General features: G+C 66.3%; 54 protein-coding genes and 2 pseudogenes (2 of these 56 cut by a window edge). 34 read left to right on the top strand and 22 right to left on the bottom strand.

From position 1 onward, the window contains the following. A protein-coding gene (locus G6N13_RS07025; RefSeq protein ID WP_163695663.1) for a glutamate synthase subunit beta crosses the window boundary here: on the top strand, positions 1 to 1451 show its 3' portion. Its footprint begins 19 nt before the window's first position; the window shows 1451 of its 1470 coding nt (coding positions 20–1470); the start codon falls outside the window, past its left edge; its stop codon occupies positions 1449 to 1451. 412 nt (positions 1452 to 1863) lie between these two features. On the opposite strand, the gene G6N13_RS07020 is transcribed toward G6N13_RS07025, so the two are convergent. After that, the gene (locus G6N13_RS07020; protein WP_163695660.1) at positions 1864 to 2706 is read right to left on the bottom strand and encodes an LLM class F420-dependent oxidoreductase; all 843 of its coding nucleotides are present in this window, start codon (positions 2704 to 2706) and stop codon (positions 1864 to 1866) included. Positions 2707 to 2728: 22 nt separating this feature from the next. Continuing rightward, positions 2729 to 2848: pseudogene (locus G6N13_RS24940) on the bottom strand (transcriptional regulator); the annotation flags it as partial. Between the two features lie 16 nt (positions 2849 to 2864). Between G6N13_RS24940 and G6N13_RS07010 the strand changes: the two are divergent. Both G6N13_RS07010 and G6N13_RS07005 read left to right on the top strand, forming a co-directional pair. Beyond that, positions 2865 to 3869 carry a PHP domain-containing protein gene (locus tag G6N13_RS07010; RefSeq protein WP_163695657.1) on the top strand — a complete coding sequence of 335 codons (1005 nt, stop codon included), beginning with the start codon at positions 2865 to 2867 and terminating at the stop codon, positions 3867 to 3869. A gap of 420 nt (positions 3870 to 4289) precedes the next feature. Continuing rightward, positions 4290 to 4715 carry a hypothetical protein gene (locus G6N13_RS07005; RefSeq protein ID WP_163695654.1) on the top strand — a complete coding sequence of 142 codons (426 nt, stop codon included), beginning with the start codon at positions 4290 to 4292 and terminating at the stop codon, positions 4713 to 4715. A gap of 125 nt (positions 4716 to 4840) precedes the next feature. Here G6N13_RS07005 and ponA2 read toward each other — a convergent pair whose 3' ends face one another. Both ponA2 and G6N13_RS06995 read right to left on the bottom strand, forming a co-directional pair. Continuing rightward, positions 4841 to 7309: a transglycosylase/D,D-transpeptidase PonA2 gene (gene ponA2 / locus G6N13_RS07000; RefSeq protein ID WP_163695650.1), complete on the bottom strand. Its 2469-nt coding sequence runs from the start codon at positions 7307 to 7309 to the stop codon at positions 4841 to 4843. Positions 7310 to 7364: 55 nt separating this feature from the next. After that, positions 7365 to 8030 carry a TetR/AcrR family transcriptional regulator gene (locus G6N13_RS06995; RefSeq protein WP_170310477.1) on the bottom strand — a complete coding sequence of 222 codons (666 nt, stop codon included), beginning with the start codon at positions 8028 to 8030 and terminating at the stop codon, positions 7365 to 7367. Positions 8031 to 8098: 68 nt separating this feature from the next. On the opposite strand from G6N13_RS06995, the gene G6N13_RS06990 reads away from it, so the two are divergent. Beyond that, positions 8099 to 9568 (top strand): flavin-containing monooxygenase, encoded by a 1470-nt coding sequence (locus tag G6N13_RS06990; protein ID WP_163695647.1) that lies wholly within the window; start codon positions 8099 to 8101, stop codon positions 9566 to 9568. Here G6N13_RS06990 and rraA read toward each other — a convergent pair. The 5 genes from rraA to G6N13_RS06965 all read right to left on the bottom strand — a co-directional run bounded on the left by rraA (position 9565) and on the right by G6N13_RS06965 (position 12495). Next, a complete protein-coding gene (gene rraA, locus G6N13_RS06985) occupies positions 9565 to 10047 on the bottom strand; it encodes a ribonuclease E activity regulator RraA (RefSeq protein WP_163695644.1) in 483 nt (160 codons plus the stop codon). The genes G6N13_RS06990 and rraA overlap by 4 nt on opposite strands. A 2-nt stretch (positions 10048 to 10049) precedes the next feature. After that, entirely contained in the window at positions 10050 to 10499 is a 450-nt protein-coding gene (locus G6N13_RS06980; protein ID WP_163695642.1) for a nucleoid-structuring protein H-NS, read from the bottom strand. A 105-nt stretch (positions 10500 to 10604) separates the two neighbouring features. Next, a complete protein-coding gene (locus G6N13_RS06975) occupies positions 10605 to 11111 on the bottom strand; it encodes a copper resistance CopC family protein (RefSeq protein WP_163695639.1) in 507 nt (168 codons plus the stop codon). After that, complete coding sequence (locus G6N13_RS06970; protein ID WP_235677953.1) at positions 11111 to 11842, bottom strand: YcnI family copper-binding membrane protein; 732 nt, start codon at positions 11840 to 11842, stop codon at positions 11111 to 11113. The genes G6N13_RS06975 and G6N13_RS06970 overlap by 1 nt, the downstream gene beginning before the upstream one ends. Continuing rightward, the gene (locus tag G6N13_RS06965; protein WP_163695637.1) at positions 11842 to 12495 is read right to left on the bottom strand and encodes a DUF6474 family protein; all 654 of its coding nucleotides are present in this window, start codon (positions 12493 to 12495) and stop codon (positions 11842 to 11844) included. Before G6N13_RS06965 ends, G6N13_RS06970 begins: the two co-directional genes overlap by 1 nt. A 389-nt stretch (positions 12496 to 12884) precedes the next feature. On the opposite strand from G6N13_RS06965, the gene G6N13_RS06960 reads away from it, so the two are divergent. From G6N13_RS06960 to G6N13_RS06950, 3 genes are read left to right on the top strand one after another with little or no spacing between them, the layout of a single operon-like run. Further along, positions 12885 to 13613 (top strand): hypothetical protein, encoded by a 729-nt coding sequence (locus G6N13_RS06960; RefSeq protein WP_163695635.1) that lies wholly within the window; start codon positions 12885 to 12887, stop codon positions 13611 to 13613. A gap of 48 nt (positions 13614 to 13661) precedes the next feature. Then, a complete protein-coding gene (locus G6N13_RS06955; RefSeq protein WP_163695631.1) occupies positions 13662 to 14153 on the top strand; it encodes an ImmA/IrrE family metallo-endopeptidase in 492 nt (163 codons plus the stop codon). After that, the gene (locus G6N13_RS06950) at positions 14150 to 15289 is read left to right on the top strand and encodes a hypothetical protein (RefSeq protein ID WP_163695628.1); all 1140 of its coding nucleotides are present in this window, start codon (positions 14150 to 14152) and stop codon (positions 15287 to 15289) included. The genes G6N13_RS06955 and G6N13_RS06950 overlap by 4 nt, the downstream gene beginning before the upstream one ends. A gap of 44 nt (positions 15290 to 15333) precedes the next feature. On the opposite strand, the gene G6N13_RS06945 is transcribed toward G6N13_RS06950, so the two are convergent. From G6N13_RS06945 to G6N13_RS24090, 4 genes are all read right to left on the bottom strand, one after another. Beyond that, entirely contained in the window at positions 15334 to 15732 is a 399-nt protein-coding gene (locus tag G6N13_RS06945; RefSeq protein WP_163701815.1) for a transcriptional regulator, read from the bottom strand. Positions 15733 to 16056: 324 nt separating this feature from the next. Continuing rightward, a complete protein-coding gene (locus tag G6N13_RS06940) occupies positions 16057 to 16788 on the bottom strand; it encodes a TMEM165/GDT1 family protein (protein ID WP_163695625.1) in 732 nt (243 codons plus the stop codon). Between the two features lie 299 nt (positions 16789 to 17087). Continuing rightward, positions 17088 to 17621 carry a peptidase gene (locus G6N13_RS06935; RefSeq protein WP_163695622.1) on the bottom strand — a complete coding sequence of 178 codons (534 nt, stop codon included), beginning with the start codon at positions 17619 to 17621 and terminating at the stop codon, positions 17088 to 17090. Positions 17622 to 17768: 147 nt separating this feature from the next. Next, positions 17769 to 17927, bottom strand: coding sequence for a hypothetical protein (locus G6N13_RS24090; protein ID WP_170310442.1), 159 nt, complete (start codon positions 17925 to 17927; stop codon positions 17769 to 17771). A 526-nt stretch (positions 17928 to 18453) separates the two neighbouring features. On the opposite strand from G6N13_RS24090, the gene G6N13_RS06930 reads away from it, so the two are divergent. Beyond that, on the top strand, positions 18454 to 19509 hold the full coding sequence (locus G6N13_RS06930) for a DUF4328 domain-containing protein (protein WP_170310441.1): 1056 nt from the start codon (positions 18454 to 18456) through the stop codon (positions 19507 to 19509). 4 nt (positions 19510 to 19513) lie between these two features. Next, complete coding sequence (locus G6N13_RS06925; RefSeq protein WP_163695619.1) at positions 19514 to 20335, top strand: glycerophosphodiester phosphodiesterase; 822 nt, start codon at positions 19514 to 19516, stop codon at positions 20333 to 20335. Here the strand turns inward: G6N13_RS06925 and G6N13_RS06920 are convergent. Genes G6N13_RS06920 through G6N13_RS06910 form a run of 3 tightly spaced genes read right to left on the bottom strand, consistent with a single transcriptional unit; the run spans position 20332 to position 23137 of the window. After that, complete coding sequence (locus G6N13_RS06920) at positions 20332 to 21525, bottom strand: LCP family protein (protein ID WP_235678046.1); 1194 nt, start codon at positions 21523 to 21525, stop codon at positions 20332 to 20334. The two genes, G6N13_RS06925 and G6N13_RS06920, sit on opposite strands and share 4 nt — an antisense overlap. 58 nt (positions 21526 to 21583) lie before the next feature. Then, positions 21584 to 22348: a CPBP family intramembrane glutamic endopeptidase gene (locus G6N13_RS06915; RefSeq protein ID WP_163695616.1), complete on the bottom strand. Its 765-nt coding sequence runs from the start codon at positions 22346 to 22348 to the stop codon at positions 21584 to 21586. Positions 22349 to 22366: 18 nt separating this feature from the next. Continuing rightward, a complete protein-coding gene (locus tag G6N13_RS06910) occupies positions 22367 to 23137 on the bottom strand; it encodes a DUF2470 domain-containing protein (protein ID WP_163695613.1) in 771 nt (256 codons plus the stop codon). Positions 23138 to 23232: 95 nt separating this feature from the next. Between G6N13_RS06910 and pheA the strand changes: the two genes are divergently transcribed. The 6 genes from pheA (at position 23233) to G6N13_RS06880 (ending at position 29109) form a co-directional block, all read left to right on the top strand. Beyond that, positions 23233 to 24156 (top strand): prephenate dehydratase, encoded by a 924-nt coding sequence (gene pheA, locus G6N13_RS06905; protein ID WP_163695609.1) that lies wholly within the window; start codon positions 23233 to 23235, stop codon positions 24154 to 24156. Further along, positions 24153 to 24839 (top strand): histidine phosphatase family protein, encoded by a 687-nt coding sequence (locus G6N13_RS06900; RefSeq protein ID WP_163695606.1) that lies wholly within the window; start codon positions 24153 to 24155, stop codon positions 24837 to 24839. Before pheA ends, G6N13_RS06900 begins: the two co-directional genes overlap by 4 nt. 414 nt (positions 24840 to 25253) lie before the next feature. After that, complete coding sequence (locus G6N13_RS06895; protein WP_163695604.1) at positions 25254 to 25517, top strand: hypothetical protein; 264 nt, start codon at positions 25254 to 25256, stop codon at positions 25515 to 25517. A 78-nt stretch (positions 25518 to 25595) separates the two neighbouring features. Further along, the gene (locus tag G6N13_RS06890; protein ID WP_235677952.1) at positions 25596 to 27170 is read left to right on the top strand and encodes a S53 family peptidase; all 1575 of its coding nucleotides are present in this window, start codon (positions 25596 to 25598) and stop codon (positions 27168 to 27170) included. Continuing rightward, a complete protein-coding gene (locus G6N13_RS06885; protein WP_163695602.1) occupies positions 27167 to 28369 on the top strand; it encodes a zinc ribbon domain-containing protein in 1203 nt (400 codons plus the stop codon). Before G6N13_RS06890 ends, G6N13_RS06885 begins: the two co-directional genes overlap by 4 nt. After that, a complete protein-coding gene (locus G6N13_RS06880; RefSeq protein ID WP_163695599.1) occupies positions 28366 to 29109 on the top strand; it encodes a hypothetical protein in 744 nt (247 codons plus the stop codon). The genes G6N13_RS06885 and G6N13_RS06880 overlap by 4 nt, the downstream gene beginning before the upstream one ends. A gap of 7 nt (positions 29110 to 29116) precedes the next feature. Here the strand turns inward: G6N13_RS06880 and G6N13_RS06875 are convergent, their stop codons facing one another. Then, positions 29117 to 29467: a metallopeptidase family protein gene (locus G6N13_RS06875; RefSeq protein WP_163695596.1), complete on the bottom strand. Its 351-nt coding sequence runs from the start codon at positions 29465 to 29467 to the stop codon at positions 29117 to 29119. A 3-nt stretch (positions 29468 to 29470) separates the two neighbouring features. After that, positions 29471 to 30889, bottom strand: a complete 1419-nt coding sequence (locus tag G6N13_RS06870) for a septum formation family protein (RefSeq protein WP_163695593.1) — start codon at positions 30887 to 30889, stop codon at positions 29471 to 29473. Between the two features lie 120 nt (positions 30890 to 31009). Here G6N13_RS06870 and serS point away from each other — a divergent pair, with 120 nt between their 5' ends. From serS to G6N13_RS06850, 4 genes are all read left to right on the top strand, one after another. Beyond that, the gene (gene serS, locus G6N13_RS06865) at positions 31010 to 32263 is read left to right on the top strand and encodes a serine--tRNA ligase (protein WP_163695590.1); all 1254 of its coding nucleotides are present in this window, start codon (positions 31010 to 31012) and stop codon (positions 32261 to 32263) included. Continuing rightward, positions 32260 to 33075 carry a DUF5718 family protein gene (locus tag G6N13_RS06860; RefSeq protein WP_163695587.1) on the top strand — a complete coding sequence of 272 codons (816 nt, stop codon included), beginning with the start codon at positions 32260 to 32262 and terminating at the stop codon, positions 33073 to 33075. Before serS ends, G6N13_RS06860 begins: the two co-directional genes overlap by 4 nt. Positions 33076 to 33207: 132 nt before the next feature. Continuing rightward, positions 33208 to 33648 (top strand): hemagglutinin, encoded by a 441-nt coding sequence (locus tag G6N13_RS06855; protein ID WP_163695584.1) that lies wholly within the window; start codon positions 33208 to 33210, stop codon positions 33646 to 33648. Positions 33649 to 33777: 129 nt separating this feature from the next. Further along, positions 33778 to 34968, top strand: a complete 1191-nt coding sequence (locus tag G6N13_RS06850) for a hypothetical protein (protein WP_163695581.1) — start codon at positions 33778 to 33780, stop codon at positions 34966 to 34968. An 88-nt stretch (positions 34969 to 35056) separates the two neighbouring features. On the opposite strand, the gene G6N13_RS06845 is transcribed toward G6N13_RS06850, so the two are convergent. Both G6N13_RS06845 and G6N13_RS06840 read right to left on the bottom strand, forming a co-directional pair. Next, on the bottom strand, positions 35057 to 35395 hold the full coding sequence (locus tag G6N13_RS06845) for a hypothetical protein (protein WP_163695577.1): 339 nt from the start codon (positions 35393 to 35395) through the stop codon (positions 35057 to 35059). Next, a complete protein-coding gene (locus tag G6N13_RS06840) occupies positions 35392 to 36942 on the bottom strand; it encodes an MBL fold metallo-hydrolase (protein WP_163695574.1) in 1551 nt (516 codons plus the stop codon). Before G6N13_RS06840 ends, G6N13_RS06845 begins: the two co-directional genes overlap by 4 nt. Before the next feature lie 86 nt (positions 36943 to 37028). On the opposite strand from G6N13_RS06840, the gene G6N13_RS06835 reads away from it, so the two are divergent. The 3 genes and pseudogenes from G6N13_RS06835 (at position 37029) to G6N13_RS06825 (ending at position 38952) form a co-directional block, all read left to right on the top strand. Continuing rightward, positions 37029 to 37802, top strand: coding sequence for a lysophospholipid acyltransferase family protein (locus G6N13_RS06835; protein WP_163695571.1), 774 nt, complete (start codon positions 37029 to 37031; stop codon positions 37800 to 37802). Between the two features lie 5 nt (positions 37803 to 37807). After that, a pseudogene (locus G6N13_RS26095) lies at positions 37808 to 37992 on the top strand (1-acyl-sn-glycerol-3-phosphate acyltransferase); the annotation flags it as partial. Positions 37993 to 38139: 147 nt separating this feature from the next. Then, positions 38140 to 38952: an HAD family hydrolase gene (locus G6N13_RS06825; RefSeq protein ID WP_163695563.1), complete on the top strand. Its 813-nt coding sequence runs from the start codon at positions 38140 to 38142 to the stop codon at positions 38950 to 38952. 2 nt (positions 38953 to 38954) lie between these two features. Here the strand turns inward: G6N13_RS06825 and G6N13_RS06820 are convergent, their stop codons facing one another. Together G6N13_RS06820 and G6N13_RS06815 are read right to left on the bottom strand one after the other, a co-directional pair. Further along, complete coding sequence (locus tag G6N13_RS06820) at positions 38955 to 40598, bottom strand: N-acetylmuramoyl-L-alanine amidase (protein WP_163695560.1); 1644 nt, start codon at positions 40596 to 40598, stop codon at positions 38955 to 38957. 164 nt (positions 40599 to 40762) lie between these two features. Next, positions 40763 to 41758: a hypothetical protein gene (locus G6N13_RS06815; protein ID WP_163695557.1), complete on the bottom strand. Its 996-nt coding sequence runs from the start codon at positions 41756 to 41758 to the stop codon at positions 40763 to 40765. Between the two features lie 267 nt (positions 41759 to 42025). Between G6N13_RS06815 and glf the strand changes: the two genes are divergently transcribed. The 12 genes from glf to pks13 all read left to right on the top strand — a co-directional run. Then, positions 42026 to 43243 carry a UDP-galactopyranose mutase gene (gene glf, locus G6N13_RS06810; RefSeq protein WP_163695554.1) on the top strand — a complete coding sequence of 406 codons (1218 nt, stop codon included), beginning with the start codon at positions 42026 to 42028 and terminating at the stop codon, positions 43241 to 43243. Beyond that, positions 43240 to 45180, top strand: a complete 1941-nt coding sequence (locus G6N13_RS06805; protein WP_163695553.1) for a glycosyltransferase — start codon at positions 43240 to 43242, stop codon at positions 45178 to 45180. The genes glf and G6N13_RS06805 overlap by 4 nt, the downstream gene beginning before the upstream one ends. Next, positions 45173 to 45715 carry a phosphatase PAP2 family protein gene (locus G6N13_RS06800; protein WP_163695550.1) on the top strand — a complete coding sequence of 181 codons (543 nt, stop codon included), beginning with the start codon at positions 45173 to 45175 and terminating at the stop codon, positions 45713 to 45715. Before G6N13_RS06805 ends, G6N13_RS06800 begins: the two co-directional genes overlap by 8 nt. 6 nt (positions 45716 to 45721) lie before the next feature. Further along, entirely contained in the window at positions 45722 to 46636 is a 915-nt protein-coding gene (locus G6N13_RS06795) for a decaprenyl-phosphate phosphoribosyltransferase (RefSeq protein ID WP_163695547.1), read from the top strand. Positions 46637 to 46697: 61 nt separating this feature from the next. Next, on the top strand, positions 46698 to 48614 hold the full coding sequence (gene zomB / locus G6N13_RS06790) for a terminal beta-(1->2)-arabinofuranosyltransferase (protein ID WP_322789307.1): 1917 nt from the start codon (positions 46698 to 46700) through the stop codon (positions 48612 to 48614). Between the two features lie 287 nt (positions 48615 to 48901). Further along, positions 48902 to 49813, top strand: a complete 912-nt coding sequence (locus G6N13_RS06785; RefSeq protein WP_163695543.1) for an esterase family protein — start codon at positions 48902 to 48904, stop codon at positions 49811 to 49813. A gap of 117 nt (positions 49814 to 49930) precedes the next feature. Then, on the top strand, positions 49931 to 50938 hold the full coding sequence (locus G6N13_RS06780; RefSeq protein ID WP_163695541.1) for an esterase family protein: 1008 nt from the start codon (positions 49931 to 49933) through the stop codon (positions 50936 to 50938). A 156-nt stretch (positions 50939 to 51094) separates the two neighbouring features. Further along, positions 51095 to 51982, top strand: a complete 888-nt coding sequence (locus tag G6N13_RS06775) for an alpha/beta hydrolase-fold protein (RefSeq protein ID WP_407663879.1) — start codon at positions 51095 to 51097, stop codon at positions 51980 to 51982. An 81-nt stretch (positions 51983 to 52063) separates the two neighbouring features. Further along, positions 52064 to 52510 (top strand): DUF732 domain-containing protein, encoded by a 447-nt coding sequence (locus G6N13_RS06770; protein WP_235677951.1) that lies wholly within the window; start codon positions 52064 to 52066, stop codon positions 52508 to 52510. Positions 52511 to 52531: 21 nt separating this feature from the next. Continuing rightward, a complete protein-coding gene (gene culp6, locus G6N13_RS06765; protein ID WP_163695538.1) occupies positions 52532 to 53551 on the top strand; it encodes a carboxylesterase Culp6 in 1020 nt (339 codons plus the stop codon). A 249-nt stretch (positions 53552 to 53800) separates the two neighbouring features. Then, positions 53801 to 55696 carry a long-chain-fatty-acid--AMP ligase FadD32 gene (fadD32, locus tag G6N13_RS06760; protein WP_163695536.1) on the top strand — a complete coding sequence of 632 codons (1896 nt, stop codon included), beginning with the start codon at positions 53801 to 53803 and terminating at the stop codon, positions 55694 to 55696. 161 nt (positions 55697 to 55857) lie between these two features. Next, positions 55858 to 57377, top strand: partial view of a polyketide synthase Pks13 gene (pks13, locus tag G6N13_RS06755; RefSeq protein ID WP_322789306.1) — the 5' portion only. Its footprint extends 3673 nt past the window's final position; only the first 1520 of its 5193 coding nucleotides appear in the window; the start codon lies at positions 55858 to 55860; its stop codon lies beyond the right edge, outside the window.

The following is a 57377-nucleotide window of genomic DNA, read 5'->3' as shown; positions in this document are numbered from 1 at the left end:
TCCTCAAGTACACCAAGCGTGAGACGCCGGCACGCCGGCCGGTCGATCTGCGGCTGAAGGACTGGAAAGAGGTCTACGAAGAGGGCTTCTCCCACGAGACCCTTCAGGCCCAGGCTTCCCGGTGCATGGACTGCGGTATCCCGTTCTGCCACAACGGTTGCCCATTGGGGAATCTCATTCCCGAGTGGAACGACCTGGTCTTCCGGGACCGCTGGCGCGACGCGATCGAGCGGTTGCACGCGACCAACAACTTCCCGGAGTTCACCGGGCGGCTGTGCCCCGCGCCGTGCGAGGCGTCCTGCGTGCTGGGTATCAACCAGGATCCGGTGACCATCAAGCAGGTCGAGGTCGAGATCATCGACAATGCCTTCGCCGAGGGCTGGGTCGTGCCGATGATGCCGGACAAGATGACCGGCAAGAAGGTCGCGGTCGTCGGATCGGGTCCCGCGGGCCTGGCCGCCGCGCAACAGCTGACCAGGGCGGGGCACCAGGTGACGGTGTTCGAGCGCGCCGACCGCATCGGCGGCCTACTGCGTTACGGCATCCCCGAGTTCAAGATGGAGAAGCGCCACATCGACCGGCGCCTCGAGCAGATGGAGGCCGAGGGCACCCAGTTCCGCACCGGGGTCAACGTCGGCGTCGACCTCACGGTCGCACAGCTGCGGCTGAACTACGACGCCGTGGTGCTCAGCGGTGGCGCGACCGATTGGCGCGACCTACCCGTCCCCGGCCGCGAACTCGACGGTATCCACCAGGCCATGGAGTACCTGCCGTGGGCCAACAAGGTGACCCACGGTGACCCGGTGGTCGACGAGGACGGTCAGCCGCCGATCACCGCCAAGGGCAAGAAGGTCGTCATCATCGGTGGCGGCGACACCGGCGCGGACTGCCTGGGTACCGCCCACCGGCAGGGTGCGACGAGCATTCATCAGTTCGAGATCATGCCGCGGCCGCCGGAGACCCGTGCGGACTCGACGCCATGGCCGACATACCCGCTGATGTTCCGGGTGGCCTCGGCTCACGAAGAGGGTGGCGAGCGGGTCTTTGCGGTGAACACCGAGAGGTTCGTCGGCGACGAGGGCAAGGTTACCGGGTTGCGTGCGCACGAAGTGGCGATGAAGGGCGGCAGGTTCGAGAAGGTGGAGGGCAGCGACTTCGATCTCGAAGCCGACTTGGTGCTGCTTGCCATGGGCTTTGTCGGGCCGGAAAAGCCGGGGCTGCTGACCGACCTGGGTGTGGAACTCAACGAGCGCGGCAACGTCAGCCGCGACAAGGACTTCGCCACCTCGGTGAAGGGTGTTTTCGTCGCCGGTGACATGGGTCGCGGCCAGTCGCTGATCGTGTGGGCGATCGCCGAGGGCCGCGCTGCGGCCGCCGGCGTCGACCGCTACCTGATGGGGCAGTCCGCTTTGCCGGCGCCGATCAAGCCGACGGCCGCCCCGCAGCGCTGAGCTGGGCCGGGCGCGATTTCGTTCCGTAAGCGGAGTTTGCGCGCCCAAATCTTAGTCCCAATAGCCACTGCCGCCCCACCCGAATCATCGGGTTGTTTATCGGCGCGCCTATTGCTGTTTGCGGTGTGATCTGTGTCTAATTGCTGGAGTGGATGCTGCGGTAAAGTGGCGACCTGATAAGACCGAGAATTGACCACAGGAGTGATCCTTGTGTACCTCAACCCGATATCTCGTACGCGGGTCCGGCGTATGGCCTGGTCCTTCTTCCGTCACCCCATGAAGAGCCGCGAGTTCCCAGCCAAGCACGAACGTCTGGTCACCCCCGCTGATCTCCTGCACTACGGGTTTTAGCAACGGATTCCGCCGGCTGCGGACGCTGCTTGAACTTTGCCCGTCGTTATCAAGACGTTATCTAGAGCCCAGAATCGCGAATCGCTTCAGCGAGCGGCTCCAGCACCGCCGGAGTGTGTGGCGGGGGCAGATAGATGATCGCCAGATCCAGTCCTGCGGCGGCCAGCGCGGCAGCCTCGTCGATCGCCTTTGCGTAGTCGTGGTCCTCGCTCAGCCGGACATGTGCCGACGTCATGATCTCTGCCGGGTTACGCCCGATATCGGCGCAATGGGACGCCAGGACGTCCCGCTTGTGTGCGAACTCTTCCGGAGTCCCGCCGACGAAGTTCCAGTGCTGCGCGTATGTGGCGACGATGCGTAGGGTGCGCTTTTCGCCGCTGCCACCGATGCAGATCGGCGGGTGCGGACGCTGCGGCCCTTTGGGTTCGTTGCGTGCGGCGTTGAGCTGGTAGTAGGCGCCGTGGAAATCGAAGGAGTCCGTGGCCAGCAGTCCGATGAGAACCTGGCAGCCCTCTTCGAAGCGGTCGAGGCGCTCTTTGACGCTGCCCAGTTCGATGCCGTAGGCGCCGGATTCCTCTTCGTTCCACCCTGCGCCGATGCCCAGCTCCAGGCGGCCGCCCGAGATGATGTCGACCGCGGCCGCCATGTTCGCCAACACCGCGGGATGCCGGTAGTGGATCCCGGTGACCAGATTGCCGAGTCGCAGCCGGGTGGTGGCCTGCGCCAATGCGGTCAGCGTGGTCCAGCCCTCTAGGCAGGGCCCGGTCGAGTCGGAGAAGATCGGATAGAAGTGGTCGAACGTCCAACCAGAGTGGTACACGTCGATCTCGTCGGCGGCCTGCCAGACCGCCAGCATGTCAGCCCAGGTGGTGTTCTGCGGCGAGGTTTTGAAAGCGAATTGCACTAGACCGAGCGTAGTCCGATCACCTGGGAGCGCTCGCCGGCGTGTCCAGGCGGAGTACCGCCAGGTGCTGGGAGAGGAGAGTGGGTTCGATATCGGTGGCGGCGAGCATTTGGCTGACCGCGGTCGGCTCTGGACTGGCCGCCGGGCACACTGGAGCCATGGACCCGGTGGCCGCGCTGCGCGAGATTGCGTATTACAAGGACCGGGCGCGCGAGGACACCCGGCGGGTGATGGCGTACCGAACGGCCGCCGACATCATCGAGGCGCTGGACGAACCGACTCGCGAGCGGCACGGCGGCGCCAACAGCTGGCAGTCGCTGCCCGGTATCGGACCCAAGACCGCCACGGTCATCTCACAAGCCTGGGCCGGCCAGGAGCCCGACGCGCTCGTCGAATTACGAAGCACCGCAGCCGATCTTGGCGGCGGTGAAATCCGGGCCGCGTTGCGCGGCGACCTGCACCTGCATTCGAACTGGTCTGATGGATCCGCCCCCATCCACGAGATGCTGTCGACCGCGGCCGCATTGGGCCACGAATACTGCGCGCTCACCGACCACTCGCCGCGGCTGACGATCGCCAACGGCCTGTCCGCCGACCGGCTGCGCTTGCAGCTCGATGTCATCGCCGAGCTACGCGAGGAGCTGGCGCCGTTCCGGATCCTCACCGGCATCGAGGTCGACATCCTCGATGACGGCAGGCTCGACCAGGAGCCAGAACTGCTCGAACGGCTCGATATCGTCGTCGCCAGCGTGCATTCCAAACTGGCCATGGACGAACCGGCGATGACCCGGCGGATGGTGCGTGCGGTGTCCGACGCGCGAGTCAATGTCCTGGGCCACTGCACCGGGCGCCTGGTGACCGGCAACCGCGGAATCCGGGCCGAGTCAACGTTCGACGCCGAGAAGGTGTTCACCGCGTGCCGCGACAACAACACCGCCGTCGAGATCAACTCACGCCCCGAGCGCCGAGACCCGCCAACCCGGCTGCTCAAACTGGCGCTGGAGATCGGCTGCGACTTCTCGATCGACACCGATGCGCACGCGCCGGGCCAGCTGGACTTCCTCGGCTATGGCGCACAGCGCGCGCTCGACAACGGCGTTCCAGTCGAGCGGATCGTCACCACCTGGCCCGTCGACACCCTGCTGAGCTGGGCGGCCCGCTAGTAGGACTTTGTTAGATCAGCGTGCCGCTGAGGTGTTCTCGTCTTTGGCGCGGCGTGATCAGCGGGCCAAGGCGGGGCCGGTTGCCCCGGCGGGGGTAGCCGGGACCCCGTTGGGCGCCCTGACACGCATCCGGATGGTCGGACAACTTGTCAACCAGTTGCGCCACACCTTCACGGGACCTGGAGTCATCGCGTGGTTCTATCGGTGCCACCCGACTCTGGGCGAGCGTCCGGTCGACCTGCTGGATGACCCGCTTCGCTACCCGGAGGTTTTGAGCGCCGCGACTGTATCTCGCGCCATGACGGCATGAGGTTAGTTGTCTTCCGTCACGCTGCCTACGACACGCCGTGGCGGGCGTTCCCCAGCGTGCGCGGAGGACGCTTCCATCGAGCTGGAGAAGAGACGGTTCAATATCTCTGGATGGCCACGGTCGACGTCGAGGACGTGGTAGGTGTTGATTTAGATGACTGCGAAACATACGGGCGCACAGTCGACGAATTGGTCGGCGACGACTACTCGGCCACTCACGCTCTTGCCGACACTGTTCAGGCAACGGGCACGCACAACCTGATCGTGTTTGGTGTTCGACTTCTGCATCCCCACCTCATGGAACCGCAAGGGGTAGAAGACGTTCCGGCGGGGCGCCTCACTGATGGCGCACGGCCGGCAGCCGAGGTGGCAGCGCCTGTCAGGTGGTTCGGCAACCCGCATGCGTCGGCCGAGCAGTGGAAGGCCACCGGCAGAGTTGTAGCCGCCAATCTCCGGTGGAGGGTCGTGGCCCACGGATTGGGCCGGGTTGACGACCGTGTGGACACTGCGTTGGCCCACCCGGCCTTGGCCGCATAGCTTGCGGCCACACCACACCGCCGCCGACGATTACCGGGCGAGCGCCCAGCGTGGGGTCATCGCGCGTGCAGGATGCTCGCCGCTCCGTCGGACACGCACACATATGTTCGCATCCCGGTCCAACGTCAGGGCGGCGGTGCCTCGGGTGCCGGCGGGGGAGGCGGCGGTGGTGGCGGTGGCGGCCACATCGGCAGCGTGATCGGCGGCAGGCCGGGAATGTTGATCACGTTGACGTCGGGCGGCGGGGCGTCCGGTGGCGGGGGAGGCGGCGGCGGAACCGCGTCCGGCGGCGGCGCGGGCGGGATCCCGTTGCTGGTGTTGATCGTGATGATCGACCCCGGAATGGTCTTGCCCGTCGGAGTGGTGCCGACCACCGCCCCCCGGGACGAGAAGCTGTTGATCGGTGTCGGCAGGTCGGCGACTTGGAAACCGGCGTCCTTCAAGCGTTTCCGCGCGGCGTCGAAACTCAGACCGGTGATACTCGGCACCGTGCTGCCCGGACCCCCTTCGACATAACGCTTGTCGGTGGGCGGCAGGGCGATTGGGCCGAAGTCGGTCGCGACCGGCTTCATCGCCAGGAACCAGGTGCGGGCCGGCTCGTTGCCGCCGTACAGGTTGCCATATCCACACTTACGCAACGGAAATGAGCACAGCCCGCCGGGGTTGGTCGAGTCGTCGAAAATGTAGTTCGCCGCGGCGTACTGGTTGGTGAAGCCGAGAAACCCTGACGAGCGGTGCGATTCGGTGGTGCCGGTCTTGCCCGACATCGGCAGGCTCCAGCCCGCCGATCCTGCTGAACCCGCCGCGGTGCCTGCGGTCGAGTCCTTGGACAGCGCGTTGGCTAGCGTGTTCGCCAGCCCCTCGGGGACCACCTGTTCGCAGGCCTGTGTCTCGACGGCAACCTCGCGGCCGCTGCGGTCGAAGATCTTGTCCACCGGGCTGGGCGGGCACCACATGCCGCCGGAACCCAATGTGGCTGCGACATTGGATAGTTCGAGTGCGTTCAACTCGAACGGCCCCAGTGTGAACGAGCCGAGGTTCTGTCGTTTGACGAAATCGGCCAGGCTCTCGTTGCTGTCCGGGTCGTAGGCGCGCGCCGTGCCCGGTTCGGCGTAGGAGCGCAATCCCAGCTTGACCGACATGTCCACCACGCGCGGCACGCCGACCTGTCCGATCAGCCGGGCGAATGCGGTGTTGGGCGACTGCGCCAGTGCGTCCGTCACGCTCATCGGGCTGCGGTAGTCACCGGCATTCTTCACACACCAGGTCTGCTGAGGGCAGCCCGGGGCGCTACTGCTGCCCAAGCCCTTGCCGTGGAACTGGGCCGGCACGTCGAGCTGGGCGTTGATTCCCATTCCCATCTCCATTGCGGCCGCGGTGGTGAAGATCTTGAAGATCGAGCCGGCGCCGTCGCCGACCAACGCGAAGGGTTGGGGCTGTACCGTCTGGCCAGCGTCCAGCTGCAGGCCGTAGTCGCGGTTATCGCCCATCGCGAGGACCTTGTGGGTGGTCTTGCCGGGCTGGATGACGCTCATCACGCTGGCGACCCCGTCCAGCGTCGGGCTGGCGACGGTGTCGATCGCCTTCTTCACGCTGTTCTGGACCTTCGGATCGAGGGTGGTCCGGATCAGGTAGCCGTTGCGCGCCACGTCATCCTTGGACAGCCCCGCGCGGGCCAGATACTGCAGCACGTAATCGCAAAAGAAACCGCGGTCGCCGGCCGCGATGCAGCCCTGCGGCAGGCTATTCGGCTGCGGCAGGATGTCCAGCGGTTGCTCGCGGGCAGCGCGCAACTCGTCGGCGAATCTGGGCTCGTTCTCGATCAGCGTGTCGAGCACGAGGTTGCGACGGGCCAGCGCGGCCTCGGGGTTGGTGTACGGGTTCAGCGCGCTGGTCGACTGTACGATCCCGGCCAGCAGTGCGGCCTGCTGCCAGTTGAGGTCGGTGGCATTGATGCCGAAGTAAGTTTTGGCGGCGTCCTGCACGCCGTAGGCGCCGTTGCCGAAGTAGACCAGGTTCAGATAGCGGGTGAGAATCTCGGGTTTGGAGAGTGCTCGGTCCAGGGCCAGCGCCATCCGGATCTCGCGCAGCTTGCGAGCCGGCGTCGTCTCGACCGCCGCCCGTCGTTCGGCATCGGTCTGGGCGTTGACGAGCAGGTTGTAGTTCTTGACGTACTGCTGCTCGATCGTCGACCCGCCGCGGGTGTCGAGATCACCCCGCAGGTAGCCGACGAGACCGGTCAGGGTGCCCTGGACGTCCACGCCGTTGTGGTCGGCGAACCGCTTGTCCTCGATCGACACGATCGCCAACTTCATTGTGTCGGCGATCCGGTCGGTGGGCACCGGCCACCGGCGTTGGGCGTAGATCCAGGCGATCGGGTTTCCGGCGGCGTCGACCATCGTGGAAACCGTGGGCACTTCGCCCGTCATCAGGTCGACGGAATCCTGGGCCGCTACGTCGGAGGCGTGGTTGACGACGATGCCCGCGCCGCCGGCGAGCGGAAAGAGCATGGCCGCCACCAAGACACCGGCCAGCACGCAGTACAGCGCGAGCTTGGCAACGGTAACGCCCGTCCTCGGGTGTGGCTCCGACACCCCGCCAGACTAGGGCCACGCGGACTCGACGCGAATCCAGTATGCGAAGCCGGAATCAAACCGAGGCCGCAGAGCCGGTGGCCCCGCCGTAGATGCTGCAGATCCAGATATGGGCGAGGGCCTCCAGAGCGGCGTCCTCCGGCAGCGTCGGCTCCTGGCTGCCCTGGGCGGCGAACACCACACGCTCGTTCATCAGGTTGAGCGCCGTCGCGAGATCGTGGGCCGGGATCGTGACGGGGGCGGCGCCGCGCTCCCGCTCCTTGGTGATCAACCCGGCCGTGTAGTTGATCCAGCCCTTCATGAACGTGGTCCACAGATCGCGCAGTTCTGAGTTGGCGGCCATGGTGGCGAGGCCAGCGAGCACGACCACCCGATGCGGCCTCAGCGAATCGAAGAACGCGTAAATGCCATCGTGCCAGCCTTGCCGGGGATGCTCGGCGACGGTGTCGGCCTGCTGCTGTTGTTCGGCACCGGAGGCGGTGATCGCACGGGCGAACAACCGCACCAAGACCGCGTCCTTGGACGGGAAGTAGAAGTAGAAGGTCGGGCGCGACAAGCCGGCACCCTTGGCGAGGTCATCGACGGATACCTCGGCGAACGGCCGCTGCTCGAGCATGTCCTCCAGCGTGCGCAGGATCGCCGCCTCGCGATCGTCCCCCGAGGGACGGGTCGCGCGACGGCCGCGGATGCGGGTCGGGCTGGCAGCTGGCACGGACGTTATCTTACAGCGTGTTGAGTTTCTCAACAGCGCGTTGACCTATTCAACACTGTGTTGATAGCGTGGCCGGCATGACTGAACACGTCGATGTGGTGATCGTGGGCGCCGGCATCTCCGGCATCAGCGCCGCCTGGCATTTGCAGGACCGCTGCCCGTCGAAGAGCTTCCTGATCCTGGAGCGCCGCGAGAATCTCGGCGGCACCTGGGACCTGTTCAAGTACCCCGGCATCCGGTCCGACTCGGACATGTACACCCTCGGTTTCCGGTTCAAGCCGTGGACGTCGGAGCAGTCGATCGTCGATGGCCCCGCGATCCTGCAGTACCTCAAGGATGCGGCCCGCGAGAACGGCATCGACAAGCACATGCGCTTCGGGCATCAGGTGCTGGCAGCCAACTGGTCCGACGCCGACAATCGCTGGGAGCTGACCGTCCACGCCGGCGGCGAGGAAATCCAGATCACCTGTTCGTTCCTGCTGGCCTGCAGTGGCTATTACAACTACGACGAGGGCTACCGCCCGGAGTTCCCCGGCGCGGCGGACTTCGGCGGCGCAAACGTGCACCCGCAGCACTGGCCCGAGGATCTCGACTATGCGGGCAAGAAGATCGTCGTGATCGGCAGCGGTGCGACAGCCGTGACACTGATCCCGGCACTCATCGACAGCGGCTCAGGCCACGTCACGATGTTGCAGCGCACCCCGACTTATATTGCGCCGCAACCCGATAAAGACAAGTTTGCGGCCCGGGTCAACCAACTGCTGCCGCCGAAGGCCGCCTATCCGATCGCGCGCTGGAAAGCCATTGGTCGCAGCACGCTGTATTACCAACTGGCGCGCCGGTTCCCGAACTTTTTCCGCAAGCAACTGCGGACCCTGGCTGAGAGTCGCCTACCCGAGGGCTACGACTTCGACAAGCACTTCAGCCCGTCCTACAAGCCGTGGGATCAGCGGGTCTGCGCGGCGCCTAACGGCGATCTGTTTCGCGCCATTCGCAAGGGCAAGGCCGATGTGGTCACCGATACCATCGAGCGGTTCGACGAGACCGGTATTCAGCTGACTTCCGGCGAGCATCTTGACGCCGATGTCATCGTCACCGCCACCGGCCTGAACGTCCAGTTCTTCGGTGGCGCAGAGGTTCTGCGTAACGGCGCGCCGGTCGACATGTCGGGCTTGCTGGCCTACAAGGGCATGATGCTCACCGGGCTGCCGAACGTCGTGTTCACCTTCGGCTACACCAATGCCTCGTGGACGCTCAAGGCCGATCTGACCTCGGAGTACGTCTGCCGGCTGCTGAACTACATGGACGCCAACGGCTACGATACGGTGATGCCGCAGGATCCTGGCGACACGATAGAACGCCGACCGTTCGTGGATCTGGCGTCGGGCTATCTGCGGCGCTCATTGCACGAGCTGCCCAAATCCGGATCGACGGCGCCGTGGCAGGTGCACCAGAACTACTTCCTGGACCTGCGCGCAATTCGTCAGGACAGGATCGACAACGACGCGCTGCACTTCACCAAACGCCTTGTGCCGGTACAGGTTTAGCCGGCCGGGGTGACGACTATCCCGTCGTCGTCGCTGTAGGCCAGCTCGCCGGGGGCGAAGGTGACACCGCCGAAGCTGACCGGAACATCGCGGTCGCCGGCACCCGTCTTGCTGCTTTTGCGGGGATTGGTTCCCAGCGCCTTGATGCCGATGTCGAGGGTCCGCAGCGTGGACGCGTCCCGCACGGCACCGTGCACGATGAGCCCCGCCCAGCCGTTGGACCGGCCGAGTTCGGCGATGAGATCACCGACCAGCGCGGTGTGCACCGAGGCGTCGCCGTCGATCACCAGAACGCGGCCCTCACCCGGCTCGGACAACACCGATTTCAGTAGCGCGTTGTCCTGGAAGCAGCGCACCGTGCTGACCGGTCCGGCGAACTCGGTGCGGGCGCCGAACTGACGGAACTGGACATCGCAGCTGCGCACTTCGGGTCCGATGTCATCGACGAGGTCGGCGGTGGCGCGGAAGGTGACGGTCATGTTCACTCCGCGTGCCGCTGGCGCAGGCGGCGCGCCAACAGCGCGATCAGCACCGCCGCCGCGAAGCCAACGGCGAACGGCAGCGGCGAGCGCCCAGTCACCGGGACCGGCGGTGGGGCAGCGGGCACCGGATTCGCGGCCTTCTCCACCACGGATTTGGCATCGGCTGCCGCGGCCCGGGCGCCGACTGCGAGCGACGGCGAGCCATCAGCCGAGGCGAGCGGGGCGGGCACGGCAGCAGGCTCCACCGCGGGCGATTCCACCGCGGGCGGCGCTACCTTCTTCGCCGGCACCTTTCGTGGCGGCACCTTTTTGGCGGGCGCCTTCTTCACCGCTTTCTTGGCCGGCGTTTTCTTGGCCGGCTGCTTCTTGGCAACGGCTTTCTCGGGGGGTGGCGGCCCCGGCGGCGTGGCGTCCCGGCCCTCATCGGGCTGGTCTTGCTCTTCTGCCATCAGGCTGCTCCTTTGCACTATCTAGTCGCGAACGCCGGCCCGCGCGCAGCGCGGCCACGCGAGGCAGTGGCACCCATCATGCCAGGCGGGAGCCGGCCGTCCCGGTCACGAGCGGCGCCGCCACGACCACATGACACCGCAGCCGATCACCGCCGCGGCGCCGACGATGAAGGGCCAGATCGGCAGTGCTTTCTCGGGTGCGCTGGCCGATACCGCCGCGGGGGGACCGGGGGCGCCGTTGCCTGCGACGGTCAACGCGAACGACCAGGAGCCGGACACGACATGGCCGTCGGCGGAGGTGACCCGGTAGTTGACGGTGTAGCTTCCGGCCGGCCCGAGCGCATGCAGCCCGACGCTGACCACCGCCCCCTGCACCTGCGGGGTGGGGTCGGACCAGAGGTTCCCATCGGGGCCGACGACGGTCATCGCGGCGAAATCGGCGTGCAGAACTTCGTTGAAGGTGGCACTGACCCGGGAGGGTGCCACGGCAAGGGCCGCGCCGGGCGCCGGATCCGCGGCTACCCGCACGGCATGGGCCGCGGCCACCGCCGTCCCCGCTGCCGCCATACCGGCGATCAGCAGGACGATCGCGACAGCGCGCCGTAGCACCATCAAGCCCGTCGGCGGGCCACCGCGACGCCGACGCCGATCGCGGCCACCAGCAGCGCCCCGCCGGCCAGGGCCCGGGCGGTGTTATCGGGACCGGCCTTGGGCTCAGCGTGCTCGCCCGGAGTCGGCACGGCACTGACGGAAGGACCCGATGCGGGCGTTGACGAGCTCGAAGAGGGCGCCGGGGCCGCGGGTGCCGTGTGGCGTTCCTTGGGCGCCGGCGGACCGGAGGTCAGCGCCAACACCGGCGCGGGGTGCTCGGGCTCCTCGCCATTGGGCAGTGGCGGCTGGTCCCAGTTCACGACGGTGCCGTCGGCGTAGCTCTGAACCACCGGGAATGTCGCCGAATCGGCGTCCGGCAACTTGATCGAGATCGGGAACAACTCAAACTGGCCCACGCCGATACCGGCGTTGGGGGTGGCGGTGAACGTCACCGAGCGGTACGCGCCCGTGCCGGCATCGCGATCCAGGACAGCCGACCACCCCGGCATCACATCGGTGCTCACCGCGGCGACGTTCGGCAGCGAAATCATCACTTTGGTTGTGGCAGAGCCATTTTCGGACTCATTGGGAACCTGGAAAGTAACCAGAGCGTAGTCGCCGCGCACCGGGTGGTCGGAGTCGATGTGAACGTGGGCGCCGGCCGTGGCCGCAGTTGACCAGGAACCCACGATAAGTGCTGCGGTGAGCGCGGTCGCCCTGCGGGCGCGCACCATCATCTGGCGGATGGCCATCAGAGCACGCCGAGGCGCGCCATCAGGTCAGCGTCGATCCCGTCGAGCTGTCCCGTGATCGCCGCATGTGCGTCGCGGCGACGTGGTCCGGGCATGTTCTCCGCGGCGGTGACGGCGGCGGACAGCGCGGTGAGCCGTTCGGTCATCGCGGCGACGAATTGTTTGGTTTCGGCATCTTTGGGCTTTTTCTGGGCCACCACCCGCAGCGAGTTCTCCGCCCCGGCGATACGTGCCGACAGTTGTCCGCCGAGCCCGGAGAACTGGCCGAGTTGGCTCAGCGGAACCCCGAGGCGATCGGCTCGGCGCTCGTCGATCGCGCCCCGCGCCGCGATCGCGGCGCGGTAGACCACGGGGACGATGACAGGGGCCAGCAGCCGGGACACCGTCAGCGCGCGCCGAATCCGGGTCGGGGACAGAAGTTTGCCCTCGCGGACTGCCTTAAGTTGCGCTTCGGCAACCTTGACCGCGGTCCGGTCGGCATCGCGCGCGACCTTCACCTGGGCCCTGATCGCCTTGTTCTCGGAGCGTTCGGCGGACTTGATGCGACGGAGTTCGTTGCGAGCCGAGTGCTTGGCATCAGCCTTGGCGCGGGCCTTGATCGCCCGAGCCTCCGCGCGGCGGGTCGCACGGCTTTTGCGCTTGAACAGGCCCATTACTGATGCCTCCCGAGTAGGTCGTCGGCGATCGGCGAGGCACCCTCGCGACCGGGTCAGCTAACCCTATCGCCCGGCCGAATGGGGCCTAGCGCGACCTGCGGATATGCCACAATGATCGGCAAGACATCCGGTGCGGTGCCCGCTGCGCCGCTGACTCGAGGAACGTCGTGGACCGCTCGCCGATGAAGGCCGCAGCGATTAGCTGGGTGATCGCGTGCGGTTTGCTCTGCGGCGGGGTCGGCATGCTAGGGGCGGCAACGGCTGCAGCGGACCCCGGCACGCTTGGTGACGACCACGGCGGTCAGGGCCCCGGCGGTCGTTTTGATAGCAACGACCCGCGCCCGAGCGGCCCACCCAAACCCCGCGGTGCCGACGTCGGGCAGGGGATGACCACCCTCCCGGGCCGCCACGGCTGGCCGCATCCCGGCCGTCCTGGCTGGCCGAACCACAACTGGCCGGGTTCGGGCTGGCCGTGCCTGCCGCTCCCGGGTGAGCCGGGCGTGCCGCCGCTGTCGCTGCCCGTAACCCCGCAGATGCACCGCCAGTCGCCGCCCGTCGGCCGGCCTGAGCCCCCTAGCCTGGGCGCCCCGGTTCCGGGGGCGATCGGAGGCGGTGGCGGTGGCGGTGGTGGCGGCGGTGGCATCGACCTGCGACCGCGAACGATTCCCCCTCCCGGTGAACCGGGGATGCCCGGGGAGCCGCCGGTCGTCAGCGCCGAGCACGGCGCGGTCGGGCCCATCAGCCTGGAGCCGCCCCCGATCACGATGCCGCCGTTGATCGGATTGCCGGTGCCGGCCTTCTCCGCGCCGGTGCGTGCGATCGGCCCGAGCGCGGAACCGGGTCCTCGCACGCCGGGGCCTGGTCGAGAATCCGCCACTACCCGCGAACGTCCACCCGCGACGTCCGCCGGAGCGGGTACAGAAATGCCGCCGTCGACTAGGGTTGGCTATCCCAGATACCTCCAAGAGGCCAAGATGGGCGAGGTCGCGGCGGTGGCCCTGCCGGGTTTCGCCGGAATTCTCGCCCTGACCGCACTCGGAGGGGTGGTCGGGTATCGCCAAGCAAAAGCTGGCCACGTCGTGCGGACTGCGGGGACCACCCGCTTCATGCAGTGACCAGGACTGCTCGTCGCAGGCCAGCCGCGGACGGGGAAGGGGGATGAGGTGTCGGCCAGTCGCCGGGTCACCACGGCAGTCAATGATGTCTTGGATCTTGCGCCGCGCCATGGCGAAATCTCACTGACTCGGCTGGTTGCCGCGGTCAGTGCGGACCGCGACCGCCTCATCGAAGTCACCATGGCCGATCTGCCGGCCGGGGTCTGCGGTCAGTGGCGCCAATACGCCGATCACGATGTCTTCCTGATTCAAAACGGGCTGCCGACCTGGGATCGCACCGTGGCCCACGAGCTGGGCCACCTCGTGCTGGGGCATTACGGCATTCCGGTCACCGAGGCCGCGCGCGATATCGCGGAGGTCGCCAGCGATGACCTCATCGGCTACATGCTCAACCAGCGCACCGGATGTATGGGGCCTGGCGGTGAGGACATCGAGCAGGAAGCGGAAGATTTCGCGGCGCTGCTGTTGTACCGCCTCGGCCGGTCGCCGTCGGACCGGTCGTCGATCGTGCAAGTTCGCCTCGGAGAGGCGTTTGGTTGATCGTTTGGTTGATCGCCGGTCTGCTGGGGATGGCCACCGGCTTGCGCATTGGGTGGGCGCTGGTCAACAAGCAGTCAGTGGTCAGTTCGGCCATGATCGTCGCGCTGGGCAGCCTCGCGCTGGTCGCCGCGTTGAACTGGCCGCCGCTGACCCTGCTGATTGACAGCGCCCTGCGCTGGTCCAATATCTCGATCGGTCTGAGTCAGGTGGCTCTGGTGTGGTGTGCGGCAGGCAGCTGCGTGATGATCACCAGCGTCGCCTCGACGCGCGGCCCCGCTGTCATCCGCCGGATCGCGGCGTTGCAGTACGCCGTTGCCGCCGCCATCAGCGCCGTCTCCCTGGTGTTGTTCTTCCTGTCCGGTCTGCAGCCGGAGATGTCGCCCGAGGAGTACCTGCGCCACAATCTCGGCTCGGCCAATACCTCACTGCCGTGGCTGGTGCCGCTGCTGTACGTGATGCTTACCTCAGCTCTGGTGTTGTGGGCCGGCATGCGGCATTCGAACCGGACGCGCCGTGGCCGGGCGCTGTTCGTTTTCACCGTCGGCATCGCCCTGTTGGTGGCGGCCACCGCGGTCCTCCTGATCCGGGCGGTGCGCACTTCGCATCTCGTGGGCGTGGGAACCGCGGCGACGCTTCTGGGCGCCGCGATGGCGATCGTCGCGGCGGGGTCGCTGCTGCCCGCAATCGAGGACTGGTTCGGTGGACGACGCGAACTGCGTCTGATCGATCCGCTGCTAACCGAGCTCGAACGACGTCAACCGGATGTCGGGATCGGCGAGCGGCCGCGCGGCCCACTGGTGTTCCGGGTGGCTGAGCGCTTGTCGCTGATCTCCGATGCTCTTTACCTGGAAGCCACGATGGCCGACCATGTGGCAGCCGCCAACCTCGACGGTGCCGGGGTCGACGTGATGGCCGACGCCGATCGCAGCGGGGTCAGCCGGGGTGAACAGGCGATGGCGATCGCGAAATGGATTCATGCCGGACGGCGTACGCCCCGGGTGGCAGGTCCGGCAGGGCAGGGACACTTCCCGGGGATGCGCTGGCTTGGGCAGCCCGAAAGCTGCTCGGATCGGGAATGGATCCTTGAGATAGCACGCCAATACCGCGCGCTGGACAACTCAGCTGCCGCGCGTTGACAGGCGCCTAACGTTGCCGAGAGTCCCGTGTCGGGAGCGATGGGCTAATCGTCGAGGTGTTCCCGGCGACGCAGCTCATCGACCTTGGACACGATGTCCTGCTGGGCCTCGGGCGACAGCCCCACGGTGCGTGCGGCAATGCGGCGCACGCCCTCGTCACGCATGTTGGCCAACCAGCTGAGTTCCTTGTCGAGCTTCTCGTAGTACTCGTCGTCCGTGAAGTACTGCGGCTTGATCCGGAAGAAGTTAGCAAGCGCCGTCATGGTCGTCGACGACGGATTGGTCCGGTTGCCTGAACGCAGCTGCGACAGGTACGGAGCGGACATCGTGATGCCTTCAGACTTCAGCGCGGAGATCACTTCCGCGGAGGTATGAGGACCGCGGCCGGGGGGATACACCGTGTCGAACAAGCGATTCAGTCGGGCCGAGAACGTCGTGCTCATCTTGCTGACCTCCACATGCAGAAGAGTGGTCATTTTCGTTGACTTATTTGCTGATCATCGTAGCGACACATCCGCCGACAACCAAGTGCAAACTACCGGAAAATTGACGAAGGCGGACATTTTCGGTCCGCTGGCAAACACTCACGCGGGTGTTTTCTCAGGTCGCCGCCGATACGGAGCCTGCGGTAAGGCAAAGAAACGCATGGTGGACGGCCTCTTGGCGCGCCAGGTGGTCGATTATCGCGTGCCCGAGAAGCTGAGAGTACCCTGAGCAACCGAGGGCATCGAGCCCGATCTCGTAAATCTACTTTGCTGCAAGTGCGGTTATGCCGACTCGTCCGAAGCGTTGGATGCTGCCGCCGGCACTCCAGCTGCGTCGGCGCGCAGCACGGCCGGCCGCAGGCGGACTGGCAGTGCGCGAATCGCGGCCGCAGCCACTGCGACGGCGGCGATCGACATTCCGAAGATGACAACCGCAGGTGCCGTGGGGAAGGCGCCCTCGATGAGCATGGACAGCCCGAACACCACGAACAATGCGGCCGCGCCGAGCTGGATGAACCGCTCGGGCAGGTGCTTACCAGCCAGGGCACCAACGAGGATAGCCAGCGCGTCGGCGGCCACCATCCCGATGGTGGACCCGATCCACACGCCGACCCAGTCGTGATCGGCGGCTAGGGTGATCGTCGCGAGCATCGTCTTGTCGCCGAGCTCAGCCAGCAGGAACGCGGACGCGACCGCGAAGAAGGCGGGTGCGGTGGTCCGCTGGGCCCGAGTGGCCTCATCGTCGGAAAGCTTGTCTCCACGCAGCGTCCACAGCCCGAACAGAACGAAGGCCACCCCGGCGAGGATGCCGAGCAGATGGGTGGGCAGTGCCGCGCCGAGGTAGTGGCCGACGGCGACGGAAATCAGGTGCACGGCCGTTGTGGCGACGGTGATGCCGCCGAGCACGACCCACCAGCGATGCCGCAGCGCGAACGTCATCGCCATCAGCTGCGACTTGTCGCCCAATTCGGCGACGAAAATGACTGCGAAACTCAGGAATAGCGCGGCAAGCACCCAGAACTCCTCATTCGGGTGGCTGTGGTCAGGGGCGGTACTACAGCCTCCGGCCAGCAACCACTAAACGGTTGTGTGGCCGAAGGTCTCGCCCACCGGTTGTGATGCCGGCCGGAAAACCGGGCCCCGCGCTGCGCGCCAGGCCAGTATGTCGATTATCCGATTGGAGGCTACTCCCCTTCGCTGCCGCCAACTCTACGGGCGCTGGAGCGGTGCGCGCAACTCAAGCCAGCTGAAAACCCAACAGCGCCAATAATTTTGATTCGCCGCGAAAGAAAGTTTGGTAGCCCTCAAAACCTCTACGCGGCAAGTAGCATCGCCAGGATCGCGGTGTCCGGGTGGCTGATCGGGTCTACACCGACCCGGCTCACCATGCTGGTGATGGTGCCATCCGATTCGGCCTCGACCCACGCGGCGCGGTGCTCCAGGCCGAGATGTGGAATGCCCGGCAGGAGAACGCAACCCGATGCGGCTCCCAGGCATTCCGGCAGCGACGGCATGGTTTCTGACGGCGGGTGAAGCATCAACAGTGCTGGCGGCTGCCTGTCGGCGAAATGTCCTGGCGCAACTGCAGATTCACCCACCACCGTGCCTTCGGCGAGGACCAGCCCGACGGTGCCGGGGTGCGGTTTATCGGGAAGCTCCTCCCGAACACCGAAAATTGTTGTGGTGGAGAGTAACCCGGGTAGGGACGCCACCCGCACCGCGACTATCAGAAGCTGCGCCCACTCCTTCGTCGAGTTCGGCCAGCGACCGGATACGACGAAGCCCTTCAGGGCACCACGAGAATGAAAGGGCGCGACTTCGACTGCACGCCCGGAACCATTTTCCATCTCGCCTCCGCGACACTTGGGTATGTCAGTGCGACACGACTGCGGGTCGGTTCAACTCAGGATGCGCCACGGAACGCGCGTCAGCAAGGCGACACGGGTGCCAACCCGATATCGGTTCGGCACGCGGCAGGTAAAGGTGGGGACGGCTCAGAACAGAACGATGACGGCGAGGATGCCCAGCAGAACCAGAGCGATCACGCCGGCGCGCAGGGCGGCCAGCATGTACGCGCGATTACAGGTCGCCGAAGCGACATACCGATACGACGGCTTCGAGCCAGACTGTGCCCGGACTGACTGGGATGCCATCACACCGCCCTGACCTGCATGTTCAACTACCACTCCCAGTGAAGTTAGTCACACACTCTTCTGTGAGCGCGATCATAACCCTTCACCTACCCCGAGGAAAACTGGTCAGCCAGGATCCAGGACCTCGTCGAGATTTCGGGTTTGTTGATTGCGAAAGGGTTATCCAAGATCACGGTTGGCTCAATGGCTTCGGCGTGTCGCGCGGCGCGTCGCGGTGGTGTTTCCGACCGCTGGCAAGCGACCGATTTCGCTCGCCCGCTACTAAACTTGTTGATCAGCGCGCGCACACCCCGGCGGGTTATCCACAAGTACTCCGCGGTTTGGTGGCGAGATGGTGCGCTCAAGGTCCATTTACCCGCATGAACACCTGTGGATAAACCTGTGGAAACTGTGGATAGTCCAGTCATTGCTACATTTACACGATGGCCGAAGTTGCACTGCGTGCCACAATCCCAGCCCGCCTGGCACCCACTTCTGCCCTGCCGCAGCACGCCGCACCCAAGTTCCGCTCGCTAGGCTGGTCCGCGTGATTCAGGTGTGCTCCCAGTGCGGGACACGGTGGAACGTGCGCGACCGTCAGCGCAGCTGGTGCCCCCGTTGCAACGGCGCCCTGATGGCGCCGGTCAATGCGCCTGATCCGCGCTGGAGTCCCGGCGCGACGAGCCACCCACCGGCCAGGCCACCCGGTCCGCGGCCACCCGGTCCGCGGCTGCCCCAGGGATTTCGCTGGATCGCGGTCCGCCCGGGGCCCCCGCCCCCGCCTCGTCGCCGTCGTCGTGATCTCGGGCCGACACCGCGCTACGCCGATATCCCGCGGTGGGGCCTCGCCGACCAGGTCGCGCCGATCCCGCCGGATCACGACGGTGCCGCCAAGTCCGGACCCGCGCCCGTCACGGTCCGCGCGGCGCTGCTCTCGGCGATCGCGATCTTCGGCCTGGCGGCAGCGGTCCACATCGTTCGCTACGTACTGCTGTTGATCAACCGCACCGCACTCCTTCCGCCTCTCGTCGCCGGCGCGGCGCTGTGGCTCGGCGTGTTGGCCAGCTTGGCCGCGATCGTGGCGGTCATTCTGACCGCGGTCGTCACGACGTCATGGTTGATCGCGCGTCGCGCCGCGGTCTATCAACACCTCGGCCACGACGACCCGCGGCCGACATGGGCGCTGTGGGCGGGCTGCCTGGTACCGGTCGTGAACCTGGTGTGGGCGCCGGTGTACGTCATCGAACTCGCCCGCGCCGAGCAGACGTACGCGCGAGTGCGCGGGCCGATCACGGCGTGGTGGATCGCCTGGATCCTGTCGACGGCGGTGTCCATCTTCGGGATCGCCACGAGTTTCACCACCAAACCGCAGGGCATCGCGGACAACACAGTGACGGTGATCATCGCCTACCTGCTGGGTGCCGGCGTACTGGCGCTGTTGTGGCAGTTGTTAGACGCCTTCGTGCGCAAACCCGTCGAACGGCCGCTGCACCGGTGGGTGGTGGTCGGCCAGGACTCACCCCAGGACCGGCCGCACGACCAGCCCGCCGAGCCCGCGTCGCTGCCAGCGGTTGAGCAGGACCAACGGGAACCGGCAGCATAGGCGTATGCACTCGGCCGGCGAACCGCTCGACGGGCACCCCTTCGTGGTTGCCCACCGCGGAGCTTCGGCTGAGCGCCCCGAGCACACGCTGGCCGCGTACGAGCTAGCGCTGGCCGAAGGCGCCGACGGAGTCGAGTGCGACGTCCGGTTGACCCGCGACGGCCACCTGGTGTGTGTGCACGACCGGCGGGTGGACCGCACGTCGACGGGCACCGGTCTGGTCAGCGAGATGACACTGGCCGAACTCAAACGGCTGGACTGGGGGGCCTGGCACAGCAGCGCGCGATCCGATGAGCCGCCGACCGGCACGGGCCTGCTCACCCTCGACGACCTGGTGCGCCTAGTCCTGGATTGGAACCGGCCAGTGAAGTTGTTCGTCGAGACCAAGCACCCCGTGCGCTACGGCGGGCTGGTCGAGAGCAAGGTCCTCGCCCTGCTGCATCGCTACGGCATTGCGGCACCGGCGTCAGCGGCTCTCTCCCGGGCCGTGGTGATGTCGTTCTCAGCCGCCGCGGTGTGGCGGATCCGGCGCGCGGCGCCGCTACTGCCGACAGTGCTGCTGGGTGAGACGTCGCGGTATCTGGGCGGCAGCGCGGCCACGACTGTCGGGGCGACGGCAGTCGGACCGTCGATCGGGACCCTGCGCGAGCATCCCGAGCTCGTCGACCGGGCCGCCGCACAGGGCCGGGCCATGTACTGCTGGACCGTGGACCACTACGAGGACGTCGGCTACTGCCGCGATCTGGGCGTCGGCTGGATCGCGACCAACCATCCGGGGCGGACCAAGGCCTGGCTGCAGAACCCGTTAGCCGTCCCGGGCGACTAGGATGGGGCGTCCAGCGCTGGCTTCGGGATCACCGAATCGGTGCGCAGCGCGGTGAACAACTGCTCGGCCGCATCGGAGTCCCACACGACGACTGAACCGGAGTCGTTGTCGGTGAACTCGCCGATCGGCACCGTGATCGCGGTGGTCGAGCCGTGCAGTGCCCAGCCCAGCAGCGCGAGATCCCAGACGTGGTCACCATTGTCGACAGTCAGTGACCCGACGGCGGCGTGCGGCACGGAGTACCAGCGCCACGGGTTGAGCCACACTGCCGCGCTGCTGGCTTTGTGCATCACTGCGGCCATGAACTCCCGCTGGTGGACCATTCGGTCCAGATCGGCACGCGGGGTCGCCCGGGACCGCACGTAACCCAGTGCGTTGCGGCCGTCGAGGGTCTGGCAGCCAGAGGGCAGATTGACCCCGGCCAGCGGGTCGTCGATCGCGTCGGTCGGGCATACCCGGACACCCCCCAGCGCGTCGACCGCCACCGCGAAACCGGTGAAACCCACCTCGGCGTAATGGTCGAGACGCAGGCCGGTGGCCTGCTCGACGGTCTGGGCCAGCAGCGGTGCGCCGCCCTCGGCAAAGGCGGCGTTGATCTTGTCCTTGCCGTGGCCGGGGATGTCCACATAGGAATCGCGGGGGAGCGAGACCATCGTGGTGGGGGCATCGGAGCCGAGCGCGGGAATGTGCACGACCAGGATCGTGTCGGTCCGCCCGTTGCCGAGGTCGCCGCCGGTGGTCAACTCGGCCTGTTGTTCGGGGGTCAGCCCGGCCCGGCTATCGGAGCCGACGAGCAACCACGTGGTGCCCGCGCCCGCTTCGGGACGGTCGGCGTAGTCGAAGACCGCGACCCGGCGCAGGGAGGTGTCGATCCACCCGGCGCCGCCGACGAGCCCGCCTCCGACCATTAGGAGCACGATGATCAGCGTGACGAAAATCCTTCGACCCCAACGCTTTTTGCGCTTGAGCTTAGGCGGTGGTGGCGGTGGTGGCGGTGGTGCAGCCGGAGGGGCAGCGGGAGGCCGCGCTAGTGGTGGCGGCGGGGGAGGTCGCCTTGGCGGTGCCGGGGCGCGCTGTGGCGGTGGGGGCGGCGGCACGCGGCCCGGGTCCCGCCGGATCACCTGTGAGGGCTCCCGCAGTGGCGGGTGGGCCGGTGGCGAGGCTTGACGCGGTATGCGCTCAGTCGGCAGATCCGCCGCGGGCCGCGGTGGCCACTCCTCGCTCACCACGTCAATTTACGTGCCCGGCTCACTTGAGCCAGCCAAGATGGCCGGCGAGTGCGACGTAACCGACGAACGCGACGGTGTCGATGACGCCGTGCGCGATCACCAGTGGCCACAGCCGGCCCGTCCGGCACCACGCGTATCCGAAGACCACGCCCATCACCAGGTTGCCCAGTCCCGCACCGAAGCCTTGATAGAGGTGGTACATCCCGCGTAACACGCTGGAGGCCAGAATCGCCCGGTTCTGGTTCAGACCGAGCTGTTTGAGCCGGGTGATCAGGTAGCCGACGACCACGACTTCCTCGGCGAACCCGTTGGCGAATGCCGACAGGATCAGTACCGGGATGCGCCACCAGGTGTCGTGCAGGGCCGCGGGCTCCACCTCGGCGTTCATCCCAAGCCATCGGCCGGCCAGATACAGCAGCAGGCCGGGGATACCGATCAGGGCGGCCAGGCCGAGGCCGCCCAAGACATCACGCCACTGCACGCGGCGCAGTCCGAGCCGGGCCGGGGTGGTCCCGCTGCGCCACAACAGATAAAGGCCGAGGGCTCCCCACGCCACCAGTTGAGCCACCGATGCCAGGTTCAGACCCAGATTGATCAGGTCATAGCGAGAGAGATTGGGGTTCAACCGAACTCGGCGCCCCGAGAGCCCGGACAGCACCGCGTCGAACAGCTGCAGCATTGCGATGACGCCGCTGACGCCGAAAGTGACGGCAAGCATGACGCCGACTTCGATGCGCAGGCCACGCCGGTCAGTGGCGAGGAATTCGTCGCGGGTGGCACTCACCCCGCCACGGTAACGGCCCTACATCCGGCGTGCGCGCAGCCCGTTGACGAACGGGCAACCCATCAGCAACCGGATGGCCCGGCCCAGACCCGGCACGTCAGCCACCGGCTCGCCGAACGGCAACCGGACGTCGTGATCACCGTCGGCACCCTCGACGCGCAGGCGCAGACCATAGCGGTCCAGACCAAGGGGGCGGACCCGCCCGCGCCGCAGTGGCGCGGGCAGCTTGCCGGCCAGCCGCTCCAACACCTCGGGATGATCACTGTCCAGATGGCACAGCCATGCCGACTCGAGCTCGCAGAACGGGTCTGGCTCGGCCGTCATCAGTTCGTGCGCGTTGACGGTCTCGGCCCCGCCGGCGTCAGCGACAACCACCGATTCCACCTCGAGCAGCAGCAGGACCTGTCCTGCGCCGATGTCCAGCAGCGCCGCGTTCGGGTGGTCGGTCGCGATCATGTCGACCATCGTGCGCACGGCATGCGCGGGCACGCTGTGCACACGGCCGCGGATCCACACCAGCGACCGCACGGGCTCCCGCAGCGGTAGTGGGGCGAAGTCGGTGAGCTCCAGGACGGCTGCCACGCCCTCGGTCCCGGCGGCGCGGGTGCAGACGGCAAGTGGGGAGTGGGCCAGCAGGCTCACCGCGAAAGAACCACCCGGTAGCAGGTGGTGAATGGGCGTGGTGGCCGGGGCGACACCGTCGGCGACCAGCATTGCACCAGCGGCACGTGCGCAGGCGCTGCGGACGCGTTCGGCGGTGGACGGCGTAGTGAGCGTCGCTGAGGTCATCGCGCACCTTCCAGTTAGTGAGGTAAGCCTAAGTTAACTATCACCGCGTGGTCGCGCAAGGGTTCCCTGTGTGGCCGACCCGATAGGGTTGCACCGTGGCCCGTATCGCCTACCTCGGTCCCGAGGGGACGTTCACCGAAGCGGCACTTCTCAAGATGTGCGCCGGCGGTGTGGTCCCGGGCGGCAGCAGTGATACCCAACCTCAGCCGACCGACAGCACCCCGGCAGCCCTGGCGGCCGTGCGGAACGGAGCAGCCGACTTCGCCTGCGTGCCGATCGAGAACTCCATCGAGGGCACGGTGCTGCCCACCCTGGACAGCCTGGCCACCGGCTCACCGCTGCAGGTCTACGCCGAGCTGACCCTGGATGTTTGCTTCAGCATCGTCGTGCGCGACGGCCACGACCGAGACTCCGTGCGCACCGTCGCGGCGTTCCCGATCGCCGCCGCGCAAATCCGGCGCTGGCTGGCCACGCATCTGCCGGAAGCTGTTCTCGTCCCGGCTAATTCGAATGCCGCCGCCGCGCAGGAGGTGGCGGCGGGGCGCGCCGATGCCGGTGTCAGCACCGCCCTGGCCGCGCAGCGGTATGGCCTGTCCACCGTGGCTGACGGGGTCGTCGACGAACCCAATGCCAGGACGCGGTTCGTCCTCGTCGGTCGTCCGGGCACGCCGCCTGCGCGTACCGGTGCCGACCGCACCTCGGTGGTGCTGCGGATCGACAACACGCCCGGGGCGCTGGTGTCGGCGATGACCGAATTCGGGATCCGCGACATCGATCTGACCCGCATCGAATCCCGGCCCACCCGCCTTGAACTCGGCACCTACGTCTTCTTCCTGGACTGCGTCGGCCACATTGACGACAGTGCGGTCGCCGAGGCTCTCAAGGCTCTGCATCGGCGGTGTGCCGACGTTCGCTATCTGGGCTCGTGGCCGACGGAATCGGCGACCGGCGCAATACCGCCGCAGCTCGACGAGGCCGACCGCTGGTTGGCCCGGCTCCGGGAGGGGGACCCGACATGACTGGACGGCTGATCCTCATGCGCCACGGACAGTCCTACGGAAACGTCGAGCGCCGTCTCGACACCCGGCCTCCCGGGGCCGACCTCACCGACCTCGGTCGAGAACAGGCGCGCGACTTCGCGTTGGCCCGTGCCCGGCCTCCCGGGCTGCTGGCGCATTCGATCGCCAACCGGGCCGCCCAGACGGCGGCCGAGATCGGTGCCCAACTTCGGCTATCCGCCGAGGAGTTCACCGGTATCCACGAGGTGCAGGCCGGCGACCTGGAGAACCGCGACGACGATGATGCCATCGCCGAGTTCAATGCGATCTACAGGCGCTGGCTTGAAGGCGATTTGGCGGTCCCGATGCCCGGCGGAGAAAGCGCCAGTGATGTCCTGGACCGCTACGTCCCGGTGGTCACCGAGCTGCGGCTGCGCTATCTGGACGACCACGCCTGGACCGACGACATCATCGTGGTCAGCCACGGCGCGGCCATCCGGTTGGTCGCGGCCACGTTGGCCGGTGTGGAGAGCAGTTTCGTGCTCGACCACCATCTGGCCAACGCGGAGTCGGTGGTGTTGTCACCGATCACCGACGGTCGATGGAGCTGTGTGCAGTGGGGGGCGCTGAGCCCGCCGTTTTATCCCGAGCCCGACGCACATCCGGTCGAGGATGCGCTTCAGCCCGTGGATCCCATGGGCTGACAGGATTTACACGGCAAATCGGACTGATGTTTGCTGAGAGCAGTCGCATCCCACCGTGTCGCAATCGATCACCAGCGCGTGAAGGATTAGCTCGGGCGCGGTGCAACCTTCTTCGGTGCATTCCTCGCGATGCGCGGTGTGGAGGATGAGCGTACCGTGGCAATGTCCCAGGCCAGCGGTGCATTCTCGGCAGCTTCGTACCATGCTTCGTTCCTAGCATTGAGGCCCGCCGAGGTGCCGCTGCCACGCGGGCTCCGTGCCCGTTGTTTTCGCCGGTAGCAAAAGTTGCTATGCAATTGCTGGTGAGGTGAGATATCTTGGGGATCCTCAGCCCTTCGGGGGTGGGCTGGTTAACTGCCGGGCCAGTCAGCGACGCAAAAATAATTCCCGGCACGAAAAAAGTTAGGACTCATCATGAAGTCAGGTCGTTTGACTCGGCAGATTGCGCTTTGTGCTGGCGGGCTCGCGATCGTCGGCATGGGCACGCTGACCGCTTGTGGCAAAGATAAGGACAAGGCGCCGGAGAGCACCACGCCGACCACGACGACGAGCGCTCCCGCGCCGTCGCCCACGGAGAAGGCTGTGTCGCCTGGTGGCGCCAACTCCTTCACACCCACTGTCAAGGCTCCGCCCGCACCGACCGCGCTGCCCGGCAACGTCATCACCGGCGGCCAATGAGCCAACCGGTCCGCATCCGTCCACAGCGACCCGCCGCCGACAGTGATCGGGGCACAACGCCTTCGCGCGCTGTCTGTGGTGGGGCTGTTGGGGGTGCTCACCGCAGCCGCAGTACTGGTCGCTGATCTCCATCGGCATTCGGCGCCCGCCGAAGCCGGGGCGATCAGCGGCCCGTACGCGTCTCTGCTCGCCAGCTCGGTCGACCTCGGTCCGGCACATACCGACCACATTCAGCTGACCGCGGCACTGCGCGACGACTCCCGTCCCGATCTTCTGATGGGATGGGCTGTCCAACAAAACCTTTCGGTGCGCTGGCGCCCGGGAGACACCTGGGCGATCCTGGAAGGCGCGCCCGCCGCGGTGTCCGGTGCCTTCGGCGTCGAAGTCCACGACTACCGGGGCAAGCGCGGCCAGGTCTTCTACGCCTCGCCGCAGCAGCCGTCTGTTCCGCAATCACTCAGCGCGGAGCTCGCCGGTCTCGGCCGCATCCTGGGCTATACGCCGCACCGCGAGTCCAAGGTCTGGATGCTGCCGCTGGAGGTCCCCGACCAAGGCCTGAACCCCAGCGCTCTGCTGCGCACGTACAACGCGATGCCGTTGCACGAGAAGGGCTACACCGGCACGGGCACGACCGTCGTCGTATTCGCTTTCGACGGTTTCGACCAAGCCGACCTCAATACCTTCTCGACCACGTTCAACTTGCCGAAGTTCACCCCGGACGTCGTCGGCGGCATGCCGCCGGCCCGCCGCGGCGAGGCGACCATGGACCTCGAGGCGATCCACGCGATCGTGCCCGACGCGAAAAAGGTTCTCGTCAACGCACGCTCGACCGTCGAGGGTGACGGATCGTACGAGAAGATCGCGAAATTGATGGAGGACACCGAACGGAGTTATCCGGGTGCGGTGTGGAGCTTTTCCATCGGCTGGGGTTGCGACAAGCTGATCACTGCTCCCGACCTGGTGCCGGTGCGCGCAGCACTGTCCGCTGCGCACCGCTCGGGCACAACGGCTTTCGACGCCAGCGGTGACTTGGCCGGCCTCGATTGCAAGGGCGGCGACGAGTGGTCGTCACCGCCGAGCGAGAACGACGTCGGGCTCGACGCGGTGGCCTCCATGCCGGAGATGACCGACGTGGGTGGCACGACGGTGTCCACCGACGCCAACGGCGGCTGGCTTGCCGAACAATCGTGGTTCGACCCGCCGCTGTCCCAGGGCACCGGCGGAGGCGTCTCGGCCCTTTTCGAGCGCCCGGATTGGCAACAGGATCTCAACGTCCCCAATGGCGCCGGTAAGCGGCTGACCCCAGATATCTCGGCGGTTGCCGATCCGTTCACCGGTGTGCAGATTGTCTTCAACCAGGAGGTGATCATCGGCGGCGGGACCTCGCTGGCGGCGCCGATCTGGGCCGGTTTGACCGCATTGATGAACCAGTACGTGGTCGACATGGGCGGCTCGCTGATCGGGAATCTCAACCCGATCCTCTACACGATCGCCCGCGGCACACCGCTGCCGGCGTTTCGCGATGTCGTCCTGGGCGGCAACGCGGTGGCCAACGCCGGTCCGGGTTATGACCTGGTCACGGGGCTGGGCACCCCGAATGTCGAGAACCTCGCGCGGAATGTTCTAGTGACCCAAAAGGTGGTCGACCGATGACGGCGCCTCACGACGAAGTTCCGACGATGGAGTGTTCGGTCTGCCGGATCGACGTCCCGGCCGGTGCGTTCTGCGGCTACTGCGGCGACCATCTGGCCTCCGAGCCAACGCGCGGCCCGAAGTGGTTGCGCGGCGACACCTTTGGGGCCGCCCCAGGGGAGAGCGTGCTGCTCCCCTCGATCGCCAGTTCGTTGTTTCCCCATCTGCCTCAGCGCTCGCGAATCCCGTTCCGGGTCGGTATCGCACTGGTGCTCCTAGGCCTTGTCGCATTCTCGGTGGCCAAACTGCCTGCGGCGCTGATCACCGTCGCCGCCCTGGGGTTGCCGTTGCTGTTCGTGCTCTATCTGGTCGAGTCCCAGGTGTACCGCGACCTGGCCGGCTGGCTTCTGGTGCTGACCGGAGTCGTCAGCGCTGCACTCGGAGCGGGCTGGATCCTGCTGACCGGGGAGATGGTCGCCCGCGCCTACGGCGTACCGATGGCCACGGGCCTGGCCATCCATCACCTGATGCGGGAAGGTATCGCCATCCCGACCGGTGCGATGATCCTGATGCTGGTGCCGATCGTCCTGGTCCGGCTGATGCGCTCAAAGCCGCGAGAAGTACTGGACGGCTTCGTGGTTGGGGCATTTGCCGCGCTCATCTTCGCCGCGGCCGCGACGCTGACAAGACTGGCCCCGCAGTTCGCCGCCGGCCTGCTCGCATACAGTCGGCCCATCAAAGGACTGATCGTCGAGGCCGGCATCTGCGGCCTGACGATTCCCCTGACCGCGGCCGCCGCGGGCGGTCTGTTCGGCATGGCCTTGTGGTTCCGGGGCCAGACCACCAATTCCCACGAGCATCCCGGCCGTGTGCGTGCGGCATTGCTCGGTCTGACCGTGCTGGTGCTGATCCTCCATGTCGCCGTTGGGGCGGCGGACGTCATGGGTTGGCCGCAACTTTCGATGCTCGGGATCCATGTCGTGATGACACTGCTCTCCCTGGTGTTGTTACGGATCGGTGTGCAACTGGCGCTGCTGCACGAGGTGCCCGACCCCATCGACGAGCATGCACCGATGCTGTGCCCGCACTGCGAGCACGTCGTACCGGATATGGCCTTCTGCCCGGCCTGCGGCGCCGCGACCCGGGCCTCGTCGCGCGTATCGCGCCGCCAACGTCGTGAAACGCGGCCGGTGCGCCAGCCCGTGGCGGAGGGTTCGTGACCACTCCGGTCCCGGTGACCGGTGAGGAGGAGTTCTTGGGCTACGCGCTGCCGCCGGGCACCTATCTCGCTCCTGCGTTGCGCCACGCGCGGTTCAGCAACACGGTCGGCCTGTGGGCGGCCGGGGTCGTCGTCGTCGCGCTGATCCTGGTTGGAGTGTCGTTGATGGTCACCCAAAAGGCACCGCGCTATATGTGCCCGCCCGAATGCGGTGCCCCACCGATGGGGACGCCGGTGACCGGGCTGCCCCGCTTCACCGCTCCCGACGGGTCCTTCTCGGTCTCGTACCCGGCGCCGGGCTCGGCCTACGAGGTCACCACCGACGCCCGAGGTATCACCGCGAAGTTCACCGGCGGCGACACCGGTTATATGCAACTGTTCTCGCAGCCGGCGGCCGGCCGGTCGGCCCGCGATATCGCCGATGAACTACTGAAGAAGAAGTTCCCCGACGCCAAGGTGGCCTACGAGATCCCCAATGCGATGGTGGGGTATCAGCCTGGCTACGGCGAAGTCGCCGACGTCTGGCCGCAGGGAACGGGCAACAGCTACATCAGGATTCGAACGGTGCTGCTGGTGTCGGTCAAGAACGACCTGGCACTCGTGGCCGGCGCGGTCGGCCCCTATCACGCGTTCGGACCGGATTTCGGGCCCGGTCTGCCGTCCGGTGCGAACCTGCAGTTAGCTCAGGATATGGGCAAGTATGTCAACAGTTTCACCTGGAACGGCGACCCTGCTCGCTGAAAAAGATTCAGCCCCAGCCTAATTCGTGCAGACGATCGTCGTCGATACCGAAATGGTGTGCTATCTCATGGATTACGGTGATCGCGACTTCTTCGACCACGTCGGCCTCGGTGTCGCACATGTCCAGCAATGGTTCCCGATAGATCGTAACGGTATCCGGAAGTGAGCCAGCGTAACTGGAATCGCGTTCGGTGAGCGCGACGCCGTCGTAAAGACCCAGCAGATCGGGCTCCTCGGGGTGCTGATCTTCGATCAGTATCACGACGTTGTCGATCGCCTTGGCAAGTCCGGGTGGAATCAGATCCAGCGCGTCGCCGACCAATTCCTCGAACCGCTGCGGGTCCATCCGTACAGGCACGACCTAAGCCGGTGGGGGAACGACGTCGACCGGACCGGGCGGCGGGCCTGCGGGTGGCGGCGGGGCCGCTGGCGGCGGGGGTCCGTCCATCGGCGGTGCGTCCAGCGGCGGTCCCGCCGGCTGCGCGGGTACGAACTCCCCGTTGAGGACGTTGCCTTGCTGCGGTGGCGGAGCCCCCGCGGTGCTGCTGGGCGCTGCGGTCGAGGTAGGCACCTGCGTCTGCTGCGTCGACTGCTGCGGCAGGTGCTGGGTCTGGGTGGACTGCGTCGACTGGCCCGATTGGCCGGACTGGCTGCTGTCACTGGTCGACGGTGCGTACTGCGTGCTCGGGATCGACGGCAGCAGCGGAATCGACGGAAGGCTCAGCCGTTCCTGGGGAATGTCCGGCGGCGGGACGGGCGGCATCCCGTTGATGAGTAGCGCACCCTTGGCCGGGTTGATCAGCGTCGCCCAGCCACCGTTGCCCAGCGTGGCGCCGATGCTGCAAGCCACCTGGTGGCTGCCCGCGGTCCAGCTCGGCAGCGAGATCGTGCTGTAAATCAGCGTCAGGGTGGTGGAGCGCAGTTGTAGCGGCGCCAGGTAGGCATCGGTCATCCGCGTGCATGCTTCCTTGATGAACGCGTCCTGGTCGGCTTCGGTCGGCAGGGTGCCGGAGAATTTTTCGGCCAGGTTCACCGAGCCGGTGACTTCAATGGCGTGCGGTGCGCCGCAGTCGACCGGGATATCGGTGGGCTGGCTGGTGGGCTGGTCGATGCCGAGGCAGGTGCCGGCCGGCCAGACCTTGGACTGGTCGACCTCGGCCACCCGGCCCTTGACGGCGGTCTGCTGGCCGTCGGCTCCCGGCAGCTGCAGGCCGCACAGCATCCGTCGCTCGCCGTCCTGCTTCCAGGCCTTGTCACCTGACCACAGCATGCTGATGGTGAACTTGCTGTTGGGATCGAACTTGTCGCCGAGGTAGCGCTCAACGGCCGGCTGGCAGTGTTCCAGGCTGATCTGCTGGATGCGCGCGGCGTTCGGCGGCGGGGCGTCAGGGCCGTATTCGGTCCCCGGGTAGGTCCGCGTATCGACCGACTCTGCGACTTCGAAGCGGTGGTCGTTCTTGCAGTCGACGATGGTGGCGGAGTCGGGATCCTTGCCCGGCCAGTTCAGGCAGTTGCCCGCCTTCGCGTTGGCGAATGCCGCGGTGCCTTTGAAGCCCGACAGCGGGTCGGAGCCGGCATAACCGGCCAGCCGGTTGTTGAACCCGATCGGCAGGGCGGTCACGACGCCGGCGATCAGCAGGGCACCCAGCGCGGTCAGCAGGAGTGCCCGGCGCGTCGAGGTGGCCTGGAAAGTGCCCAGAAAGCCGCGCCGCGGCGTGCCCTGTTCGGGCAGCTCGGGCGTGACGTCCTCGCGCTCGGATAACTGCAACATCGTCTCCATTGTGGCAGTCGCGAGCAGGTGTGTGACAAGTGATGCAGTTGTACTGTTATGGGGTTGTGCTGTGCGTTCTCCCCGGAGGGGCCGACGCGGTGGCCAACGCCAATAGCTAGGGTTGCGGTCGTGATCGACCTGAAACTGCTGCGCGATGACCCCGATGCGGTACGGCGATCCCAGCTCAGCCGTGGTGAGGATCCGGGGCTCGTCGACGCTCTGCTTGAGGCCGATACCGCACGCCGGGCGGCGATATCGGCCGCCGACACGCTGCGGGCCGAGCAGAAGTCCGCCAGCAAAAAGGTCGGCTCGGCCTCCCTGGAGGATCGGCCCGCACTACTGGAGCAGGCCAAAGAACTTGCCGCACAGGTTAAGTCGGCCGAAGCCGAGCAAGTAGCGGCCGAAGCGGCCTTCACGAGTGCGCACATGGGGATTCAGAACGTCATCATCGATGGCGTCCCGGCCGGTGGCGAGGCCGATTTCGTCGTCCTCGACGTGGTCGGCCAGCCACGGCAGATCGAGAATCCGAAAGACCACCTCGAACTCGGCGAGGCGCTTGGGCTGATCGATATGGAACGCGGCGCGAAGGTGTCCGGCTCGCGGTTCTATTTCCTGACCGGCCGCGGCGCACTGTTGCAGCTCGGCCTGCTGCAGCTGGCGGTGCGGTTGGCGACCGACAACGGCTTCACCCTGATGATCCCGCCGGTACTGGTGCGTCCCGAGGTGATGGCCGGCACCGGCTTCCTGGGCGCCCACGCCGACGAGATCTACCACCTGCAGGACGATGACCTCTACCTCGTCGGCACCTCGGAGGTGCCGCTGGCGGGGTACCACTCCGACGAGATCCTCGACCTGTCCGGTGGTCCGGCCCGGTACGCCGGGTGGTCGTCGTGCTTCCGCCGGGAGGCCGGCAGCTATGGCAAGGACACCCGCGGCATCATCCGGGTGCATCAGTTCGACAAGGTTGAGGCCTTCGTCTACTGCCGTCCCGAGGACGCCGAGGCCGAACATCAGCGGCTGCTGGGCTGGCAGCGCCAGATGCTCGAGCTGATCGACGTGCCGTATCGCGTGATCGATGTGGCCGCTGGAGATCTGGGGTCCTCGGCCGCGCGGAAATTCGACTGTGAGGCGTGGGTACCCACCCAGCAGGCCTACCGCGAGCTGACCTCGACGTCGAACTGCACGACGTTCCAGGCCCGCCGGCTGGCTACCCGCTACCGCGACGAGAACGGCAAGCCGCAGACCGCGGCAACACTCAACGGCACGCTGGCTACCACGCGGTGGCTGGTTGCGATCCTGGAAAACCATCAACAGCCAGACGGCAGCGTGCGGGTTCCCGCCGCCCTGGTGCCTTACGTGGGGACGGAGATCCTGCAACCGTGATCGAACTCGACCTGGATGAGATCAAAAACTGGTTCGGCTTCGGGGTCGCCGGGAACTTCGCCGGCCACCTCGAACAAGCCGGTGAGGCAGTCGATTTCGTCAACGTTGCCAGCGAGGGCGTCGCGCCCAAGGGGATCTTCCCGTGGTACGCGCCCGGTCACGACAGCTTCCTCGGCGAGTTCCCGCTCTCGCATGACGCGCTGATGGTGCCGAACACGACGGAGGCCGACGGGCCGCTCAACCTGCAGATCGAACCCGAGGTCGGGTTGGCCTGCGATGTGGTGTGGGAGGGCGACACCGTGGTCACGCTGAGGCCGTTCGCCCTCGGCGCGTTCAACGACTGCTCGATCCGCCGCCCCAACGCCGCCAAGATCAGTCACAAGAAGAACTGGGGCCCATCGTCGAAAGGTGTTGCGCACCAGTTCTTTGACATCAGCGATCTGACCCCGGACGGGCCGACCGCGACACTTCGGCTGCTGTGCCACCTGCGCACGTCCGACGGTGTGCACCACGAGTACGGGGTGGACAGCCCGCTGCTGGGCTACTCGTACTACGGCGAGGTGCTGCTGGACTGGATCGTTGAGCGGCTGGCCAACCAAAAGGGTTCGCCCGATACGCCTTTGGAGGATGTCGGCGCGCTGATGGTGGCGTGCGGCCGGCCGCAGAAGGTGTTGATCGGCATCGGTGCGACGCGCTACACCAAGCTGGGGGAGTCGACGTACCTGCAACCGGGTGACGAGGCCATCGTGCGGGTCTACGACACCGACAGCGACGCGGCATCCGAACTGCGCCAACTGGTTTGGTCGCCTTAGCTCCCTTACGCCCAAACCAAGGTTTGGCAGTGAGAGTGCGAGTGGATCGCACCGTTTCGCCCAAAGGTGATGTCTGACCGGAGACCGTCATGCCACCGCCAGCGTGTCTCCCACGGCGCTGACGTTTCCGGCGTGATGTTCGGCAGAGAGTACGAAAACACCGCACGTGACCTGCTCAAAGCGGTGACCGCCGGTATCGACGCGTGTGGTGAGACCGGGTACGGCATCCAGGTCAGTGCAGCAGCAACTGGCCCCGCAGCTAACGTCGAGAAGACGCAGAATGCGATCCGGGAACTGTTGAACAAGCTTGGCTCGGTGGGCGGCATTATGGGGACGCTCTTCGAAGACCATATGAATCCTCTGCGGTTCGCCTACGACCCCGATGGTGCACTGAAGACATGGACAGGCATTGCGGAGCTGAGCAACGCAGTCATGAATCCGGCCCCGTTGGCGCAGATGGCAGTGAAGGATCCTGCGAAGTTCGAAGCGATAATCAAAGGGCTGGCGCGCACCGACGAGTGGAGCAGGGACCGCCCGATGCTGGCGGCCAGTCAGAACATCGCCGCCGGTTGACGGCCTGGAGGGTCATGGACGGTTCGCGCCGAATCCGGATGCTCCGGAATTTGTCGAAATCGGACACTAGCAACCTACCGTCAAGTAAGTTACTTGTCTGTTAGTCAACTACTTGGTAAGGGAGAAGCAGTGGACGTATTGCTGCGTTCGAAGGTTTCCGCGGGCATCGCGATCGTCGGTGCGAGCGCGATCGTCGTTTCGCCGATATCGGTGACGATACCCGACATGCGGGCGCCGGCTATCCACATGTCGAGCCTTGCGACGGCACTCGCGTCAACGTCGCAGAGCCTGCCCACCTGGGCGCAAGTCATCGAGACCACATTCAGCAACATCGCCATGCTGGGGACTCAGGTGCAGGGGAGTCCCGATCCGATCCTGCAGCAGATCATCACCAACCAGCTCGCCAATGTCGCCACCATCTCGACGGCCCTGGGAGGCGCCTTCGGCGGCCTCGTCGCTGGTCTGACGGCGCTGCCCAAGGCGTTTCTCACCGCGACCCAGCAGCTGGCCGCCGGCCAGTTCAGCGATGCCGTGCAGACGCTGTTCCAGGGCGGCCTCGGACTGGTACTGGCTCCCGTGATCAGCCTGCTCCCGGTTTTCAACATCCCCGGACAGATTGCGAAGAACGTCTCCAACGTGCTCACTGCGCTGCCGGGCATCCTTCTGAGCGTCGGCCTTGCTGCAATCTCCCCAATTGGGGGTGCCGTCTATGCGTTTGGTGACGCCGGGCAACTCGTCGTCGACTCGCTGCAGGCCGGGGATGCTGTGGCGGCCATCCGCGCCCTCATCAACATCCCTGCCGCAATGACGGGTGCCTTCCTCAACGGATATCCGGCAACGTCCAGCTCGGGGATCCTCAGCCCGTATGCGGGCTCCTCCTTCGGTTCGGGCTTGATCGCCAGCTTGTTGGCCGCGCGCGACACGATTGCGCAGGCACTGGGTGCCCCGGTACCGCCGTCGTCGGCGGCTGTGGTCGCGCGGTCGGCCGCTCCGTCCGCCGAGGTTGCGACCCGGCCGAAGGGCACCTCGACCGAGGGCTCAGCAGGGGCGGGCAACGGCACCGGTTCGGCTGCAACCGACTCGGCTCCGAGCGTGGCTGCGTCGCACAAGACGACAGTGACCAGCGATGGCAACACGGCGGTTCCCGGAGCGACCACTAGCCCGACGGCAGCTACCGGCACCGGTTCGGAGACGGGGCCCGGGGCGGGCAGCACTGCAGGCCGACAAGGGGGCGAGGGAGCCAAGAAGGGCCAGGGTGTCAGCGCCCGGAACGCGAGCGGCTCCGCCAAGGCCGGGGCGCACAGCGGCGGCGCCCAGTAATCACAGCGTCCACACCAGGTAGTCCGTCCCGTCGTGGGATGGGCTACCAGGTGTGCGACTGTCGTTCCGCCAAGGCCGCAGCGCGGGCTTAGTCTTCCAACAGCTCGTCGAGCGTTGCCAGGAACTCCCGGGGCTTGACCGGGGTGAACGCCGGACTTGGATTCGTACCCGGCACGTCGAGCGTGATCAGGGTCGACTTGATCGGTCGATAGATGTCCAGCGGCATCCAGCGCCGCAGATCAGAACTACCCCACAGCCGGAACCGCTGCATCCACACTCCCAGTGGTTCGGCCTGGTAGCCCTTGATCGCCCGCAGTGGGATCACCTTGGCCGTTCCCGACGGGAAGTGGTAGCGCCGCAACGTGAGTGCGAAACGGTCCAGTTGAACCAGACCGTCGTCGTAGTGCTGCTGCCCAGCGGCGCTCATTGCCGGGAGCGCCGCAATTCGTGGCCCGTGGTCGTCAGGCAGCGGCCGTTCTCCAGGTTCCACTGCCAGCCGTGCAGATTGCACGTCAGCGTCGAGCCCTCCACCACACCGAATTTCGAGAGATCCGCTTTCAGGTGCGGGCAGCGGCGCTGCATGGTCCAGCCGTCCAGCGTGATGTCTCCGGTGTCGTCGTGCGCCTCGGCGAACCAGCCGTCGGCGTAGGCGATCCGCTCGTCGGTCAGGCACTTGAAGAAGGTGTACAGGTATTCGTTGAACCCGCCGACCCGCCAGGCCCGGAACCGGGTGGACAAGAAGATCGTGTTGACCCAGTCCGGCTCGTCGTCGCGTAGCACAGTGCGCACCAGCTCCGGTGCTATCTCGAAGCCATAGCGGAACTTCTCGTCCGCAACCGGTTCGCGCACAGCACGTTTCGGGAAGTCCACCACGATGGTCTCCGAGCCGATTCGCAGCTCGACCGGATAGCCGATGCCATCGCAGATCTGATCGCTCTGCAGCATGATCGGCTCGAACTTCGCCCGCAAAGGCTCCAGGAGCGACTCCCCGGTCGCCGGCGCCCACGATGCCTTCGCGGCGGCCAGCACCGGCGCCATCCGCTGCGCGTACTCGGCGATGTAGGAAGCTTTGCCGGTGGTGAAGATCGCCTCGACCTCGGCGGTCGGTATCGGGTGCGACAGCGAATCTAGTTGTCTACCAGTGAATTCGGCTACCGTGCCGGGGATCATGAGCAATCCACCGTCATTGCCGTTGCGCCGCATCTGGTCCAGGAAAACCATCTGATCGGGGAAGATATTCGCGGGGTCGCCGTGATCGTCGTTGAGATCGCGCAGTGCGGGATCCAGGAAGCACGGTGGGCCGGCCGACGGGATAACCCACGTCGCATCGACATCCGAGATGAACTGCCGGCACCGGTCCATGCCCCGTTGGCGCTTCTGGGTGCCGAACGATTCCTTGGCTCGCGCAGGCATGTCGTAGACCATCGGGTACCAGATCGCACCGGAGTACTGCAGCATGTGCACGTCGATGTGGCCGAAAGCGTCGGCCAGCCCGTCCACCGCCAGCGGCCGCGAGTCGTTCATGTTGAACACCGTGGTGGTGCCGTCGGAGACGATCAGTCCGGAGTCACCGATGGGCCCGTCGGCAGGGGCTCGCAGCGCGACGATCATCACGTCCAGCTCGCCCTTGGGCCCGCTGATCCGATGCTTGACGGAATCGGCGGTCTCAAAGAACCGGTGGAAGCCCACTTTCTCCAGTTCGCGCCTCAGATCGGGTACCGGAAAGTCCGGCAGCAGTACGACAGCGTCCTTGTTGACGTACTCGGTGAGCAGCTGCGGATCGAAGTGATCCTTGTGCAGGTGGGAGACATAGAGATAGTCGCAGTCGCCGATCGCGGCCCAGTCCAGGCCGCTGTTATCGGGGAAAACGAACCACGATGCGAAATAAGCGGGGTTCAGCCACGGGTCGCACAGGATGCTCCCCGCCTGGGTGTCGATTCGAAAACCGGCGTGGCCGATGCTGGTGACCTGCACAAATCTCCTTACCCCTGGTCGCTGCACCCCAACCGAGCTTAGCGGTCCGTGCGCGGCGCGGAATGCCAGCGGGCTAGGCTGACCGAGTGGAACCGGTATACGGGACTGTCATCCAGCTCGCTCGGCTGACGTGGCGTGCGCAGGGCTTGAAGTTCACCGTGACCGGGGTCGAGAACCTGCCCGTCACCGGTGGGGCCGTCATCGCCATCAACCACACCAGCTATTTCGACTTCACCTTTGCCGGGCTGCCCGCCTATCTGCAGCACCGCGGCCGCAAGGTGCGGTTCATGGCCAAGCGAGAGGTCTTCGACGCCAAGGTCACCGGGCCCATCATGCGTAGCCTGCGGCACATTCCGGTGGACCGGGACAATGGCGCAGCCTCGTTCGATGCAGCCTGCCTGGCGCTCAAGGCCGGCGAGCTGGTGGGGGTTTATCCGGAGGCGACGATCAGTCGCAGCTTTGAACTTAAAGAGTTCAAGTCGGGCGCGGCGCGGATGGCGATCGCCGCCGACGTGCCGATCATCCCGCACATCGTGTGGGGCGCCCAGCGCATCTGGACCAAGGGCCATCCGCGCAAGATGTGGCGGCCCAAGGTGCCCATCACTATCGCCGTGGGTGAACCCATCGCGCCGACGCTGCCGGCCAATGAACTCACCGCGCTGCTGCATTCGAGAATGCAGCACCTGCTCGAACAGGTACAGGACAGCTACGGTCATCCTGCCGGCGAATTCTGGGTGCCGCACCGGTTGGGTGGCGGTGCGCCGACCCTGGCGGAGGCGGCTGTGATGGAAGCGGCCGAAGCTGCGGAAAAAGCGGCCAAACGAGCGCAGCGCGGTGATCCGCCAGGGCCAGCGCGGTAACCGTCATGGAACCCGTTTTCCGCACCCTGGAGATCGCCGCCTCGATGGCGGCCAGGGCCGCGGGGACCACGATCACCTTCGAGGGCTTTGAGAACATCCCCGCGCGTGGTGGCGCGTGGTGGCGAGCAATCACACCAGCTACGTCGACTTCCCGCCTGCTGCACTGGGCACTCGTCAACGCAGGCGCCGGGGAGCTTGTCGGGGTCTACCCGCACCCGCCCGGCGAGTATTGGGTGCCTGAGGTTCTCGGTGGCGGCGCTTCGATCCTGGCCGAGGCCAAGCGCCTCGACGAGGCCGAACTTGCCCGGCGCGCGCGCCACACAAGGGAGCATCACTGATGCTGCCCGCGCTGATCGCCACCGATGTGGACGGCACGCTGCTCGATGAGGATGAGCACATCACGCCGCGCACCCGCCAGGCAGTGTTGGCCGCGGTCGCCTCCGGTGTCCAGTTCGTGCTGGCGACGGGCCGCCCCCCGCGGTGGGTACCTCCGATCGTCGAAGAGTTGGGATTCGCCCCGATGGCGGTGTGCGCCAACGGCGCGGTCATCTATGACTCCGAGCAGGACCGGATCATCTCCGCGCGCACCCTGTCCGTCGACGTGCTCACCGAACTCGCCGAGATCGCGGCCAGGGTGATCCCGGGGGTAGGTCTGGCCGTCGAGCGGGTCGGCCGCAGCGCGCACGACGCGGCGACGCCACAGTTCGTCAGTTCACCGGGATATGAACACGCCTGGCTCAACCCGGATAACACCGAAGTCTCGATCGAGGACCTGCTCAGCGCTCCCGCGGTGAAGCTGTTAATCCGCAGGGCCGGTGCGCGCAGCTCAGAAATGGCCGCTGAGCTAGCCAAACATATTGGGGTTCAAGGGGATATCACCTACTCCACAAACAATGGCCTGATCGAGATCAATCCACTCGGGACCAGTAAGGCGACCGGTGTCGATGAGGTCGCCCGCCCGCTGGGGATCACCGCCGAAGATGTGATCGCGTTCGGAGACATGCCCAACGACGTGCCGATGTTGCGCTGGGCGGGCCTAGGCGTCGCGATGGGCAATGCCCACCCGGAGGCCATCGCCGCCGCCAACGAAGTGACCACGTCCAATGCCGACGACGGATTGGCGCGCGTTCTCGAACGCTGGTGGCTCTGAACCTAGTTCGCCGGTGCCTCGAGCACCGGGTTCGCTGCGCGGCTGAACCGCTCCAACTGCACCGGCGGCCCTTCGGCAGCCGGTGGCGGCATCACCAGTGTCAGTGCGTCGACCACCCGCAAGACGTTGTGGGTCTGCCGGTCGAAGTTCAGGGTGCCATGCTGGAAGTTCTGCACGATCCATTCGGGTTCCTGGATCTCACCGCTGGTCGGCAGGCCCAGTGCGCCGCGCTCAAACCCCAGCGATGCCCAGGCCTCATAAATCGCTCCGGTCAGTGGCTGTGCCTCGGTGGTCGGTGACCAGTAGATCGCGCCATGCTCGAAAGTGACGTAGCGCGCGGCGCCGTCGGCCGATGACTCTGGGGACGTCGGTTCCCCAAGGGGCCCGTCTTTGCCGCCCATGGCTTCCCATTTGGCGAAGATCGCCCCGCCCCGCAATGATTCGACGAGATCAGGTGGTCGGTTGAAACGTGCTGCGATATCGCGGATTTGACCGAGTGCCGCGTAACCTGCATTGCCTGGGCACTCGGTGTTGCCGACGTCGCGGTGGGCGAAGATCGTCGGCAACGTGGGAGTCGCCCCGGCAGGGAAGAACGTGTAGTCGCCGCCGGCTGAGGTCAGGTTCACGGTGCCCAGCGGATTGACTCGGTCCAGGCCCATCCGCCAGCCCAGCAGCCTGCCGACCGTGCGGACCAGAATCTCGGTCGGCGGAACGTCTTCGAAGTCGCCGATCATCGATACGCCCCACACGTCGCGGTTGAATCCGCCGGTGTGCGAACCGAGTACGTCCTTGGTGATGCCACCGGCCCGGCCTTCGAAAACCTGGCCGTACTTGTCCACCAGGGCGTTGTAGGCGATATCGCACCAGCCCAGGGTGCGGGTGTGGTAGGCGTAGATCGACCGGACGATGGCCGCCGAATCCTCCGGTGCGTAATCGTTGCTGCCCGCCGTGTGGTGCACCACGGCGGCACGAATTCCATTGCCGTAGATAGTATTACCGCAACGCATATGGTCGTCGGCGCCCCACTGGGCGCGGCTGATGATGTTCGGCGGCTGGCCCGGGCCGAGGGCGGCCGTCGGTGGCTGCCACTGCGAATCGACCGGCGCCTTCGGCGGGGTGATCAGCACGGCCGAGATGTTCTGTGCGAAGGGCTGTTCGGCGGTGGCAGGCACGTAGCCCAGTTCCTTGCCGGCATCCAGGCCGGTTTCGGGTGGCGCGCTGGTGACCGGAGCGTTCGCCGGACGGGTCACCGCGATCTGCACCGAGGTCGTGGTGCCCACGAACACCGGATCGGTACCGCGGGGTCCGCCGTGCTGGGTGTCGTCGGCGTTGGACTCGAGGGTCTCGGCGTCGTACCACGGACCCCAGCTGCCGTCTGGTCGCTTGGCGCGTACCCGTGCCGATGTTCCGGTGAGATCGCTACCCGTCAGCGCCACCATCGAGAACGGCGTGGCCTGGCTGATTTCGCGGATCGTCTGACCGCCGCCCAGTCCGGTCAGCGGCTGCTGGGACAGCACGGTGTCAGCGGCGCTGGGCACGTCCTGGTGGTCCGAACCGGGTACCCCGGTGACCGCCCACGGCAGGATGACGACGGTCGCCGCGATTGCGGTGAACACGATCGACGGCGCGGGTCGACGGGACAGCACAAGGCGATGTTACGTATGTGCCCTCTGATACCAATGTTTCGACACGGGCCAGTGTGAAGAAAGTGATAACTGGGACCTGCAACGGCACCGCAGGGGCCTCTCCGGGTTCACTGACCTAGCGGCCTGACCCACACCCTGCGGTGCCGTTCCGATGCAGGTCTCTGTTAACCAGCCGGGGCCGCTGCTGCCGCGGGGGCAGCGGGGGCAGCGGCAGCGGCCGATGCGCCTTGCATCGCCTGGGTGATCGACGGCATGACCACGCCCTTGAGCAGGTCGATGGCCTGTCCGACGCCTAGCTGGTTCGCGGCGCTGGTCAGGTCGCTGATGAGCCCACCGGACGCGGCCGGTGCACTCGGCATCGCCAGCGACGGGTCGCCGAGGATTGGGTACGTCCCGGCCGCCGGTGCGCTGATCGGCAGCTCATTCGGCACGCCGAGGCCGGTTGCCGACGGGCTGGTCAGCCCTGGTGTCGTCAAGCCCGGGGTGCCGAGCTGGGGAGTGGTCAGCGCCGGGTTGGTGAGCCCGGGATTGGTCAGCGACGCCGACGCCGGCGGCGTGGTGAGACCCGGTGTCGTCAAGCCTGGGGTCGTGAGACCAGGTGTGGTCAGACCGGGTGTGCTGACGCTCGGCGTGGTGAGACCGGGTGTGGTCAGCCCAGGTGTGGTGAGACCCGGAGTGCTCAACCCGGGTGTGGTGAGCCCCGGAGTGCTCAGGCTGGGGGTGGTGAGACCAGGTGTGGTCAGGCCCGGTGTGGTCAGGCCCGGTGTGGTCAGGCCCGGTGTGGTCAGGCCCGGTGTGGTCAGGCCCGGTGTGGTCAGGCCAGGAGCGGTCAGGCCAGGTGTGGTCAACCCGGGCGTGCTCAAGCTCGGCGTCGTCAGCGCCGGGCCGGCCTGCGCCGGCTGGGCGCCGGCCGGGCTCAGGCCCGTCGGCAGCGGCGGCAGGTTGATCCCGAACTGCGACAGACCCTGCTGCAGTGCGGACATGATCTCGTTCGGCAGGTCGGTCACCACCGCGGCGCGGACGAACTCGCGCTGTTCGAGTGCCTTCTGCGGGGTAGCGGTCAGTTCGACCACGCCAATAGCGGCAATAGGACTTGCGACGGCCAGTGCGGCGACTGCGCTCATGGCGGTCGAGAGCTTGCGTCGACGGCTGTTAGGCACGGAAGTCTCCTCAATATCTAGACAACGTTCGTGTCTGAATTACTTCGTAAGGTCCGGATACGGCCGTGCGCCGAATTCGAAGCCAACGTGATCGATGGTACGAGTGGGACTGATGTGATTGAAGTGACGATGCGGAATCGTGAGCTAATTGCGACCTGGAATCGTTACGAGCCCACGTGATTCCCACGGGGTTTGCTCGTGATTTCCGGGCCCTGCCCGGGCTTGCGATGCGGGTCACACCGCCTGGGTCCGATAACCTAGGCCCCGATGAGCTCTTCAGAATCCCCGGGCGGGACAAGCTCCTTCGACCTCTTCGTCGTCGGCTCAGGTTTCTTCGGCCTGACCATCGCCGAACGGGTGGCCAGTCAGCTCGGCAAGCGTGTGCTGGTGATCGAACGCCGGTCGCACATCGGCGGCAATGCCTACTCCGAGCCCGAGCCGCAGACCGGCATCGAGATCCACAAGTACGGCGCGCACCTGTTCCATACCTCTAATGCGAGGGTCTGGGATTACGTCCGCCAGTTCACCGACTTCACCGGATACCAGCACCGGGTGTTCGCCATGTATGGCGGGCAGGCCTACCAGTTCCCGATGGGGCTGGGCTTGGTGGCGCAATTCTTCGGGAAGTACTTCACCCCGGACGAGGCGCGCCAGCTGATCAGGGAGCAGGCCGCCGAATTCAAGACCGACGAGGCCGCCAACCTCGAGGAGAAGGCCATCTCGCTGATCGGCCGCCCGCTCTATGAGGCGTTCGTCAAGGGCTACACCGCCAAGCAATGGCAGACGGACCCCGTCGACCTTCCCGCTGCCGTCATCAGCCGCCTGCCGGTCCGCTACAACTTCGACAACCGCTACTTCAATGACACCTACGAGGGCCTCCCCGTCGAGGGCTACACGAAGTGGCTGGAGAACATGGCCGCTGACGACCGCATCGAGGTGCGGCTCGACACCGATTGGTTCGACGTCCGCGACACCCTGCGCGCCGAAAACCCCGACGCTCCGGTCATCTACACCGGTCCGTTGGATCGCTACTTCGACTACGCCGAGGGTCGGCTGGGCTGGCGCACCCTGGATTTCGAGCTCGAGGTGCTGGCCACCGGGGATTTTCAAGGCACGCCGGTGATGAACTACAACGACCTTGACGTGCCCTACACCCGCATTCACGAGTTCCGGCACTTCCATCCGGAGCGTGACTATCCGACCGACAAGACGGTCATCATGCGGGAGTTCTCCCGGTTCGCCGCCGACGATGACGAGCCCTACTACCCGATCAACACCGAAGCCGACCGTGAGGTGCTGGCCGCCTACCGGACTCGGGCCAAGGCCGAGACCGCCTCGGAGAAGGTTCTTTTCGGCGGCAGGTTAGGCACATACCAGTACCTGGACATGCACATGGCTATCGCCAGCGCGCTGAACATGTACGACAACACCCTGGCGCCACACCTGCGCGACGGGGCTCCGCTGACCGAAAGCAGCACAGAATGAGCGAGATTCCGTCCGGACCGATCGCGGCCGGCGAAACCAAAGCCGTCAGCCTCTTGTCCCGGGTGATCCTGCCCCGGCCGGGTGAACCGCTCGACGTCCGCAAGCTCTACATCGAGGAGTCGGAGACCAACGCGCGCCGCGCGCATGCGCCCACTCGCACCACGCTGGAGATCGGCGCGGAGTCCGAAGTCTCGTTCGCGACGTACTTCAATGCGTTCCCGGCCAGTTATTGGCGACGCTGGTCGACGCTGGAGTCGGTGGTTCTGCGGGTCGAACTGACGGGTTCGGCCCGCGTCGATGTCTACCGATCCAAGGCCACCGGCGCGCGAATCACCGTCGGTGGCACCGAAGTCAGCAGCCGGGACGAAGTAACAACCACCGCGGCGGAGTTCGAGATCGGCCTGGACCCCTTCGAGGACGGCGGCTGGATCTGGTTCGACATCACCACCGACACCAAGGTCACCGTGCACAGCGCGGGCTGGTTCGCGCCGGTGGCCGCGCCGGGGCGGGCCAGCGTCGCGGTAGGAATTCCGACCTTCAACCGGCCGGCGGACTGTGTCAACGCGTTGGCGGCGCTGACCTCTGATCCGTTGGTGGACAACGTGATCACTGCAGTCATCGTCACCGACCAAGGTACGAACAAGTCCACCGAGCACCCCGATTTCCCGGCCGCTGCCGCCAAACTCGGTGACCGTTTGTCGATTCACCACCAACCCAACCTCGGCGGCTCCGGCGGCTACAGCCGGGTGATGTACGAGGCGCTGAAGAACACCGACTGCGAACAGATCTTGTTCATGGACGACGATATCCGCATCGAGCCGGATTCGGTGCTGCGGGCCTTGGCGCTCAACCGGTTTGCCAAGACGCCTACCCTGGTCGGCGGCCAGATGCTCAACTTGCAGGAGCCCTCGCACCTGCACGTCATGGGTGAGATGGTCGACTCCGAGAACTTCATGTGGACCGGTGCGCTCAACACCGAATACGACCACAACTTCGCGAAGTATTCGCTCAACGACGAAGAGGAATACCGCAGCCGGCTGCTGCACCGCCGGATCGATGTCGACTACAACGGCTGGTGGATGTGCATGATCCCGCGGCAGGTCGCTGAGGAGCTCGGTCAGCCGTTGCCGCTGTTCATCAAATGGGACGACGCCGATTACGGACTTCGGGCCGGTGAGCACGGTTATCCCACCGTCACACTGCCCGGTGCGGCGATCTGGCACATGGCGTGGAGCGACAAGGATGACGCCATCGACTGGCAGGCCTATTTCCATCTGCGCAACCGGTTGGTGGTGGCTGCCCTGCACTGGGACGGAAACGTCCGGGGCCTGATCGCCAGCCATTTGAAGGCCACGCTCAAACACCTTCTGTGCCTTGAGTATTCGACCGTCGCAATCCAGAACAAGGCGATGGACGACTTCCTCGCCGGGCCGGAGCACATCTTCTCGATCCTGGAGGCCGCGTTGCCGGAGGTTCGGCAAATGCGGACGCAGTATCCCGATGCCGTCGTGCTGGCGAGCGCGACGTCGCTGCCCACCCCGTCGGACAAGCGGTGGCGCAAGAAGGTCAACATCCCGACCAACCCGCTGTCGATCTCGTTGCGGCTTGCTCGCGGTGTGGCCCATCAGCTCAAGCGGCACGATCCCGTGCATCACGAGCGCCCGCAGATCAACGTCGCGACGCAGGACGCCCGCTGGTTCTCGCTGTGCCGCGTGGACGGTGTCACCGTGACCACCGCCGACGGGCGCGGTGTGGTCTACCGCCAACGTGACCGCGCGAAGATGTTCGCGCTGCTGCGTGAATCGACGCGTCGTCAGGTGCAGCTGGCTTGCAAGTTCAATCGGATGCGCCGGGTCTACCGCAAGGCATTGCCGGTGCTCGCCAGCAAGGAGAAGTGGGAAACGGTGCTGCTCGAGAACTCCTCCACCCATGCCTGACGCTGAGCCCGTTGCGCCGCCCGCGAGCGGCGAAGTGGCCGCTCTTGTCGCTATCCAGTCGACGTTGGGCACGCCCCCGGTGATCGAGGTGGCCCGCGCGATGTCCCACTTCGGTGAGCACGCCCAGGGCTGGGTCGCGATCTCCGCGGTGGGCGCACTGGTCATGCCCAGTCGCCGCCGGGACTGGGTGCTGGCGGGTGCGGGAGCAGTCGCCGCACATGCGGCTGCGATCGCCATCAAGTTGGTGGTGAAGCGCAAGCGGCCCCACCATCCGGCGATCGCGGTCAACGTCGGCACGCCGAGCGCGCTCAGCTTTCCCTCGGCGCACGCCACCTCCACAACTGCCGCGGCTATGCTGCTGAGCCGAGCCACCCGGTCTCGGCTGCCGCTGGTAGTGGTGCCTGCGATGGCCCTGTCGCGGCTGGTGCTCGGCGTGCATTACCCGAGCGATGTCCTTGCCGGGGCGGCGGTCGGCGCGGTGGTCGCGCGGACGGTCGGCTGTTGTGCCTCACGTGAGAAGGAGACGCCGAAGTGAGCGCCCATGAGTGAGGGTAGGAAGCAGGTCGCCGGACCGCCGAGCAATCTGTTCACCGGGATCATCAAGGCCATCCGCCCCCGGCAATGGGTCAAGAACCTGCTCGTGCTGGTCGCCCCGTTGGCGGCTCTGGGCCGGGACGTGCAATACGACTACGCCGATGTCGGATTCAAGGTGTCGGTCGCGTTCGTGGTCTTCTGCCTGGCCGCATCGTCGATCTACCTCATCAACGACGCTCGCGACGTCGACGCTGACCGCGCCCACCCCACCAAGCGGCACCGGCCCATCGCGGCCGGGGTGCTGCCGGTCGGGCTGGCCTACGGCATCGCCGTGGCGCTCGCCGTCGCATCGCTGGGCATCTCCTGGTGGCTGACCCCGCAGCTGGCGCTGGTCATGGGCATCTATATCGGCATCCAACTGGCGTACTGCTTCGGCCTCAAACATCAAGCGGTGCTGGACATCTGCATCGTGTCCTCGGGCTTCCTGATTCGGGCCATCGCTGGTGGTGTGGCCGCGGGAATCCCGCTGTCGCAATGGTTCCTGCTCGTGATGGCGTTTGGCGCGTTGTTCATGGCGGCCGGTAAGCGCTACGCCGAACTGCAGCTCGCTGAGCGCACCGGTGCCAAGATCCGTAAATCACTGGAGAGCTACACCAGTTCCTACCTGAGGTTCGTGTGGACCCTGTCGGCGACGGCGGTGGTGCTCTGCTACGGACTGTTCGCCTTTGAGCGCGACGGCAGCACCGGATCGTGGTGGGCGATATCGATCGTGCCGTTCACGATGGGCATCCTGCGGTATGCCATCGACGTCGACGGCGGTCTGGCCGGTGAACCCGAGGAGATCGTGCTGGGCGACCGGGTGCTGCAGCTGCTGGGATTGGTGATGATCGGAACGGTCGTTGCAGCGATCGCCTTCAGTTGAGCCACTGACTTCTGAACGTGGCCCGGCCGAGGCCGGGCCGCTGAAATTGCCGTGGGCGCCGGTGTTCCCGCTGCGGCCGCTGGCCCGCATCAGCTTCTGGCTCAGCGTTGTTCTGGTCGCCGCGTTGTGGGCCTGGGGCGCCTGGCAACGACGCTGGATCGCCGACGACGGTTTGATCGTGCTGCGCACTGTGCGCAATCTGCTCGCCGGCAACGGTCCGGTGTTCAACGCCGGTGAGCGGGTGGAATCCAACACCTCCACGCTGTGGACCTTCCTGACCTATTTCGGCGGGCTCATCGGCGGGCCGGTGCGGCTGGAGTACGTGGCGCTGGCCCTGGCGCTGAGCCTGTCTGTCGCGGGTGTCGTATTCGTCATGGTCGGCACCGCACGGCTATTCGCACCGGGGTTGCAGGGGCACCGGGCGCTGCTGCTGCCGGCAGGCGCCCTGGTGTACATCGCGATCCCACCCGCACGCGATTTCGCCACCTCGGGTCTGGAGAACGGCCTGGTGCTGGCCTGGATAGGCCTCTTGTGGTGGCTGATGGTCGCCTGGTCGCAAGCGCCACGGCGCTGCGGCAGCGGACCCGCTTTCACGGCCGCGCTGGCGTTTGTCGCGGGCTTGAGCGTGCTGGTTCGTCCCGAGCTCGCTCTTGTCGGCGGGCTGGCGCTGGTGATGATGCTCGTCGCCGCCAGGGGCTGGCGGCGCCGGCTGCTCATCGCGATCGCCGGCGGGCTGTTCCCGGTGGGTTATCAGATCTTCCGAATGGGTTACTACGGGCTGCTGTTCCCGCAGACCGCGTTGGCCAAGGACGCCACTGGCAACAAATGGGCGCAGGGCCTGATCTACCTGGCCAACTTCGATGCGCCGTACGCGCTGTGGCTGGCGGCGCTGCTGATGATCGCGCTCGGTGCGGTAGTGGTGGCGGCACGCAGAACCGCGGGCCCGGCGGCAGGCCCGACTGGCCGGATCGCCAGCCGGCTCCAAAGCCCTACGGCTGTCGTCATTTTCATGCTCGTCAGTGGTCTGGTACAGGCGCTGTACTGGATCCGTCAGGGCGGCGATTTCATGCACGGCCGGGTATTGCTGACACCAGTGTTCTGCCTACTGGCCCCGGTGTCGGTGATACCGCTGGTATTACCCGACACCGTCTCATCGGCGCGGGACCAGGCCGTGGTGCTGGCCGGCTCGACCGCCGCGCTGTGGCTGGGCGTGATCGGCTGGTCGCTGTGGGCGGCGAACTCGCCGGGGATGGGCCGCGATGCCACCCGAGTCACGTATTCGGGCATCGTCGACGAGCGGCGGTTCTATTCGCAGGCCACCGGACATGCGCATCCGCTGACCGCGGCCGACTACCTGGACTACCCGCGCATGCGTGCGGTGCTGACCGCGATCAACAACACGCCTGACGGGGCGTTGCTGTTGCCGTCGGGGAACTACGACGTGTGGGATGTGGTGCCCGCCTTCCCGCCGCCACCACCACCGCCCGGTGTCTCGATGGACACCTGGCGTCGTCAAATAGTGCCGCACACAGTGTTTTTCACCAATCTCGGGATGCTCGGCATGAACGTCGGGCTGAACATCAGGGTGATCGATCAGATCGGTCTGGCGAATCCGATCGCGGCGCATACCGCGCGTCTGGATGACGGCCGGATCGGTCACGACAAGAACCTCTTCCCGGATTGGGCTGTTGCCGAAGGGCCCTGGCTCAAGGAGCATCCGTACGTGCCGCCCTACCTCGACGAGGGCTGGATCGCCGAGGCCGGGGTTGCCCTGGGCTGCCCGGAGACTGACGCGATGCTGAACTCCATCCGCGGCCCGTTGGGGATTCGCAGGTTCGTGTCGAACGTTGCGCACGCGCTCGATTTCACCCGCTATCGCATCGATCGGGTGCCGCAGTACGAGTTGCAACGTTGCGGTCTGCCGGAGCCGTCGCTGAAGGGGACGCCGTACACGGGCTTGCCGGCGACGGGCCCCTAGTCCGGCCCGCGTGGGGCCAAAGTGGGCTGAGTGCAGGGTGTTACGTGCATTCCGGTTCCCGGAGATGGCCCGATTGTGGCCGATATCTCACCGCTTAGGGGTTTCGTGCAGCAGGTTTCATGATTTCGTCGCGCACGCGGTAACTTGGTTTGCCAGCCGGGCCCTATCCGGTAACGCTGCGGTCAGTTTGCGGCGATACACACATCAGGTGTGACAACGCTGGGCGAACCAATGTCAGTGCGGACAAGGGTTGTGCCATGCCCGTAAACGAATGAGTTGAGCAACCGATGGTTCGTGCCGTGAGAGTCTCCCTCACCGCCGTCCTGCTGCTGGCTGCGCTGGCAACAGTTGTCGGCGTGACCCCGAGCGCGAATGCGTTCTCCCGGGATGGCCTTCCAGTGGAGTACCTGGATGTGTACTCGCCGTCGATGAACCGCAACGTCCACGTCGAGTTCCAGGGTGCCGGAGCCGCGTCCACAGCGGTCTACCTGCTCGACAGTCTGCGGGCCCAGGACGACTACAACGGCTGGGATATCAACACCCCGGCGTTCGAGTGGTTCTACGGCACCGGTGTTTCGGTGGTGATGCCAGTCGGCGGGCAGTCCAGCTTCTACAGCGACTGGTACTCGCCGTCGAGCTTCAACAAACAGCCCTACACCTACAAGTGGGAGACCTTCCTCACCAGCGAGCTGCCGCAGTGGTTGGCCGCCAACAAGCAGGTCTCCGCGACTGGCAACGCGGTGGTCGGGGCGTCGATGTCCGGCGGCGCCGCGCTGATCCTGTCGGCTTACCACCCACAGCAGTTCAGCTACGCGGCCTCGCTGTCGGGCGTCCTCAATCCCTCGGCGCCGCCGGTGCAGCAGGCCATTCGAGTGGCCATGATCGACGCCGGCGGTTACAACGTCGACAACATGTGGGGCGCACCGTGGGACCCCGCGTGGAAGCGCAACGACCCGGTGCTGCAGGCCGCCACCATCGCCCACAACGGCACCCGGCTGTGGATCTACAGCACGCCCGGGCGGACGGATCTGGAGATGTTGGCGATGGCGAGCAACAAGGATTTCCAAACCGCCTACACCGCGGCTGGAGGCACAGCAGCGACGTTCGAATTTCCGCAGTCCGGCAGCTCTTCGTGGCCGGATTGGGGAGCCCAGTTGGCGGTACTGAAACCCGACCTCATCGCCACAATTAGCCGGTGAGAGGGCGGTCGCGATGACATCTGTCGAAGAGGAACGATCAGGCCACATGTGGTTGACTGACAGGGCACGGCTGCCTTGATCGCATGCGGTGCGGCACCCAAAAAAGGATGAAAATAAATGAAATTCGTTGAGAAGTTGCGAGGCGTTTGGCTGCGCCGGCTGACAGTCGCTGCCGCGGCTGCCGCCGTGCTGCCCGGCCTGATCGGCGTCGTCGGCGGCTCCGCAACGGCGGGAGCATTCTCCAAGCCGGGCCTGCCGGTCGAGTACCTCGAAGTGCCGTCTGCAGGCATGGGACGCGATATCAAGATCCAGTTCCAGAGCGGTGGCCCCAACTCGCCGGCGGTCTATCTGCTCGACGGTCTGCGCGCCCAGGACGACTTCAACGGCTGGGATATCAACACCCCGGCGTTCGAGTGGTACTACAACTCGGGCCTGTCGGTGATCATGCCCGTCGGCGGCCAGTCCAGCTTCTACTCCGACTGGTACAAGCCGGCGTGCGGTAAGGCCGGTTGCCAGACCTACAAGTGGGAAACCTTCCTGACCCAGGAGCTGCCCGCGTACCTGGCCGCCAACAAGGCGGTCAAGCCGACCGGCAGCGCGGCTGTTGGTCTGTCGATGGCCGGCTCGGCCGCATTGACCCTGGCGATCTACCACCCCGAGCAGTTCCCGTACGCCGCTGCGCTGTCGGGCTTCCTCAACCTGTCCGAGGGCTGGTGGCCGATGCTGGTCAACCTGTCGATGGGTGATGCCGGCGGTTTCAAGGCCAACGACATGTGGGGTCCGACCGAAGACCCGAACAGCGCCTGGAAGCGCAACGACCCGATGGTCAACATCCAGAAGCTGATCGACAACAACACCCGCATCTGGATCTACTGCGGCGACGGCAAGCCGTCCGATCTGGATGCCGGAACCAGCTCGGGCAACCTGTTCAACGCCAAGTTCCTCGAAGGGTTCACGTTGCGGACCAACAAGACGTTCCGCGACACCTACCTGGCCAAGGGTGGCACCAACGGGGTGTTCAACTTCCCCGCCAACGGCACCCACCAGTGGAACTACTGGGGCCAGCAGCTGCAGCAGATGAAGCCCGACATTCAGCGCGTGCTCGGCGCCACGCCGACCGCCTGAGCTTCACCTCCAGTAGCAATCGACAACTACCAACGGCGACGACCTTCATGGTCGTCGCCGTTGGCATATCCAAACCATCTGACTAAGCGGTGTGATTCACTACTTTGCAGGTGGGGCGGGGCTGTACCCGTGACTAGTCGACTTGAGGTGACCATGATGAGTCTGTCGGGCCTGTTCCGGGGAGTCTGCGCCACAGTTCTGGCGCTGGGACTGTGGGGCGCGACCGCGCCGGCTTCTCACGCCGCCGATGTCGAGTATCTGATGGTGCCGTCGGGCGCCATGGGCCGCGACATCCCGGTGGCATTCCAGGCCGGCGGCCCGCATGCCGTGGTGCTCCTGGATGCGTTCAACGCCGGCGACCCGGTCAGCAACTGGGTCACCGCGGGCAACGCCTTCAACACCCTCGCCGGTAAGGGCGTCTCGGTGGTCGCGCCGGCCAGCGGCGCGTTCACCCTGTACACCAACTGGGAAGCCGACGGCACCCGGCAGTGGGAGACCTTCCTGTCCGACGAGCTGCCCAATTGGTTGGCGGCCAACAAGGGCCTGGCGCCCGGCGGGCACGCGATCGTCGGTGCCGCCCAAGGTGGCACCGGAGCCCTCATGGAGGCGACGTTCCACCCGGACCGCTACCGCTACGCAGGGTCGATGTCAGGCTTCCTGACCCCGTCGAACACTTTCCTCAATGGCGCGATCACGGCCGGCATGAATGAATTCGGCGGGGTGAACACCCAGGCCATGTGGGGTGCCGCGCAGCTAGGCCGGTGGAAGTGGCGCGACCCTGACGTGCACGCCCAGCTGCTGGTGGACAACAACACCCGGCTGTGGATCTTCAGCCCCCAGACCCTGACCTGCAGCGACGTGCCCGCCATGATCGGTTACTGCGACCAGGCCCAGGGCAGCAACCGCGCCTTCTATGCCCACTACCGTTCCCTGGGCGGGCGCAACGGGCACTTCGACTTCCCGGCGGGTGGCAACCATGATTGGGGCAACTGGGCCGCTCAGTTGGCCGCGATGTCCGGCGACCTCGCGGCAGCTATCAAATAGGTAACAAGTCCGCCTAACTGTTAGCTTTCCGCAACCTTCTGGAGCTCTGGGCCACTCAGGGGCAGCCGGTAACGTGGAGCCGTGCACCGCTCGCTCGTGATCGGCCTGGTCGGCCCAACGGCCTGGTTGATGGTGGCCTGCAGTTCGGGTGAGGACCTGGTGACCACCGCCTTGCCGCCCGCGCCCTACGGAGCCATTCATGGCCAGGGCGCGGTCCTGGGTCCGGACGTCGATCTGCAGTCCACTAAATTCGATGTCACCCCGGCACAGCGCGAGTTCCTCGACGCGCTCACCGCCGCGGGTGTGTACCCGTCCAGCGAGCTGGAAGCATTGAGTATCGGCTCCCACGTCTGCCAGGCCCATGCGGCCGGTCAAAGCGATCAGGCAGTCTGGGACTACATCGCGCCGATGGTGCGCAGCGACGTCAGCGACTCACTATCGCCGGTGCCGGCGCACACCGCCCCCGAGCCGAAGGCGACCGAGGCCACGGCCGACTACATCCGGATCGCCACCCAGCGGCTCTGCTAACAGGAAGACAACGCCCCTTCCATGGCTCGAACCTCCCGGACTAACGCCCGGCGTAGACGCCATCGCATCCTCGGACTGGTCGCCGCTGGTGCGATGGCCGTCGTCGTCGCGCTCGTCGTCGCCATCATCGTGATCATCGTGCGCCGGCCGGAGTCGCCACCGACGGCTGTGCCGCCGACTGCGCTGCCGCCTACCAGCTCGCCGGGCCAGCACAAGCCGCGGCCCGAATTCCAGGACGCCAGCTGCCCCGATGTGATGATGATCGCGATCCCCGGTACCTGGGAATCGTCACCGACCGACGATCCGCTGAACCCGACCCAGTTCCCGCTGTCGTTGATCGGCAACGTCACCCGGCCGCTCGCGGGGCAGTTCGGCGGTGACCGGGTAGAGGTGTACACCATTGCGTACACCGCGCAGTTCCATAACCCGCTGTCGCAGGATAAGCAGATGTCCTACAACGACAGTCGGGCCGAGGGCACCCGCGCCACAGTCAAGGCGATCACCGATATGAACAATCGCTGCCCGCTGACTAGCTATGTCCTGGCCGGCTTCTCCCAGGGCGCGATCATCGCCGGTGATATCGCCAGCGATATCGGCAACGGCCGGGGTCCGATCGACGAGGACCTGGTCCTTGGGGTGACGTTGATCGCCGACGGCCGCCGCCAGGTGGGCGTCGGGCAGGACATCGGTCCCAACCCGCCCGGCCAGGGCGCCGAGATCACACTCGCCGAATTCCCGGCGCTGTCGGCGATGGGTCTGACGATGACGGGCGCGCGCCCGGGCGGATTCGGTGCGCTGAACAACCGCACCAACGAGATTTGCGGTCCCGGTGACCTGATCTGCGCGGCCCCCCAGGAAGCGTTCAATATCACCAACCTGCCGTCCACCCTTGACGTGTTGGCCGGCGGTGCCGGGCAGCCGGTGCACGCCCTCTATAACACGCCGCAATTCTGGAACCTCGACGGGCAAACGGCCACACAGTGGACACTGAACTGGGCGCACAACCTCATCGAGAACGCGCCGTATCCGAAACACGGATGACGTGGACGCTTCGGCGGCCGAGGATTTGGCCGCTGCCGCGACTACGCTTAACATTAAGAAGAAAATAAGAGCTGCACGCGTATGCGGGGCCCCAGTGCCGACCGGGCCCCTTAGGTTCCAGGTGGGACCGGGATGACTCTGTACGATCTGGGAGGTTTGGGACCCGCGACGCATGGACGACGCGGTGGCGCGACTTTATGCGCGGCCGCCACAGAGCCCGACACAGATGTGTGCTGACAGGAGATTGGTATGCCGTTCCACAATCCGTTCATCAAGAACGGGCTGATCACCTTCCCCGAGGGCGCCAGCGTGGTCAAGCACGTGGAGCGCTGGGCCAAGGTCCGCGGTGACAAGGTCGCCTACCGCTTCCTGGATTTCTCGGTCGAACGCGATGGCGTCGTACGCGAACTGACCTGGGCCAACTTCGGCACCCGCAACCGTGCCGTCGCCGCCCGGCTGCAGCAGGTGACCCAGGCCGGCGACCGGATCGCGATCCTATGCCCGCAGAACCTCAACTACCTGGTGGCTTTCTTCGGCACCATGTACTCCGGCCGCGTCGCCGTCCCGCTGTTCGACCCGTCCGAGCCCGGCCACGTCGGCCGGTTGCACGCAGTTCTGGACGACTGCGGCGCATCGGCGATCCTGACCACCACTGAAGCCGCCGAGGGTGTGCGCAAGTTCTTCCGTAGCCGTCCGGCCAAAGAGCGTCCCCGTGTCATCGCCGTCGACGCGATCCCCGACGAGGTCGGCGCCACCTGGGAGCCGCACGACTCGGCCATGGACGCCGATGCCGTCGCCTACCTGCAGTACACCTCGGGCTCGACCCGGATTCCCAGCGGTGTGCAGATCACCCACCTGAACCTGGCCACCAACGTGGTGCAGGTGATCGAGGCACTCGAGGGCGAAGAGGGCGACCGCGGTGTCTCCTGGTTGCCGTTCTTCCACGATATGGGCCTGGTCACCGCGCTGCTGCCGGCGATGATCGGCCACTACTTCACGTTCATGACGCCCGCCGCGTTCGTCCGCCGGCCCGGCCGCTGGATCCGCGAGCTGGCCCATCGAGAGGGCGACACCGGGGGGACCATCTCGGTGGCCCCGAACTTCGCCTTCGATCACGCCGCCGCGCGAGGTCTGCCCAAGGACGACGAAGAGCCAATCGATCTGTCGAACGTCAAGGCGATCCTCAACGGCAGTGAGCCGATCTCGGCGGCCACCGTGCAGCGCTTCAATGATGCCTTCCGCCCCTTCGGCTTCCAGCCCAAGGCCATCAAGCCGTCCTACGGTCTGGCCGAGGCGACGCTGTTCGTGTCGACCACCCCGGCTGCGGAAGAGCCGAAGATCGTCTCGGTCGACCGCGACCAGCTCAACCGTGGCATGTTCGTCGTGGTGCCCGACGATTCGCCGACGGCAGTCGCCCAGGCCTCGGCGGGTAAGGTCGGCGTGGCCGAGTGGGCCGTGATTGTCGACAACGAGACCGCCACCGAGCTGGTCGACGGTCAGATCGGCGAGATCTGGATCAGCGGCCAGAACATGGGCACCGGCTACTGGAACAAGCCCGAAGAGACCGTCGCGACATTCCAGAACATCCTCAAGTCCCGGACCAGCCCGTCGCACGCGGAGGGCGCCGCCGACGAGGCGACCTGGGTGCGCACCGGTGACCTGGGCGCCTTCCACGACGGTGAGCTCTACATCACCGGCCGCGTCAAGGACCTGGTGATCATCGACGGCCGCAACCACTACCCGCAGGACCTGGAGTACTCCGCTCAGGAGTCCACCAAGGCCGTGCGGACCGGGTTCGTCGCCGCGTTCTCGGTGCCCGCCAACCAGCTGCCCGACGAGGTGTTCGAGAACGCGCACGCCGGGCTCAAGCGCGACGCCAATGACAGCTCCGAGCAGCTCGTGATCGTCGCCGAGCGTGCGGCCGGTTCGCACAAGATGGAGCTGGGGCCCGTTTCCGACGACATCCGCGCGGCCATCGCGGTTCGCCACGGTGTGACGGTGCGTGACGTGCTGCTGACTCCGGCCGGCGCGATCCCGCGTACCTCCAGCGGCAAGATCGGCCGGCGCGCCTGCCGGTCGGCGTATCTGGACGGCACCCTTCGCAGCGGGAAGGTGGCCAATGCCTTCCCCGATGAAACGGAATGACGACCGAAGGAAGTGCTCAACCGACGATGGGGTGGCCGCCCCTTCGCACGAGGTGAGGCCTCATGTCTGAATCACACACGCCCGAAACGTCCGAAACGCCCGAAACGCCTAGCCCATCAGAGGCCCTGAGCCCGCCCCGCACCGACATGACGGTGCAGGAAATGCGCGAATGGCTGCGCAACTGGGTGGCCAACTCGACCGGGCAGCCGCCCGGTGCGATCGACGAGTCCACCCCGATGGTCGAGCTGGGCCTGTCCTCCCGCGACGCGGTCGCGATGGCCAGCGATATCGAGGACCTCACCGGTGTCACGCTGACCGCCACGGTGGCCTTCCGTCATCCCACCATCGAGGCGCTGGCCACCGTGATCGTCGAGGGCGAGCCGGAGGTGGAATTCGACGGCGACAGCGAAGACTGGTCGCGCGCAGCCGACGTCGAGGACATCGCGATCATCGGTGTGGCCACCCGGTTCCCGGGTGACTTGAACACCCCCGACGAGATGTGGGCGGCGCTGCTCGAGGGCCGCGATTCGATCACCGATCTGCCCGACGGCCGCTGGGAGGAATTCCTGGCCGAACCGCGCATCGCCGAGCGGGTGGCCAAGGCCGCGACCCGCGGCGGATATCTCAGCGACATCAAGGGTTTCGACGCCGAGTTCTTCGCGCTGTCGAAGATGGAAGCCGACAATATGGATCCGCAGCAGCGGATGGCGCTGGAGCTCACTTGGGAAGCGCTGGAAAACGCCCGCATCCCGGCCTCCAGCCTGCGTGGCACCGATGTCGCGGTGTACATCGGCTCGACGAACAACGACTACCAGTTCCTGGCGGTGGCCGACCCGACGACCGCGCATCCCTACGCGATCACCGGCACCACGAGCTCGATCATCCCCAACCGGGTGTCCTACTTCTACGACTTTCGCGGCCCGTCGGTGTCCGTCGACACCGCCTGCTCGAGCTCGCTGGTCGCTGCACACCACGGTGTACAGGCGCTGCGCTCCGGGCAGGCCGAGGTGGCGTTGGTCGGCGGCGTCAACGCGATGATCACCCCCCTGGCGACGATCGGCTTCGACGAGGTCGGTGGTGTGCTCGCACCGGACGGCCGGATCAAGTCGTTTTCGGCTGACGCCAACGGATATTCGCGTTCCGAGGGCGGCGGTATGCTGGTGCTCAAGCGGGTGTCCGACGCCCGCCGCGACGGCGACGAGATCCTGGCCATCATCGCCGGCAGCGCCATCAATCACGACGGCCGCTCGAACGGTATGCTCGCGCCGAACCCCGACGCACAGGCCGACGTGCTGCGTAAGGCGTACAAGAATGCCGGAATCAACCCGCGCAGTGTCGATTACATCGAGGCACACGGCACCGGCACCATCCTCGGCGATCCGATCGAAGCCGACGCCCTGGGCCGGGTGATCGGCAGGGGCCGTCCCGCAGACCAGCCGGCACTGCTGGGCGCGGTGAAATCCAATGTGGGACATCTGGAGTCGGCCGCGGGTGCAGCCAGCCTCGCCAAGGTGGCGCTGTCGCTGAGCCGCAACAAGGTTCCGCCGTCGATCAACTACGCCGGGCCCAATCCGTATATCGACTTCGAGGGCATTCATCTGCGGGTGGCCGATAAGGTCACCGACTGGCCGCGCTACAGCGGGCACGCGATCGCCGGGGTCTCCGGATTCGGCTTCGGTGG

It is taken from the genome of Mycolicibacterium sarraceniae (assembly GCF_010731875.1).
GTDB classification, from domain to species: domain Bacteria; phylum Actinomycetota; class Actinomycetes; order Mycobacteriales; family Mycobacteriaceae; genus Mycobacterium; species Mycobacterium sarraceniae.
The sequence above is the reverse complement of the archived record's forward strand: the minus strand, read 5'-3'. Positions and strand labels throughout refer to the sequence as shown.

What these genes read in the sequence shown, in the direction of transcription:
- G6N13_RS06990 (WP_163695647.1), top strand. Translation starts at nt 8,099, where the DNA reads ATGACTGAACACGTCGATGTGGTGATCGTGGGCGCCGGCATCTCCGGC.
- G6N13_RS06845 (WP_163695577.1), bottom strand. Translation starts at nt 35,395, where the DNA reads ATGAGCGCCGCTGGGCAGCAGCACTACGACGACGGTCTGGTTCAACTG.
- culp6 (WP_163695538.1), top strand. Translation starts at nt 52,532, where the DNA reads ATGGCTCGAACCTCCCGGACTAACGCCCGGCGTAGACGCCATCGCATC.
- G6N13_RS06945 (WP_163701815.1), bottom strand. Translation starts at nt 15,732, where the DNA reads ATGAGCACGACGTTCTCGGCCCGACTGAATCGCTTGTTCGACACGGTG.
- G6N13_RS07010 (WP_163695657.1), top strand. Translation starts at nt 2,865, where the DNA reads ATGGACCCGGTGGCCGCGCTGCGCGAGATTGCGTATTACAAGGACCGG.
- G6N13_RS06960 (WP_163695635.1), top strand. Translation starts at nt 12,885, where the DNA reads ATGACCACCCTCCCGGGCCGCCACGGCTGGCCGCATCCCGGCCGTCCT.
- fadD32 (WP_163695536.1), top strand. Translation starts at nt 53,801, where the DNA reads ATGCCGTTCCACAATCCGTTCATCAAGAACGGGCTGATCACCTTCCCC.
- G6N13_RS06935 (WP_163695622.1), bottom strand. Translation starts at nt 17,621, where the DNA reads ATGGAAAATGGTTCCGGGCGTGCAGTCGAAGTCGCGCCCTTTCATTCT.
- G6N13_RS06965 (WP_163695637.1), bottom strand. Translation starts at nt 12,495, where the DNA reads ATGGGCCTGTTCAAGCGCAAAAGCCGTGCGACCCGCCGCGCGGAGGCT.
- G6N13_RS06885 (WP_163695602.1), top strand. Translation starts at nt 27,167, where the DNA reads ATGACGGCGCCTCACGACGAAGTTCCGACGATGGAGTGTTCGGTCTGC.
- G6N13_RS06780 (WP_163695541.1), top strand. Translation starts at nt 49,931, where the DNA reads ATGAAATTCGTTGAGAAGTTGCGAGGCGTTTGGCTGCGCCGGCTGACA.
- G6N13_RS06970 (WP_235677953.1), bottom strand. Translation starts at nt 11,842, where the DNA reads ATGGCCATCCGCCAGATGATGGTGCGCGCCCGCAGGGCGACCGCGCTC.
- G6N13_RS06910 (WP_163695613.1), bottom strand. Translation starts at nt 23,137, where the DNA reads ATGACCTCAGCGACGCTCACTACGCCGTCCACCGCCGAACGCGTCCGC.
- G6N13_RS06825 (WP_163695563.1), top strand. Translation starts at nt 38,140, where the DNA reads ATGCTGCCCGCGCTGATCGCCACCGATGTGGACGGCACGCTGCTCGAT.
- G6N13_RS06895 (WP_163695604.1), top strand. Translation starts at nt 25,254, where the DNA reads ATGAAGTCAGGTCGTTTGACTCGGCAGATTGCGCTTTGTGCTGGCGGG.
- G6N13_RS24090 (WP_170310442.1), bottom strand. Translation starts at nt 17,927, where the DNA reads ATGGCATCCCAGTCAGTCCGGGCACAGTCTGGCTCGAAGCCGTCGTAT.
- G6N13_RS06980 (WP_163695642.1), bottom strand. Translation starts at nt 10,499, where the DNA reads ATGGCAGAAGAGCAAGACCAGCCCGATGAGGGCCGGGACGCCACGCCG.
- rraA (WP_163695644.1), bottom strand. Translation starts at nt 10,047, where the DNA reads ATGACCGTCACCTTCCGCGCCACCGCCGACCTCGTCGATGACATCGGA.
- G6N13_RS06775 (WP_407663879.1), top strand. Translation starts at nt 51,095, where the DNA reads ATGAGTCTGTCGGGCCTGTTCCGGGGAGTCTGCGCCACAGTTCTGGCG.
- G6N13_RS06870 (WP_163695593.1), bottom strand. Translation starts at nt 30,889, where the DNA reads ATGGAGACGATGTTGCAGTTATCCGAGCGCGAGGACGTCACGCCCGAG.
- G6N13_RS06975 (WP_163695639.1), bottom strand. Translation starts at nt 11,111, where the DNA reads ATGGTGCTACGGCGCGCTGTCGCGATCGTCCTGCTGATCGCCGGTATG.
- G6N13_RS07005 (WP_163695654.1), top strand. Translation starts at nt 4,290, where the DNA reads ATGGCCACGGTCGACGTCGAGGACGTGGTAGGTGTTGATTTAGATGAC.
- G6N13_RS06800 (WP_163695550.1), top strand. Translation starts at nt 45,173, where the DNA reads ATGCCTGACGCTGAGCCCGTTGCGCCGCCCGCGAGCGGCGAAGTGGCC.
- G6N13_RS06925 (WP_163695619.1), top strand. Translation starts at nt 19,514, where the DNA reads ATGCACTCGGCCGGCGAACCGCTCGACGGGCACCCCTTCGTGGTTGCC.
- G6N13_RS06900 (WP_163695606.1), top strand. Translation starts at nt 24,153, where the DNA reads ATGACTGGACGGCTGATCCTCATGCGCCACGGACAGTCCTACGGAAAC.
- glf (WP_163695554.1), top strand. Translation starts at nt 42,026, where the DNA reads ATGAGCTCTTCAGAATCCCCGGGCGGGACAAGCTCCTTCGACCTCTTC.
- G6N13_RS06795 (WP_163695547.1), top strand. Translation starts at nt 45,722, where the DNA reads ATGAGTGAGGGTAGGAAGCAGGTCGCCGGACCGCCGAGCAATCTGTTC.
- G6N13_RS06805 (WP_163695553.1), top strand. Translation starts at nt 43,240, where the DNA reads ATGAGCGAGATTCCGTCCGGACCGATCGCGGCCGGCGAAACCAAAGCC.
- G6N13_RS06785 (WP_163695543.1), top strand. Translation starts at nt 48,902, where the DNA reads ATGGTTCGTGCCGTGAGAGTCTCCCTCACCGCCGTCCTGCTGCTGGCT.